This window comes from Rhodoferax sp. (assembly GCF_010365055.1).
GTDB lineage: Bacteria > Pseudomonadota > Gammaproteobacteria > Burkholderiales > Burkholderiaceae_C > Rhodoferax.
The window spans coordinates 1-41,545 of record NZ_JAAFHA010000026.1 but is presented as its reverse complement, the minus strand read 5'-3'; the positions used below and the strand labels follow the sequence as shown (position 1 = coordinate 41,545).

Genomic DNA, 41,545 nt, shown 5'->3' with positions numbered 1-41,545 from the left:
CCGGCGCTGTTGGCCAGTGGGGGCGCCGTCGCGGCCGATCAGGCGCTGCCGCTCTACATCCGGGACAAGGTCGCCAAAACCACGCTGGAGCGTGCGGCCGAAAAGGCGGCACTATGAGCGCCGTGCTCAAACCCGTCGAAGTTCGTTTCGAGCCGCTGACGTTGGCGAAGTTGGACACCGTTTTGCGCGTGGAGCAGCAGGCCTATGCCCATCCTTGGGCCCGGAACAACTTCGAGGATTCGATCAAAGCCGGTTATCAAGTCCAGCTCTTGCTGGCCGATGACACCCTGCTGGGCTATTTTGTCGCCATGAAAGGCGTGGAAGAGGTGCATCTGCTCAACATCACCGTCGCCCCGGATTGCCAGCGCCAGGGCTGGGCGCAGGTGCTGCTCGATGCCCTGTCGTTGTGGGCCAAAGGCCAAGGTGCCGCGTGGCTGTGGCTGGAGGTGCGCATAAGCAATGAGCGCGCCATCCGAGTCTATGAAGCCCACGGATTTCGCCGCGTCGGGCAACGCAAGAACTACTACCCCGGCGCGCACGGGCAACGCGAAGACGCGCTGGTGATGAGCTTGCCGCTTTGAATTCACCAGACCAACGCGCAAGGTCGGCGAAAATGTGCCCATGAGCCTCAACCTTGATTCCCGCCAGCGCGCCATGTTGCAGGAGATGGGGGTGCGCGTCTGGCTGCCTGCGGCGGCGGCCGCGAGCGAGGCGTCGGAGCTGGCGCCAGCGTTGTCAGCCGCGGTGCGGGCCTCGTCGGAGGCATCAAAAGATACTTCAGAAAGCATAGCTGTCTATTCAATAAAGACGGGGGCTACAGCCAAATCAGGCTTAAAGAAATCTGCCGCACCGGCAGCGGAGGAGGTGCTCGCCAGCACCGGTGAACTCGCCGCTGATATCGCCAGCCTGGACTGGCCTGCGCTGACGCAAAGCATGGCCGCCTGCCAGGCCTGCGCCCTGTGCAGCGGGCGCCGCGCCGCCGTGTTGGCGCCGCCCGATGCCCCCCGGCGGGCCGACTGGCTGGTGGTCAGCGAGCCGCCCGATGACGCCGACGAGCAGGCCGGCGCGCCGTTGGCGGGGGCGGCGGGCCAACTGTTCGACAACATGCTCAAGGCACTGGGCCTGACTCGCCACGCCAACAGCGACGGCGCGGCAGCAGCAAGCGCGGCCTACATCACCCCGGTCGTCAAGTGTCGTCCGGGGCAGACGCGCAACCCGACCCTGGCCGAACTCGCCACCTGCGAACCCTACCTGCGCCGCGAGGTCGCGCTGGTGCAGCCCAAGGTCATCCTGGCGCTGGGCCGCTTTGCCGCGCAGGGCTTGTTGCAGGGCAGCATGCCGGAGTTGGCCAGTATTCCGCTCGGCCAATTGCGCGGGCAGACCTACCGCTACCAGGGCATTCCGGTCATCGTCAGTTACCCGCCAAACTACCTGCTGCGCAGCCCGCAGCACAAAGCCCGCGCCTGGGTCGACTTGTGCCGGGCGCAAGACGCGCTGCGGCGCGGCGGCTGAACCGCTGGCGCCGCAGGGCTGGCACTGACAAACTTTTCCTTTTTTTGGCACTTGCGCTTCCTTTTTTTGGCGGGTACATTAAACAGGCATAATCAATACTTGTTTAAAGAACGGGTCAGGTCTTTCGTCTTTGGCGGTTCCATTGACCTGCGTCATTGGCGCTGGCGCCCTGGTCTGCTAGTCTTGCCGCATTAGTTTGGCCCGCCTTTTGGAGCGGACAGTGATGCGCCAGTCAGAGGTGATCCACAATCCCATAACCATGATGAAACCCATTTCGGACAACCCCCTTGTGCCCCCGCTGGCGACGTCATCCCTGGAGCTGGTTTGCCCGGCGGGCAGCCTGCCCGCGCTCAAGGCGGCGATTGACAACGGCGCCGACTGCGTTTACCTCGGCTTTCGCGATGCCACCAACGCGCGCAACTTTGCTGGCCTCAATTTTGACGAAGCCGCCATTGAGACCGGCATTCGCTACGCCCATGACCGCGGCCGCAAGGTGTTCGTGGCGCTCAACACCTACCCGCAGGCGGCCAAAGCCGAGCTCTGGCAGCGCGCAGTTGACCGTGCCGCGCACAGCGGCGTCGACGCCGTCATCCTGGCCGACCCGGGCATGATGGCCTACGCCGTCAAACACCAGCCGCAATTGCGCCTGCATTTGTCGGTGCAGGGCTCGGCCACCAACTACGAGGCGCTTGATTTTTATTACCAACACTTTGGCATTGCGCGCGCCGTGCTGCCGCGTGTGCTGTCGCTCGTTCAGGTCGAGCAGGTGCTGGAGAAAACGCCGGTCGAGATCGAGGTGTTTGGCTTTGGCAGCCTGTGCGTGATGGTCGAGGGGCGCTGCGCCCTGTCCAGCTACGTGACCGGCGAAGCGCCCAACACCAATGGTGTCTGCTCGCCGCCCAAAGCGGTGCGCTGGGTTGAAACGCCGCAGGGCCGCGAGTCGCGCCTGAATGGCGTGCTGATTGACCGCTACGCCGCGGGTGAAAACGCCGGTTATCCCACGCTGTGCAAGGGCCGCTTCGACGTGGGTGACGAGAAGAACTACTACGCCATCGAAGAGCCCACCAGCCTGAATACCCTGTCGCTGTTGCCTGACTTGATGAAAATCGGCGTGAGCGCCATCAAGATTGAGGGCCGCCAGCGCAGTCCGGCTTATGTCGCGCAAGTCACCAAAGTCTGGCGCGAAGCGATTGACAGCTGCCGCGCCAACCCGCAGTTGTACGGCGCCAAACCGGCTTGGATGAGCAGCCTGGACAAGGTCGCCGAAGGCCAGCAGCACACGCTAGGCGCCTACCACCGCCCCTGGAAATGATCGGACTCACGCAAAGCTGCACCAGCGTCGTTGCGCTGCCTTGCCGTACGCTGCGTACTGTCTGCGTCAGCGCGCCTAGCTGGGACAGTTTTCCGCGAGTCCTCAAACATCTGAAAACTAGTTTATGAAATTAGCTCTTGGCCCTCTTCTTTACTACTGGCCGCGCGACGAGGTGCTGGCTTTCTATGCGGCCGTGGCGCAGTCGCCGGTGGACATCGTCTACCTCGGCGAAGCGGTTTGTTCGCGTCGCCACGAGGTGCGGCTGAGTGACTGGCTGGACATCGCTGCCGCCTTGCGTGACGCTGGCAAAGAAGCGATTTTGAGCACCCAGGTGCTGATCGAGTCCGGCGCCGATGTGACCGTGCTGCACAAGATCACCGCCAATGCCCAGTTCATGGTCGAAGCCAATGACATGGGCGCGGTGCATTGCCTGGAAGGGAAAGTGCCGTTCGTTGCCGGGGCGCACCTGAATATCTACAACGTGCCGACGCTGCAATGGATGGCGGCTTTGGGCGTCCAGCGCTGGGTGATGCCGCTGGAGATGGGGCGCGATGACCTCGCGCTGCTGCTCGCTGGCTGCCCCGAAGGAGTGCAGACGGAAGTGTTCGCCTATGGCCGCATGCCGCTGGCGTTTTCCGCGCGCTGTTTTACCGCGCGCCACTGCAATTTGCCCAAGGACGACTGTCAGTTCAAATGCATCGAGCATCCGGATGGGCTGATGATGCGCACGCGCGAGAGCGAAGAGTTTCTGGTGCTCAACGGCATCCAGACGCAGTCGGCCCGCGTGCACAACCTGCTACCCGAGTTGGCGGCGATGCGCGACATGGGTGTCGATGTGGTGCGCATCAGCCCGCAGTCGCAGCACACCCTGCGCATTGTTGAACTGTTTCAGGATGTGATCCAGGGGCGCGTCGGGGCAGAGTCTGCCAACGTCGAACTGCTGGGCTTGATGCCCGAGAAACCGTGCAACGGGTACTGGTACGGCCAAGCCGGGCTGGAGCAAGTGGCGCCCGGTGCTGTGCCCCTGCCTGCTTAAAAGGAGCTTCAAATGAGCGAAGAAACATGGACGATTCCGGCACCGGTCGGGCAACTGTTGGGGCGGCTGCCCGCGTTCCCGGGGTCGGTGATGTTTGTGACCGGCCTGAACCTGGCGCTGGCCAAGAAACTCAACCCTGATGTGACGCAGATGCTGATCGGCAAGAAGCTGCGCCTGTGCGTGACCGATGCCCAATGGGCCTTTGATTTTGAGTGGAAGAGCGACCGCTTTGTGGCTTGCGCTAAAGGCGGCACGGCCGACCTCACCATCAGCGCCGGCGCCCATGATTTCGTCAAACTGGCACGGCGCCAAGAAGACCCCGACACCTTGTTCTTCAACCGCCGCCTGGCGATGGAAGGCGACACCGAGCTGGGCCTGCTGGTGAAGAACACCATTGATGCCATCGAACTGCCCGTGCTTGATTTGGAGCCGTTCAAACCGGCGCAGGTGCTGGCCAGGTTGCGCGCCCGGCTGGTGCCGCATTGAGTGCTGTGCTTGCGGACTTGGGCCGGGAGTCCTGAGCTGTTGTCCATGCCTGAATCAACGCCCGCCAAACGCATCATCATCGCCATCTCGGGTGCCAGCGGCGCCATCTATGGCGTGCGCTTGCTGCAGTGCTTGAGCGGCGTGCCTGGCGTGCAGACCCATTTGACCGTGTCCGAGGCCGGCTGGCTCAACCTGCAGCAAGAGCTGGACCTGACGCGCGCTGAAGTTGAAGCCCTGGCCGATGTGAACTACCCGGTGCAAGACGTGGGCGCTGCGCTTGCCAGCGGCTCTTTTCAGTGTGACGGCATGGTGGTGGCGCCCTGTTCGATGCGCACGCTCGCGGCCGTGGCGCTGGGACTCTCCGACAACCTGATCACCCGCGCCGCTGACGTGATGCTGAAAGAGCGGCGTCGACTGATTTTGATGGTGCGTGAGACACCCTTGAACCTGGCGCACTTGCGCAACATGACGAGCGTGACCGAGATGGGTGGCATCATTTTCCCGCCGGTACCCGGGTTTTATCACCGCCCGCAGACGATCGACGAGATGGTGGACCACACGGTCAGCCGCGTCGTCGATCTGCTGGGCTTGCCCGCCATGAATGCACCGCGCTGGGCGGGGCTGACTGCATCAAACTAAAAAAACCATGGCCTACCGCGACCTTCGGGATTTCATCCAGCAGTTGGAACAATTGGGTGAGCTCAAACGCGTGCAGGCCGAGGTGTCGCCGCATCTGGAGATGACCGCCCTGTGCGACCGGACTCTGCGCGCCGGCGGCCCCGCTTTGCTGTTCGAACACCCCACCGGCCACAGCGTGCCGGTGCTGGGCAATCTGTTTGGCACGACCCGGCGCGTCGCGCTGGGCATGGGCGTCAATGATGTGAGCGAGCTGCGCCAGTTTGGGCATGTGCTCGCCACCCTCAAGGAACCTGAAGCACCGAAAGGCTTCAAGGAGCTGATCGGCATGGGCAGCCTGGTCAAGACGCTGTGGAACATGGCGCCCAAAGAGCTGCGCAGCGCACCGTGTCAGGAGATCGTTTGGGAAGGCGCCGACGTGGACCTGTCGCGCCTGCCGGTTCAGCACTGCTGGCCCGGCGATGTGGCGCCGCTGATCACCTGGGGCCTGGTCATTACCCAGGGCCCGCACAAGGCGCGGCAAAACCTGGGCATCTACCGCCAGCAGGTGCTGGCACGCAACAAAGTCATCATGCGCTGGCTGGCCCAGCGCGGCGGCGCGCTGGACTTCAAGGAGCACGCGGCCCTGCACCCCGGTCAGCCCTACCCGGTGTGCGTGGCCCTCGGCGCGGACCCGGCCACCATTTTGGGGGCGGTGACCCCGGTGCCCGATTCTTTGAGCGAATACCAGTTTGCCGGCCTCTTACGCGGTAGCCGCACCGAGCTGGTCAAAGCCCTGGGCAGCGAACTACGCGTACCGGCCTTTGCCGAGATCGTGTTGGAGGGCCACATCTACCCTGATGCCGCGCATGCCAGCGGCTTCGAGCACGCCATGGAAGGCCCGTATGGCGACCACACCGGCTACTACAACGAGCAGGCCGAGTTCCCGGTGTTCACGATCGACCGCATCACGCAGCGCCGCGACCCGATTTACCACTCGACCTACACCGGCAAGCCGCCCGATGAGCCCGCCATGCTGGCGTTGGCGCTGAACGAGCTGTTTGTGCCGCTGCTACAGCGCCAATACCCCGAAATCACCGACTTCTATCTGCCGCCTGAAGGTTGCAGCTACCGCCTGGCCGTTGTGCAAATCAAGAAGTCCTATCCCGGCCACGCCCGCCGCGTGATGTTTGGCATCTGGAGCTTCTTGCGCCAGTTCATGTACACCAAATTCATTGTGGTGGTGGACGATGACGTCAACATCCGCGACTGGAAAGACGTGATCTGGGCCATCACGACCCGGGTCGACCCGACGCGCGACACGCTGCTGGCCGACAGCACGCCGATCGACTACCTTGACTTTGCCTCACCGGTGAGCGGCCTGGGCAGCAAGATGGGGCTGGACGCCACCAACAAGTGGCCGGGCGAGACCAGCCGGGAGTGGGGCCGACCCTTGACCATGAGTGCCGACGTCACGGCCAAGGTGGAGCAGGTTTGGCAGACGCTGGGTTTATAAGCCAAATAGGCCTCTAGCCCAGGAGATTCGGGAGTACTGAGCTATCAATAGAATAGCATTTCTTCAGGCGTTTTCTTCCGACCCGTCGCGCCTGAACGGATGGCGTTGCGCCAGCGCTTCCAGGTAAGCGCTGATACCTTCTCCCTCGCGCGCCAGGAAACGCTCGACCGCGTCGGCAAAATCCGGATGCGCCAGCCAGTGGGCGCTGGTGGTTTTCACCGGCATCAGGGCACGGGCCATTTTGTGTTCGCCCTGGGCGCCGCCTTCAAAACGCTGGTAGCCGTGCTCGATGCACCAAGCCAGCGGCTGGTAATAACAGGCTTCAAAGTGCAGGCAATCGACCCGCTCCAGCGCCCCCCAGTAACGGCCGTAGGCGATTTTTGTTGTTGCCGTCGACCCGCCGCCAGCCATTTCCCCGTCAGTGCTGACAGCGATCAAGCTCGTCGCGACGGAGTGACCATCGCGCTCAGCCACAAAGAGCAGCCAGTTCTCCGCCATGGTGTCGGCCATGCGCTGGAAGAAGGCGCGACTCAGGTAGGGCGCGTTGCTATGCTCGTAGTACGTGTTTTCGTAACAACGGTAGAAGAAATCCCAGTCGGCGCTGGCAATCGCCGCGCCCAGCGACCAGCGAAAGCTGACGCCTGCGTCGTGTACCTTGCGCCGCTCCTGGCGAATCTTCTTGCGCTTTTCCGGGTTCAGCGACAGCAGGAAATCGTCGAAGTCCCGGTAGCCGCAAGTCCCAGGAACGTGCGCCATAGGCACGGCGGTGGCAAGCGTGGGGGCTCTATTGGTCCAATGAAATTGCACGTTGTGCCGCAGCAGCAAGCCCGCTTCTTGGCAGGCGGCAACATCGTCGTCACTGGCAAACAGCAGGTGCAAGGAAGACAGGCCTTGTTCGCTGCACCACGCGATCAAGGCCCTGATCAGTCGCGTGCGGGTTGCCGCGTCACGGGCCAGCAGGCGGGCTCCGGGCACCGGTGTGAATGGCGAGGCGACGACGGCTTTGGGGTAGTAGGCCAGGCCGTGCTGCCGGTAGGCGTTGGCCCAGGCGTGGTCGAACACATACTCGCCGTACGAGTGGTCCTTCAGGTACAGCGCGCAGGCGCCGACCAGCAGACCTTGCTGCCACAACGTGACAAAACGCGCCGTCCAGCCCGTTTCGGACGTGGCGCTGCCGCTGGCCAGCAGGGCTGCCAGGTATTCGTGGCGCATGAAGGGGTTGGGTGCGCTGGCCGGATCCTGGGTGGCAAGGAGACCGTTCCAGGCAGCAGCATCAACCTGCAGCGGTGAGTCCAGCACGCGGATGACATAGTCGTTTTCAGGCATGTCATCCTCCCTTCGTCTTGCGTTTGTCCGGGGTTTTCGGGCGGTGATGGACCCAGGCGGCGACCCGCTCGGTCCGAACGGAAATATTCATTCTCATGGCTCTCAAAATCAGCATCAAGCGGGTGTCCGGCACGCTTGAACCCGCCGGTTTACACCGACTTCCGCCCTTGCGGTTGGCGGCGACCATGGTGGGGCCACGAATATGCCACAGGTCCGTCCGTCACTTCTCGAGAGTGCCTTTTTAGGCACAGAAAACTGCCGAGTGTGATCGGAGCCATGCCCAGTGGTGAGAAGCCCCCTCGCCGCAAGGCATTTGGTCTTGTCCGACAATCTGGCTTTCAATGTCAGTCCGCCAGACCCCGCCTTATGATCCACGCCCTGAAGATCGATTTCGTCTCCGACATTTCCTGTCCCTGGTGCGCCATCGGATTGGCGTCACTGGAGCAGGCGCTGGACCGCCTGCAGGGCGAGGTCACGGCGGAGTTGCACTTCCAGCCGTTCGAGCTCAACTCGCAAATGCCCGCCGGTGGCCAAGACATTGGTGAGCATCTGGCGCAGAAGTACGGCTCCACGCCCGAGCAGCAGGCACAGATTCGCGACACCATTCGCCAGCGCGGGGCCGAGGTTGGTTTCAGTTTCAATCCCGCCGGGCGCGGCCGCATCTACAACACCTTCGACGCGCACCGCTTGCTGCACTGGGCTGGACTCGAAACACCAACCCAGCAGCCCGCGCTGAAGAAGGCGCTGCTGGTGGCCTGCCATACCCAGGGCCAAAGCATGGAGTCGCACGAAGTTTTGCTGGCTGCGGTGGCGCTGGCGGGTCTGGATGTGGCGCACGCACGCGCCATTTTGGCCAGTGACGAATTCGCCCCCGAGGTGCGCCAGCGCGAAGCGTTCTACACCAGCCAGGGCATTCAATCGGTGCCGGCGATCATCATCAACGATCAGCATCTGATCTCGGGTGGCCAGCCGGTAACGGTGTTCGAGCAGGCACTGCGCCAGATTGCGGCCAGCCAGCCAAGAGAGTAACGCAGGCAATTCCAACCTTTGCCACCGCCGCGGCGATGCCGCTCATCGCGCCCGCTTCTTTCAATCCATCCATACCGGAGTCGCCGCCATGAAACAACAAGACCCCGAGCGCTTTGACTTGGGCGGCGGCCAGTGCACGATGAAAGCCGTGGTGACCACCGGGCATGGCGGCTACGAGCAGCTCGTCTACCGGGACGTGCCGGTACCCACGCTGGCGCCAGGCGAGGTGCTGCTGCAGGTGCTGGCGGCCAGCGTCAACAACACCGACATCAACACCCGGCTGGGCTGGTACGCGGCGTCCGTGACCACGGCCACGCAAGACGTGGCGCTGGCGCGTGAGAACCAGACGGCGCAAGAAACGCCGGACGGCGGCTGGAGCGCGCCCACGCCCTTCCCCTTCATTCAGGGCACCGATTGCTGCGGCCATGTGGTGGCTGTTGCGCCGGGCGTCAGTGAACAGTTGCTGGGCCTGCGCGTGCTGGTGCGCCCCAGCATGCGCCCCTCTGGCTTTGGCTCGCAGGAGAATATCTGGATGGGCTCTGAATTTGACGGCGCGTTCGCGCAATTCGTCAAAGTGCCTGCGGGCGAGGTGTTCGCGGTGAACTGCGACTGGAGCGACGCCGAGCTGGCGACCATTCCCTGCGCTTATGGCACCGCCGAAAACATGTTGCAGCGGGCGCAGCTGGGCCGGCGCGAGCAGGTCGTGGTGACGGGCGCGTCCGGCGGCGTCGGCTCGGCGGTGGTGCAACTGGCCAAGCGGCGCGGGGCGTTTGTGACCGCTATCGCGGGGCGCGCCAAGATGGCGCAAGTCAAAGCCCTGGGCGCGGAACTTGTGCTGGCGCGGGAAGATGATTGGGTGGCGAGTCTGGGCGAGAACACGGTGGACCTGGTGGTTGACAACGTGGCGGGGCCGGCTTTTGGCACCCTGCTCAAGCTGCTCAAACCGGGCGGGCGCTATGTGTCATCGGGCGCGATTGCCGGCCCACTGGTGACCCTGGACCTGCGCACGCTTTACCTGAAGAACCTCACGCTGCTGGGCTGCACCGCCTGGGCCGAGCCCGTATTTGCCAACTTGGTGGACTACATCGAGCGCGGCGAGTTGCAGCCACTGGTGGCGCAAAGCTTTGCACTCGACCAAATCGCACAGGCGCAACGCGCGTTTCTTGACAAGACCCATGTCGGCAAATTTGTGCTGATCCCGCCGCCGCCCGACCCAGCCTGAGCGGCGCTTGTCTCCTTTTGTGTATATTTGTACAAATATTCTCTTGACATTCAAATAGCTCAAAGCTATAATGAAAAGCTGCTTTAAAACCTAAAGCATGGGTAACTTGCCTCCCGACGGGGGTAAATTGCCAGGTCCAGCCCTTGTGGCCGATCCCATTGGCCGAATTTTCGGCCACGCTTTTTTCAGCGTCCTGCCATGGCCGGGCGCCTGCACGGTTCATGAGCGCTCCAAACGGATCTCTTTTGCTGCCACGCATCTGCGCTGCAAAGCGACGCCCGTGTCGCGCTGTCCAGCGCTTTCTTTTAGCCATCAACCCAGGAGGCACCCCGCGTGGCCAAACAAATCATCATCGACCAGGTGTTCAAGGTATTCGGCGACGAGCCGCAAGCCGCGCTGCAACTCGTGCGCCAGGGAAAGACCAAGGCTGACATCCTGGCGCAAACCGGCTGCACCATTGGCGTGTTCGACGTCAGCCTCACCATTGAACCCGGTGAAATATTCGTGGTGATGGGTCTGTCGGGCTCGGGCAAATCGACGTTGGTGCGCATGCTCAACCTGCTGATCGAGCCGACCGCGGGCCGCATTCTGATTGACGGCACCGATATTGACGCGCTGTCCGACGGCAAGCTGCGTGCCCTGCGGCGCAAGGACATCAGCATGGTGTTCCAGTCCTTCGCGCTGATGCCGCACATGACGGTGCTGGACAACACGGCGCTGGGCCTGGAGCTCGCAGGCGTTGGCCGCGCCGAGCGCCATGCGCAGGCCAGCCAGGCGCTAGACCAGGTGGGCTTGAGTGGTTGGGGCGCGAGCTACCCGGACGAACTCTCGGGCGGCATGCAGCAGCGCGTCGGGCTGGCGCGTGCCTTGGCCTCCGATCCGTCCATCTTGCTGATGGATGAGGCGTTTTCAGCGCTCGACCCGATCATCCGCACCGATATGCAGTCGGAACTGCTGCGCCTGCAGGAAATCAAGCGCCGCACCATCATCTTCATCTCCCACGATCTGGACGAAGCCATGCGCATTGGCGACCGCATCGCGATCATGAAGGACGGCCAGGTGGTGCAGGTCGGCACCCCCGACGAGATTCTGCGCAACCCGGCTGACGACTATGTGCGCAGCTTCACCCATGGGGTCGATGCCGCTGCCGTTTTCAAGGCCGCTGACATTGCTCGCAAGAGCCAAGTGGTGGTGTCCGAGCACGCCAGCCGGGGCTCGCGCGCCGCGCTCAAGATGCTGGAGGACCGCGACCGCGACTACGCCTACGTGGTCAGCCCCTCGGAGCAGTACCTCGGCATGGTCTCGGTCGAGTCGCTGCGCAAGGCACTGCACCAACATGTGGGCCCGCTCGGCCTGGCGCAGGCTTTTCTGCCCGGTGTTGAGCCCATCACGGGCGATGCCTACGTGAACAATTTGTACGGGCAGGTCGCGCATGCGCCCTACGCTGTCCCGGTGGTAGCGCAGGACGGACGCTATTGCGGCGCCATCAGCAAGACCACCTTGTTGAAATTCCTGGACCGCGACACCCCAGCGGCGCCCGCCCACTGAGCCTGAAAGGACCTCTCCATGCCAAACACAAACACAGCCGGGGCGCCAGCAACAGGCGCCGATGAATCCACGCTGACCAGCGCCAGCCCATCCCCCTGGGACGTCGCAGAACAACCCGCCGAGGCAGCAACGGCACCCGTCGCAGAACCATCCGCCTGGGACCTGGCCGGACAAGTGGGCCTTGAGTCAGTTCCCGCCAGCGCCGACCCCTGGCTCATGGCGACCGAGCCCACCGGCGGTTCGGCGCTGGACACGGCCGCAGGCGCCAGTGACTGGCTGGACGCGCCGGTCGCAGCGCTGCAGGTTGACAGCGGCTGGCAGATCCAGCAATTGTGGGACGGCTCGCTGCCGGTGCAAGCGTGGATCAATGAGGCTCTGGAATGGATCGTGATGAACTTTCGCCCCTTCTTCCAGACGGTGCGCGCACCGATTGACAGCACCCTGACCTGGGTTGAAGCCTTGCTGCTCAGTGTGCCTTCGCTGGCCATGGTCGCGATCTTCGGCCTGTTGGCGTGGCAGTTTGCCGGACGCATGGTGGCGCTCGGCACCGCGATTTCACTGTTGGTGGTGGTCATGCTGGGCATCTGGCCCGAGGCCATGGTGACGCTGTCGCTGGTGTTGACTTCTCTGGTGTTTTGCCTGGTGCTGGGGCTGCCGCTGGGCATTTTGCTGGCCAGCAGCGAGCGCGCTGAGCGCCTCATGCGCCCGATTCTGGATGCGATGCAAACCACGCCGGCCTTCGTTTACCTGGTGCCGGTGGTGATGCTCTTTGGCATTGGCAACGTGCCGGGCGTGATCGTCACCATCATCTTTGCACTGGCGCCGCTGGTGCGCCTGACCAACCTGGGCATCCGCCAGGTGCGCCCCGACCTGATTGAAGCGGCCCGCGCCTATGGTGCATCGCCCTGGCAGATGCTGACCAAGGTGCAGTTGCCCCTGGCTTTGCCGTCCATCATGGCCGGCGTTAACCAGTCACTGATGCTGTCGCTGTCCATGGTCGTGATCGCCTCCATGATCGCGGTGGGCGGCCTGGGCCAGATGGTGCTGCGCGGTATCGGTCGCCTGGACATGGGTCTGGCCACCGTGGGCGGCTTAGGGATTGTGCTGCTGGCCATTTCGCTGGACCGAATTACCCAGGCCATGGGCCAACCGACCCGCGGCGTGCGCCACTGGTGGTACACCGGTCCGGCTGGCCTGGTGTGGCGCCTGCTGCGTGGCAGCGACAAGCTCTCCAATAGCGCCGAACCAGCGCCGCCAGCCCTCCTGGCACCTGCTGCGCGCTGAAGCAACGACCCCCTATTTCCATTTTTTTAATCTAAACCAAAGGACTCCACCTGATGACATCAACGACCACACGACAAATTATCCAAGACCTACTCGCCACCACTGTACTGGCCTTCGGCCTGACTGCCCCCAAGGCGTAGCGACAGGCGCGATCTTCCCCTTAACCACCACCTATAAAGGATCAACTCCCATGATGAACACCAGAAACTTCACCCGCACCTTGCTCGCCACCGCTTTGCTGACGCTGGGCCTGGCGACCCAGGCCAGCGCAGCCGCCGAATTGCCCGGCAAGGGCATCAAGGTCCAGCCGATCCAGAGTGCCATCGCCGAAGAGACTTTCCAGACGCTGCTGGTCAGCCGCGGCCTGCAAAAGCTCGGCTTTGATGTGCAGCCGATCAAGGAGATTGAACCTGCAACCGGCCATATTGCCATTTCCAACGGCGACGCCACTTTTCTGGCCGACCATTGGGACCCGCTGCATGCCGACTTCTACAAAAATGGCGGCGGTGACGCCAAGCTCTTTCGCCAGGGCACCTATTCAGGCAACGCAGCGCAGGGCTACCTGATCGACAAAAAGACCGCCGACAAGTACAAGATCACCCTCCTCAGCCAGTTGAGCGACCCCCAACTCGCCAAGCTGTTTGACGCCACCGGCGACGGCAAGGCCGACCTGACCGGGTGCAACCCGGGCTGGGGCTGCGAAGGCGTCATCGAGCACCAGCTCACCGCCTTCAAGCTGCGCGACACCGTCACCCACTCGCAGGGCGCCTACGCGGCCCTGATGGCAGACACCATCGCGCGTTTCAAGGCGGGCCAGCCCATTCTTTATTACACTTGGACCCCGTACTGGGTCAGCGGTGTGCTGCGCCCGGGCAAAGAAGTGGTTTGGCTCGAAGTGCCGTTCTCGTCACTGCCGGGCGAACAGGCCAAGCTCGATACGAAGCTGCCCAACGGCAAGAACTACGGTTTCACGATCAACACCCAGCGCATCGTGGCCAACAAGGCTTTTACCGAGCAAAACCCGGCCGCTGGCAAACTGTTTGAAGTGATGCAACTGCCAGTGGCTGACATCAATGCCCAGAACCAGCGCATGAAGAACGGTGAAAACACCCAAACAGACATTGCGCGCCACACCGACGGCTGGATCAAGGGCCACCAGAAGACTTTTGACAGCTGGATCGCGCAAGCCCTGAGCGTCGCCAAAAAATAGGCGCAAGGCCTCGGGCGCACGATTTGACGATCGGCGCCCGTGTTTTGGCGGGGCCTCCCGGGTCACGCGAAAACCGCAGGCAGTCTAGGGCCAGACGCGGGCCGCGCCCCAATAATGAAAGGTCATGGGCCGGGGACCGGGCAGGTAGCGTGTTTGCAGGTCGGGCAAGGCAAAACCCGCCGCCTGCAGCAGCGCCGGAATGTCGCGCCCAAGGTGGCAACCACCGGAGAACTTGCCCCAAAGTGGCTGTAGCCGCTCTTGCCAGCGCCGCACCGAGGCGTCGGGCGCGCGGCCATGCTCGCAATACAGCAATTGCCCGCCGGGCGCGAGCACGCGGCGCATCTCATGCAGGGCGGCCAGCGGGTCAGGAATCGTGCACAACGTGTAGGTGATCAGCACCGTGTCAAAGCTCGCGTCAGGCAGGGGAATTTGTTCGGCCGACAGGCCCAGCAGTTCCACCTCCAGCCCGGCCTGCGCGATGCGTTCACGTGCCAGCGGGTGCAACTCCAGCGCCGGGTCCAGCGCGGTGATGCTGCTGACGCGGCTCTTGTCGTAATAGCGCATGTTCAAGCCCGTGCCAACGCCCACCTCCAGCACCCGGCCTTCTGCCTGCGGCACCAGCAGCTCGCGCTGGCGCCCCACCATCGGCAGGCCGCAGGCGTAGTCGAGCGCACGCGGCAGGATGTGGCGCTCGTACCAGGAACTGCTCATCCCACCTTCACACTGCTGGCGAACGCCACGCGGTCGCGCACCATCTTGGCCTCGGGTTTGGGGTCGGAGTAGTACCACACGGCGTCGGTATTGAGTTCGCCATTGACCAGCAGCGAGTAATAGCTCGCCTGTCCCTTCCACGCGCAAGAGGTCTTGTGGTTGCTGAAGGTGATGAACTCGCGCTTGAGGGTGCCTTCGGGAAAGTAGTAATTGCCTTCCACCAATACGGTGTCGTCACTCTCGGCAATGACGGTGTTGTTCCAGATCGCTTGCATGGATGGCTTTCAGGTTGAATTGGTTTTGATATTGCCGTCGATTATTTGTCAAATCGAGGGAAAGGCGGTCTGCCAAAGTTCAGCTGCTTTGGCAAAATTCTGTATTACCGAGGCCCGGCAGGCGTGTCAGCGCCAAAAGCCCTCTGGTTTCTACTTATAATGCGAGGCTTTTGTGGCAAACGTTGCGTGTAACCTGCGTGTAATTTGAGGGATCAATAATCATGCCGGTCTCCAAATTTGACGCTGATGAGTTGGACGAGTCGGGGTTCAAGCCGCTCAGCGCCGAAGAAGCGCAGGCACTGCGACAACGCCAGCCGCCACTGTCGCCCTGGCGCGTGGTGGTCTGGCAGGCAACCGTGGGTTTGCTGGTGGCCTTGCTGGCCTGGGGCTTGACGCAAAACCGGGTGGCCGGTGTGTCAGCGGCTTATGGCGCGATGGCGGTGGTATTGCCCGCTGCGCTGTTTGCGCGGGGTCTGTCGCGGCAACGACTTGCCGCCCATGCGGGCGCGGCCTTGACTGGTTTTTTTGTGTGGGAAATGGTCAAGATTGCCGTGACCGTGGCCATGCTGGTCTTGGCCCCAAGGCTGATTTCGAATTTGAACTGGCTGGCGCTGCTGGCTGGTTTTGTGGTGACGATGAAGGTGTACTGGGTGGCCATGTGGCTGCGCCCGACGCGCCGCGATCCAATTAACAAGAATTGACTGACTGGTGAAATATGGCTGCTGAAAACGCTGAAGGACATGCCCAAACGGCTGGAGAGTACATCCAGCACCACCTGCATCATCTGCAAAAAAACTTTTCCTTTGAAAATGTCGAGCAGCACAGCATTGTCGATTTCAGTGTCTTCAACCTGGACTCGCTGATCTACTCCATATTGCTCGGTTCGATTGCCTGTTTCTTTTTGTGGCGCGCGGCCAGCAAGGCCACCTCCGGCGTCCCTGGGCGCTTCCAGGCAGCGGTTGAAATTCTGGCGGAGATGGTGGACACGCAGGCCAAGGGCGTGATCCATAACGCCACCAGCCGCAAGCTGGTCGCGCCGCTGGCGCTGACCGTGTTTGTCTGGATTTTCCTGATGAATGCGATGGACATGCTGCCGGTGGACGCCCTTCCGGCCTTGTGGCACGGCGTGGGTCCGGCGATGGGCTACATGAATTACATGCGCGTGGTGCCGACCGCCGACCTCTCGACGACTCTGGGCATGTCGGTCAGCGTGCTGCTGGTGTGCCTGGTCTACAACGTCAAGATCAAGGGTCTGGGCGGCTGGCTTCACGAACTGCTGTCCGCGCCCTTCGGAGACAAATTTTTCCTGTATCCGATCAATTTGCTGATGCAATTGATCGAGTTTGCCGCCAAGACCGTGTCGCACGGTATGCGACTTTTTGGCAACATGTTTGCCGGTGAGCTGATTTTCATGTTGATCGCCTTGATGGGCGGCACATGGGCCTGGCAGTTCAACCCCATGTCGGGTTGGTTCTGGCTAGGAATTGGGCATGTGATTGCGGGAACTGCCTGGAGCATTTTCCACATTCTGGTGATCACGCTGCAAGCCTTCATCTTCATGATGTTGACGCTGATTTATGTGGGTCAGGCCCACAGCTCACACTGATCGTTTAACCGCTTTCTTTTTTCTTTTCTTTCTTTTTCTTTTCTGTACTTTAGGAGTAATCATGGAAAACATTCTCGGCCTCGTGGCACTGGCTTGCGGCATCATCGTTGGCTTGGGCGCTTTGGGCGCCTCCATCGGCATCGCGCTGATGGGTGGCAAATTTCTGGAGGCCTCGGCACGCCAGCCTGAACTCATGAACGAGCTGCAAACCAAGATGTTCATCTTGGCTGGTCTGATTGACGCCGCCTTCCTGATCGGTGTGGCGATTGCCCTGCTGTTTGCCTTTGCCAAGCCTTTCGCCATCTAAGTTTGCTTAAACTTTCACGCTTGAAAGGGAATAAGCAGTGAATATCAATTCAACCCTGTTCCTGCAGGCCATCGTCTTTGCGATTTTGGTGTGGTTCACGATGAAATTCGTGTGGCCGCCGATCACAAAGGCCTTGGATGAGCGGGCGCAGAAAATAGCCGACGGCCTCGCTGCCGCCGACAAAGCCAAGTCCGAGCTTTCTTCCGCCAACAAGCGTGTTGAAGCTGAATTGGCCGTGTCGCGCACCGAGACGACCGCGCGCCTGGCCGATGCGGACCGTCGCGGTCAGAGCATCGTCGAAGAAGCCAAGGCCAAAGCGACCGAAGAAGCCAACAAAATCATTGCGGCTGCCAAGGTTGAAGCCGAGCAGCAAAGCAACAAGGCGCGTGAAGTCTTGCGTGAGCAAGTGGCAGCGCTGGCGGTCAAGGGCGCGGAGCAAATTCTGCGCAAGGAAGTCAATGCCAACGTGCACGCTGACTTGCTTGGCCGCTTGAAGCTGGAACTGTAAGAGCGCAACCATGGCTGAACTCGCCACTATTGCACGCCCTTACGCCGAAGCCTTGTTCAAGGCTTCGCTATCCGACCTCAACGCTGCGGCGCTTTGGGTCGAAGAACTCGAAGCGATTGCCAAGAACCCGCAATTGCTTCAGTTCTCCGACAACCCGAACGTCACAGCCACGCAGGTGTTTGACTTGGTTGCGGGTGTCGCCCAGAGGCCTTTGCCAGAGATGGCACAGAACTTTCTGCGCACCGTGATTGAAAACGGGCGCTTGAGTGCCTTGCCGCAAATCGCGGCGCAGTTTCGTGCGATGAAGAACGCCCAAAGTGGTTCTTCGGACGCGGTGGTCTACAGCGCGTTTGCCATTGACAGCGCGGCCCTGGCCGATCTGGCGGCAACGCTGGAACAGCGCTTTGCGCGCAAGCTCAATGTGTCGGTTCAATTGCAACCTGAATTGATCGGTGGCATTCGCGTGGTGGTGGGGGACGAGGTTCTTGACACTTCTGTCAAAGCCCGTCTGGAACAAATGAAAGTGGCATTGACCGCCTGAGGCATACGCCTCTCGTTGTCGGGCCCATTTAACGAAAGAAGGAAAGAGTCATGCAACTCAATCCCGCAGAGATTTCTGAACTGATCAAGAGCCGCATTGAAGGCCTGACAGCCACGGCGAACATTCGCAACCAGGGCACCGTGGTGTCCGTGACCGACGGCATTGTCCGCATTCACGGCCTGTCGGACGTGATGCAGGGCGAAATGCTTGAATTCCCGGCTGACGCCGAGGGCCAGCCCAGCTACGGTCTGGCGCTGAACCTGGAGCGTGACTCGGTCGGTGCCGTGATTTTGGGTGCTTACGAGCACATCTCGGAAGGCAATACCGTCAAGTGCACCGGCCGTATTCTCGAAGTGCCGGTCGGCCCCGAACTCAAAGGCCGCGTGGTCAATGCGCTGGGTCAGCCAATTGACGGCAAGGGTCCGATCAACGCCAAGATGACCGACGTCATCGAAAAGGTCGCCCCCGGCGTGATTGCGCGCCAGTCGGTGAGCCAGCCGATGCAAACCGGCCTGAAGTCGATCGACTCGATGGTGCCGGTTGGCCGTGGTCAGCGCGAACTGATCATTGGTGACCGTCAGACCGGCAAGACCGCGGTCGCGATTGACGCCATCATCAACCAAAAAGGTCAGAACATGACCTGCGTTTATGTCGCGATCGGCCAGAAGGCCTCGAGCGTCAAGAACGTGGTGCGCTCGCTGGAGCAAGCCGGCGCCATGGAATACACCATTGTGGTGGCCGCTACCGCCTCCGAGTCGGCCGCCATGCAATACGTTGCCGCCTACTCGGGCTGCACCATGGGCGAGTATTTCCGCGACCGCGGCGAAGACGCGCTGATTGTGTATGACGACCTGTCCAAGCAAGCAGTGGCTTACCGCCAGCTGTCCTTGTTGCTGCGTCGCCCGCCAGGCCGTGAAGCCTACCCCGGCGACGTGTTCTACCTGCACAGCCGCCTGCTGGAACGTGCCGCTCGCGTCAATGAAAAGTATGTCGAGGACTTCACCAAGGGTGCCGTGAAGGGCAAGACCGGTTCTTTGACCGCCTTGCCGATCATTGAAACCCAAGCCGGTGACGTGTCGGCCTTTGTGCCGACCAACGTGATCTCGATCACCGACGGCCAGATCTTTTTGGAAACCTCGCTGTTCAACGCAGGTATCCGCCCCGCCATCAACGCCGGTATTTCGGTGTCGCGCGTCGGTGGTGCGGCACAGACCAAACTGATCAAGAACCTGTCGGGCGGTATCCGTACCGACTTGGCTCAGTACCGTGAGTTGGCCGCGTTCGCGCAGTTTGCCTCGGATTTGGACGAAGCGACCCGCAAGCAGTTGGAGCGCGGTGCCCGCGTGACTGAATTGCTCAAGCAAGCGCAGTACAGCCCGCTGCCGATTTCCTTGATGGGCGCCACGCTGTTCGCGGTGAACAATGGCTACCTGGACGATATCGCTGTCAATAAGCTGCTGGCCTTTGAGCACGGCCTGCACGGCTACCTCAAAGATAAGCACGCTGCGTTGCTGGCCAAGCTGGAAGCCGACAAGGCCATGGACAAAACCGCCGAAGCCGAAATGAACGCCGCCACCGCAGCCTTCAAAAAGACCTTCGCTTAAGACCCCTGAAACCCAAGCGAAGGAGTCTTTATGGCAACAGGCAAGGAAATACGCGGCAAGATCAAAAACTTCGAGAGCACGAAGAAGATCACCAAGGCCATGGAGATGATCTCCGTGTCCAAGATGCGCAAAGCCCAGGAACGCATGCGCGCAGCCCGCCCGTATGCAGACAAGGTGCGCAACATCGCTGCCAATTTGGGCCAGGCCAACCCTGAGTACATTCATGTCTTCATGAAGACCAATGAAGCCCCGGTGGTGGGCATGATTGTGGTCACGACCGACAAGGGGCTGTGCGGTGGCCTCAATACCAACGTGCTGCGCAGCGTGACCAACAAGCTGCGCGAACTGCAGGCTGCGGGCATGACGGCGCAAACCGTGGCCATCGGCAACAAGGGCTTTGGTTTTCTCAACCGCATCGGGGCCAAGGTGGTGTCGCATGTGACCCAGCTCGGCGACAAGCCGCATCTGGAGCGCCTGATCGGCCCGGTCAAGGTGCTGCTCGATGCTTACTCCCGCGGTGAGATCAGTGCGGTTTACCTCTCTTACACCAAGTTCATCAACACGATGAAGCAGGAAGTGGTGCTGGAGCAGTTGTTGCCCTTGTCGGCTGCGCGCATGCAAGCCGAGGCCCGGGCCAGCGACACCGCCTCTGGCACCAAGCATGGCTGGGACTACATCTACGAACCCGACGCGCCGGCAGTCATTGATGACCTGCTGGTGCGTTATGTCGAAGCGCTGGTGTACCAGTCCGTCGCCGAGAACATGGCTTCGGAACACGCGGCCCGCATGGTCGCCATGAAGGCGGCGACCGACAACGCGGGCAGCGTGATTGGCGAATTGAAGCTGGTCTACAACAAGACCCGACAAGCCGCGATCACCAAGGAATTGTCCGAGATCGTCTCCGGGGCTGCCGCGATCGGGGCTTAGGCCAACAACGCAGTCCGCTAGCAAGATTCAAACTGATTGGAGCAAAGCCAAATGGCTCAAGATACACAAACGAACGCCGCCGTTCAGGGAAAAATTGTTCAATGTATTGGCGCAGTGGTTGACGTGGAATTTCCACGCGACAAGATGCCCAAGATCTATGACGCGCTCAAGCTCGAAGGCTCGTCATTGACGCTGGAAGTCCAGCAGCAACTCGGCGACGGTATCGTGCGCACGATTGCGCTGGGTTCCTCCGACGGCCTGCGCCGCGGCCTGATGGTGTCCAACACCGCGCACCCGATCATGGTGCCGGTCGGTACCGCCACGCTGGGGCGCATCATGGACGTGCTGGGCACGCCGATTGACGAGCGTGGCCCGGTCAACGCTGAAAAATACTCCTCGATTCACCGCACCGCACCAACCTATGACGAGCTCAGCCCGTCGCAGGAACTGCTGGAAACCGGTATCAAGGTGATCGACCTGGTCTGTCCCTTTGCCAAGGGCGGCAAGGTCGGCTTGTTCGGTGGCGCTGGCGTGGGCAAGACCGTGAACATGATGGAACTCATCAACAACATCGCCAAGGCACACTCCGGCTTGTCGGTGTTTGCCGGTGTCGGTGAACGGACCCGCGAAGGCAATGACTTCTATCACGAAATGGCCGATTCCGGCGTCGTGAACCTGGAGAACCTGGGCGAGTCCAAAGTCGCCATGGTGTACGGCCAGATGAACGAGCCCCCGGGCAACCGTCTGCGCGTGGCCCTGACCGGTCTGACCATTGCCGAGTCCTTCCGCGATGAAGGCAAAGACGTGCTGTTTTTTGTGGACAACATTTACCGTTTCACGCTCGCCGGCACCGAAGTGTCGGCGCTGTTGGGCCGGATGCCTTCCGCCGTGGGCTACCAGCCGACGCTGGCCGAAGAAATGGGCCGATTGCAAGAGCGCATCACCTCCACCAAGGTGGGTTCGATCACGTCCATTCAGGCCGTTTATGTGCCTGCCGATGACTTGACCGATCCAAGCCCTGCCACCACCTTTGCCCACCTGGATTCCACCGTGGTGCTCAGCCGTGACATCGCCTCGCTCGGTATCTACCCGGCTGTGGACCCGCTCGATTCGACCAGCCGTCAGCTCGACCCTAATGTGGTCGGGCAGGACCATTACGAGACGGCGCGCGCGGTGCAGGGCACCTTGCAGCGCTACAAAGAGCTGCGCGACATCATTGCGATTCTGGGCATGGACGAGTTGGCACCAGAGGACAAGCTGACGGTGGCGCGTGCGCGCAAGATCCAGCGTTTCCTGTCGCAGCCGTTCCATGTGGCTGAAGTGTTCACCGGCTCGCCCGGCAAGTACGTTAGCTTGGCTGAAACCATTCGCGGCTTCAAGATGATTGTGGCGGGCGAGTGCGATCATCTGCCGGAACAGGCGTTCTACATGGTCGGCACCATCGACGAAGCGTTCGAGAAAGCCAAGAAAATATAAGGGCCCGGTCCCCAACTGATTGAGAAGGAGCCCCATGAATACCATCCACGTTGATGTGGTAAGTGCCGAAGAGTCCATCTTCTCTGGCGAGGCGCGCTTCGTCGTGTTGCCCGGTGAAGTGGGTGAACTCGGCATTTACCCGAACCACACGCCGTTGATCTCGCGCATCAAGGCGGGTTCGGTGCGCATTGAAAAAGCGGACGGCAGCGAAGAATTTGTCTTTGTCGCCGGCGGCCTGCTCGAAGTGCAACCTAACTGTGTCACGGTCCTCTCAGACACCGCCATTCGCGGCAAGGACCTCGACGAAGAAAAGGCCAATGCCGCCAAACTGGCCGCTGAAGAAGCCATGAAGAATGCCAAGACCGATATCGACCTGGCACGGGCGACGTCTGAACTGGCCGTCATGGCCGCGCAAATTGCGGCGTTGCGCAAGTACCGGCAGAAAAAATAACGGATTGCCATCTGGCGGCCGTTCTTACCGGCCCAACATGAAAAGCCCGCCTCCGCAAGGAGCCGGGCTTTGCTGCTTTCTGGGCTTGCACCGAATCAATTCAATATCGGCGCGTCGGGTAGTTCGTTCGGATTCGCCTTGTTGGCGACTAGCGGAAAGTGCTGCACCAGCAGCGCGGACACTTCAGCCAACGCATTCGTCAGGCCTACTTCAAACTGCGCCTGCTTAAAAGCGCCGCTCATGCGCGTCACCAAGGCCGGCCAAAAGGCGGGTTCCACCCGTTCATTCAAGCCCCGATCAGCCACAATCTCGATCTCATGCTCGGCCAGCAGCAGGTAGATCAGCACGCCGTTGTTGGCAGCGGTATCCCAGACGCGCAGCTGGCTGAACAGGTCCAGCGCGCGCTGGCGGGCGATTTGCTGCGTTGGCGCATCGGTCCACAGGTGGCCCAGCGGCAACCCGGCCTCGATATAGATGCGGACCTCCCCTGAATGGCGTTGTTCGCTTGCCGCCACCCGTTGCTGCAGGCGCTCAAGCAGGTCAGGCGCGATGACGTGCTGGGTGGCCGCGTCATCGACCCAGCGGTGCCTGAAAATGCGCTTGAGCCGGCTCAGCATCACCATCTTCCCGAAGCGCCGCCGCCACCAAAGTCACCACCGCCACCCGAGCCGAAGCCACCACCGCCACCAAATCCACCACCGCCAAAACCGCCCCCCGAGCCCGTACCCCAGCCGCCATGGCGACCGCTACCGCGCCCACTGGTGGGCATTGATCCCGAGAACAGCGCGAACAGGAACGCTGCCATCGCCGCCAGCACGACCAGCACGAGGCTGGTCGTGGCAAACCAGGCGATGCCGCCCACCACGCCACCCGTGGCCAAGGAGCCCAGCCTGTTACCCAAGACGCTGCGCGCCACGCCGCCCAGCACCGGGACGGCAAAGAACATGAAGATGGCCAGGTCCGTCCACTGAAAACCGGCCCGCCCGCCCTGGTCAGCCGCTGCGGGCAAGGGCAGCGCTTCACCGGTCACGAGCGCCATCAACTGATCGACGGCAGCGTCGAGCCCGCCAACGAAATCACCCTGTTTGAAGCGCGGCGTGATGGCGTGCTCAATGACGCGCTTGGCGGCCAAGTCGGGAATGGCGCCTTCCAGCGTCTTGGCGACCTCAATGCGGACCTGGCGGTCGTCCTTCGCGACGATCAGGAGCAGGCCGTCGCCAATCTCCGTGCGCCCGATCTTCCAGCTGTTGGCGACCCGGTTGCCGTAGCTGGCGATGTCCTCGGGCTGCGTCGTTGGCACCAGCAGCAGCACCAGCTGGGTGCCACGGCTCTGCTCAAACGCGGTGAGTTTTGCTTCCAGCTGCTGCTGCTGCGCGGCGCTCAAGGTGCCGGTGCTGTCGATGACATGGCCCGTAAGTGCCGGCACCGCCAACTGCGCCTGCGCGTGGGACAGCAGCATCAGCCCGCCCAGGCAGACCAGCAGCAGCCAGCGCCCCAGTCGACGCAGTGGCGCGAACCCGCTCTGCAGCAGAAAAATGGCACGCATTGGTGCGACGGGCGCCAAACTATTTCTTGTTGAAATCAACCACGGGCGGCGTTGATATGGACGCCTCGTTTTGTACGCTGAAGCTGGGTTTGGGCTGGTAGCCAAAGACCATGGCAGTCAGGTTGCTGGGGAAGCTGCGCGCCAGCACGTTGTAGGCCTGCACCGCCTGAATATAGCGGTTGCGCGCCACGGTGACCCGGTTCTCGGTGCCCTCCAACTGCACGCGCAGATCCGAAAAACCCTGGTTGGCTTTGAGATTGGGGTACTGCTCAGCCACCACCATCAAGCGGCTCAAGGCCGAACCCAGCTCGCCCTGCGCCGCCTGAAACTTGTTGAAGGCCTCCGGGTTGTTCAAGGTTTCGGGCGTCACCTGGATCGAGGTCGCCTTGGCGCGCGCCTCAATCACCCGGGTCAGCGTCTCCTGCTCAAAGGCAGCCTCGCCCTTGACGGTGGCCACAATGTTGGGCACCAAGTCAGCGCGGCGTTGGTATTGGTTGAGCACCTCGCTCCAGGCCGACTTGGTTTGCTCGTCCAGACGCTGAAAATCGTTATAGCCACAGCCGGTCAGAGACAGGGCGGTCAACAGAAGCAGGAACCAGCGTGTCATATGAACCTCCAATTTGAAGAGCATAACCTTAGCATAAACACGCATTGCCATCTTGAGCTTTCTGTGGGTGCGACGGCCACCAATGGTCCCGCTGCCACCGCTTGGCCAAAGCACGGCAAAATCATCCCCCAATGCAACACGAGGCCATCATGCCCAAAGCCCAAAAACAAGCCGCCGCCATCGGCGGCAGTGCCGACGAAATTGAGGCCAGCTTCTACGCGGCACTGCAAGCGGGTGACATTGAAAAGCTAATGGCTTGCTGGGCCGATGAGGATGACATTGTGTGCGTCCATCCGGGCGGACCGCGTCTGGTCGGTCTGGGTGCCATTCGGTCTGCTTTTGACGCCATCTTCAGCCATGGCAGCCTCCGGGTGCAGCCGCAAGCCGTGCGCAAGATTGAGTCGCTGGCCAGCGCGGTGCACAGTGTGCGCGAGTGCATTGAGGTCTTGACCGAGGACGGCCCGGTACAGGCTTTTGTCATTGCCACCAATGTCTACCACCGAACGGCGCAGGGTTGGCGCCTGGTGGCCCACCACGCCAGTCCGGGGTCGCAACACGAGGCGCAAGACGGCAGTGAGGCGTCACCCGTGCTTCATTAAGAAAATGGCCTCCAGCCCTTGATCACTGTGCATTGAATGCTATGAATTATGCTGCTCCTGCGTGGTTGCCCGGTGGCCACCTGCAAACCATCTGGCCGGCTTTGTATGCACGCCGGCTTGAAGGCGCGCCCTTGCAGTACCGGCGTGAGCGCTGGGACACGCCCGATGCTGACTTCATCGATGTCGACTGGTTGCCGGGCCCACCGCGGCGCCGCCTGCTGGTGTTGTTTCATGGGCTGGAGGGCTCATCAAGCAGCCACTACGCCCAGGCTTTTGCCGGCTACGCCCGGGCGCATGACTGGGGCTTTGCCGTGGCGCACTTCCGCGGCTGCAGTGGCGAGTTGAATCACGGTCCCCGCGCCTACCACTCCGGTGACTTTGAAGAAATTGGCTGGATCCTGGCCCGGTTTCGCCAGCAACACCAAGGTGCGGTGCTAGCGGTTGGCATCTCGCTGGGTGGCAATGCCTTGTTGCGCTGGGCCGAAGAATTCGGTGAGCAGGCTGCCCGCCTGGTGGACGCGGTGGCCAGCGTCTGTGCGCCCATTGACTTGGCCACCAGCGGCGCCGCGATCGGGCGCGGCTTCAACCGGCGGGTCTACACCCGGCGCTTTCTGGCCACCATGAAACCCAAGGCGATGCAGAAGCTGGCGCAGCATCCGGGCCTGTTTAGCGCCGATGCTTTGCGTGACGCCCATGATCTGTATGCGTTTGACAATGTCTTCACCGCGCCATTGCATGGATTCAAGGACACGCACGACTACTGGCTGCGCGCCTCGGCCAAGCCTCTATTGCACCAGATTCGTATTCCGGCGCTGGTGCTGAACACGGGGAACGACCCATTTGTACCAGCCGGCAGCCTGCCGCTCCCGACCGACGTGGGCCGCTGGGTGACGCTGTGGCAGCCGGCCCACGGGGGTCACGTCGGCTTTGCGCAGGGCCGCCCACCCGGCAACCTGCAGGCCATGCCCGACGCCGTGGCGGGTTGGCTGGCGGCCCAGATTTACACCATCTGAAACAGGAACCTTCGTCATGGATGACATCGTCAAGCAAGCTTTGCTCAAATGGCCCAACGTGCCCGCCTGCTATGGCTGGCTCGGCCTGGACGCGCGCGGCAACTGGTTCATGCGCGACGAGAACGCGCAGGCGCAGGGGCCATTTGCCGGGGGCAGCCACCCCAGCAAAGGGTCGATGCTCAAGCACGACAAACTGATTGACTTCATCGGGCGCAACTACCAGAGCGACGCGCGCGGGCAGTGGTTCTTTCAGAACGGTCCTCAGTGCGTCTATGTTGAACTGGAAGCCACGCCGCTGATCTGGCGCGTCAATGAGGATTTGTCGGTCCAGGATCATTGCGGCAGGCCGGCGTCGGTCCAGCGCTGCTGGGTCGACGAGTTGGGACGGATCTACCTGGAAACGTCGACCGGCTTTGGACTGGTGCACAGCCTGGACATGGGCTATGTGGCGGACGCGGTGGAGCAGGGCTTGTGGTTGCCGCAGGATGTTCTGAGTGCTGATTTACCGATGCGCTTCAATTATGTTCCGAGTCCGTTATTACTTCAATAACAGTAGCTACTCAGGCATATACCACGCGGGATAGAGCCTGATTTGTCTTAAATTCTGCCAAAAGCATAACCCTCGGCCACGACCAGACCTTCGACGCGCTCAATCAGGCGCAACAGGGGCTTGAGCTCGCGGTAACGGGCGCAGGTGGCGCGCATGTAGCCGATAAAGCGCGGCGTGTCGGCCAGGTATTGCGGCTTGCCATCACGCAGTGTCAGGCGGGCAAAAATGCCGGCCACTTTCAGGTGGCGTTGCAAGCCCATCCATTCCACCCCGCGGTAGAACTCGCCAAAGTCATCACCCACTGGCAGACCGGCCTTGCGCGCTTTTTCCCAGTAACGGATGGTGATGTCGAGGCAGAAGTCCTCGTCCCAGCTCAGGAAAGCGTCACGCATCAAACTGGCAATGTCATAGGTGATGGGGCCATAGACCGCGTCCTGGAAGTCCAGCACGCCCAGGCGCTGATCTGCCCCGGGCGGCGCCACCATCAGGTTGCGCGGCATGAAGTCGCGGTGCACATAAACGCTCGGCCACGCCAGGTTGTGCGCCACGATGTGCGCAAAAGCGTCGTCGAGCGTGCGCCGCAGCTCGCCCTCAACCGCAACACCGCGGTGGCGGGCCAGATACCAGTCAGGAAACAGTTCCAGCTCGCGGCGCAGCAGCGCCTCATCGTAAGGGGGTAGAACGCCCGGCGTGGAGGCGCATTGCCAGGCAATCAGGGCGTCAACCGCTTGCAGGTACAGACCCTGGTTGGCCTGCGGGTCGTCTCGGTTGATCACCTGCATCATGGTTTGTGCGCCCAGGTCGCTCAGCAGCATGAAGCCGTGGGCGGCCTCCCACGCGAGCACCTCGGGCGCATGCACCTGCGCCTGGTGCAGCAACTGGGCGACTTTGACAAAAGGCTGGCAGTCCTCCTTGTCGGGGGGCGCGTCCATGATGATGTAGCTGCCCTGGCTGCCGTCCACGCGCAAATAGCGCCGGAAACTGGCATCAAAGGAGGCGCTGCGCACCGAGTCAATGACCAGACCGTGCAGCGGCGCCAGTCGCGCCAGCCAGGCGTTGAAATCGGCTTCGCGCCGCGCGTCAGACCACAGGGGTGCGCTGGCCGGGGTGGTTTCGGGTGGGATGGCGGTGCTCATGGATAATCCATTCTACAAACCCGAATGCTCCCCCGTTTCTTTCCAACTGCTTTCACCCTCGTTACCGCCGCTGCCTGATGCGCTTTTTGATGCACAAACCTGAATTCAGGTCACCCCCGGCCCGTTTCCCCCGGCGCCCGCTGGCCGTGCTGGCCTGGCTGTTGCTGCAGGGGACAACCGTCGGTGCGCAGGTGGTTCAGGCTGCGTCTGACGAGCCGCCCCTGCAGCTCAAAACCAGCCCCTTGCTGCAGGAGCAAGTGGACCCCGCATCGCGCGGCAGCTTGCCGACCTTCATTTTTGCCGAGCGCATCTTCGGGCGTCCAGACCTGGAAACCGTGCTCGAAGGCCGCGCCGAGTTGCGTCGCGGCGACCTCGTGATCAAGGCCGACCGGCTCGAATATGACCAACCGACTGACCTGGCCCGGGCCAGTGGCAGTGTCCTGATCAACCGCGCCGGCAACGTCTATGAAGGGCCGCTGCTGGAGCTCAAGCTCGATTCGTTTGCGGGGTATTTTGACCAACCGCGTTATTATTTTCTGAAAAATGACGCGCATGGCGAAGCCGATCGCGTCGACTTCATTGATGCGCAGCGCGCCGTCATCCACAACGCCACCTTCACCACCTGCCGCCGTTTGCCGGGCCCGAGCTGGCTGCCGGACTGGATTCTGCGTGCCGCCAGCATCACCCTGGACCAGGAGGAGGACGTGGGCACGGCCAAAGGCGCGCTGCTGAGCTTCAAGGGGGTGCCCCTGCTGCCAATTCCCTACCTCAGTTTTCCATTAAGTGACAAGCGCAAGTCGGGTTTCATGCCGCCGACGCTGGGACTGGACACCGTCAACGGGGTCGAGTTCAGCATCCCTTACTACTGGAACATCGCGCCGAATCGAGACGCCACCTTTACGCCGACCGTCATGAGCAAGCGCGGCGTCAATCTGGGCACCGAGGTGCGCTACCTCGAAGCCGACTATTCTGGCCAGCTGCGCCTCGACCTCATGCCTGTCGACCAGTTGCGTGACAACCGCCGCTGGGGTCTGAACTATCTTCACCAGAGCCAGGTCAGCAACGGCCTGACGCGCCGCTTGACCGACGGCGGTCTGGCGCTAAACCTGAACCTGAACCGGGTCAGTGACGACAATTACTGGCGTGATTTCAGCCGCGCGTCCGGCTCGCTGACCCAGCGCCTGTTGCCCAGTGATGCCACCCTGACCTGGAGCAACGGTTATTTTGCCAACAGTGTGCGCACGCTCAAATGGCAAACGTTGCAGGACGCTACTTCGCCCATCATCCCGCCATATGACCGCTTGCCCCAGCTGACGACACGTTACGCCCGCAACAATATCGGCGGCTTTGATGTCGCTGTAAACGCGGACTACACCCGGTTCGAGTCCACCAGCGCCCTGACCGGTCAGCCCAACGCCCACCGCGCCTTTTCCTCGGCGCAGGTCAGCTGGCCGTGGCTGGGCGCGGCCAGCTTCCTGACACCGAAGCTGCAGTTGCACGCCACCCAGTACCAGTTTGACGCGCCGTTCAAGTCAGCCACGTCGGCGACGCGGGTGGTGCCAACCTTCAGTGTGGACAGTGGCTTGGTGTATGAGCGCGAGGCCCGTTATTTTGGACGGAGTTTTTTGCAGACCCTGGAGCCGCGGGCGTTTTACGTCAAGACACCCTACCGGGACCAGAGTGCGCTGCCCAATTACGACTCGGGCGCGCACGACTTCAACTTCGCCACCATCTATACCGACAACGCCTTCGTTGGCAATGACCGGATATCTGACAGCGATTTGCTCACGCTGGGTGTGAGCACGCGCCTGCTGGACCCGGACACCGGTGCGGAGGCCGCGCGCCTGGGCGTGGCGCAGCGCCTGCGCTTTCGTGACCAGAACGTGACCTTGCTGCCGACGGACGCCCCTGCGACCGACCGCATCAGCGATATTTTGCTGGGCGCCTCGATCAACTGGGACCCGAAATGGGCCTTTGACTCCACCGTGCAGTTCAATCCCACCACCAAGCGGTCGGTCCGTACCACCATGGGTGCCCGCTACAATCCGGGCCACTACCGGGTGGTGACCGCGGCCTATCGCTACCAGCGCGAGTTGAGCCAGCAGCTCGATGTCGGCTGGCAATGGCCCTTGAACGATCTCTGGGGTGAGCGCGGACAGGAACTGGGCGCCGGACGCGGTCAGGGTGACGGGCGCTGGTACAGCGTGGGCCGCCTCAACTACAGCCTCAATGAACGCAAGCTGGTCGACTCCATCCTTGGTTTTGAGTACGATGCGGGCTGCTGGCTGGGTCGGGTGGTGCTGGAGCGCTTGCAGACCAGCACGACGTCGGCGACGCAGCGCATCATGTTCCAGCTTGAATTTGTCGGTTTCACCCGCTTGGGCATCAACCCCTTGAAGTCCTTGAAAGACAACATTCCCGGTTACCAGTATCTGCGAGAGCCCACCAGCCCTTCCAGTCGTTTCAGCAACTACGATTAATCCATCATGACCCATCGCCTTGTAGCCCTCAGTGTGGCCAGCCTTGCCCTTCTTGCTTCCTTGACTGCGTCGGCGCAGGGTCTGCGCCCCTCTGCCACGGCCGCCGGCAGCGGTGTGGCTGCGCCCATCGGGGGGCCGGCCGCGACCGGTTTGGCGGCCGACTACATTGTGGCGGTGGTCAATTCCGAACCGATCACCAACAACGAGGTGCGCGCCGCCCTGCAACGCGTGCAGCAGCAGCTGGCACAGCAAGGCCGGCCACCGGTCGACAGCAAGGTGTTGGCGCGCCAGGTCCTGGAACGCCTCATCAACGAAAAGGCCCAGTTGCAACTGGCCCGCGACTCCGGCATTACGGCGGACGAGACCGCCATTGACCAGGCTGAGCAGAACATCGCCCAGCAAAATCAACTGACGGTGCCCGAGTTGCGCCGCCGCCTGGCGCAGGAAGGCGGTGTGCTCAGCCAGTTCCGCAACCAGCTGCGCGATCAGATCCAGCTGACGCGCCTGCGCGAGCGCGAAGTCGAGCCTCGGGCGCGGGTGTCGGACCGGGAAGTCGACCAGTTCCTGCGGGAACAGGCAAGCAGCAGCCCTGCGGCCCAAGAAATCAATCTGGCCCAAATTCTGGTGTCGGTGCCCGATGCTGCCACGCCGGTACAAGTCGCGGCCTTGCAGGCACGGGCGCAGCGGGCGCTGGCGCGGGCGCGGGCCGGCGAAGATTTTGCAGCCTTGGTGCGTGAGTTCTCGGATGCCTCTGACGGTGCCAGTCTCGCCAATGGCGGCGAGCTCGGCCTGCGCACAGCCGACCGCTACCCGCCGTTGTTCCTTGACGCGACCCAGAACCTGGCTGTGGGTGAAATTTCGGCGCTGGTGCGTTCGGGGGCGGGCTTTCACATTCTCAAGGTGCTGGAGAAGAAGAGTGCCGGACTGCCCGCCATGACGGTGACGCAAAGCCGGGTCCGCCACATCTTGTTGCGCGTCAGCCCACAGCTCAATGAGAGCGCCGCCCGTGACAAGCTCAATGAATTCAAGAAGAGCATCGCGGCGGGTAAAGCTGATTTTGCCGCGCTCGCCCGCGACCATTCGCAAGACGGCAGTGCCGCGCAGGGCGGCGACCTGGGCTGGGCCAATCCGGGCATGTTTGTGCCAGAGTTCGAGGCGGTCATGAACAACCTGGCACCGGGTCAGATCAGCGAACCCCTGGTGTCACGCTTTGGCGTGCATCTGATCCAGCTGCTGGAACGTCGCAATGCCACCCTGAGCCCGCAAGAGCAGCGGGAGGCCGCGCGCGCCATGTTGCGCGAGAAAAAGCTTGATGAAGCCTACGCCAGCTGGGCACAAGACGTGCGCGGGCGTGCCTATGTCGAGCTGCGCGAACCACCCCAATAATCCCTTTCTGGCCTCCCGCTCGTCACATGAAACACATTGCCCGCAAGCGCTTCGGTCAGCATTTTCTGACCGATGGCTTCATGATTGAGGCCATAGTTGACGCGATTGACCCGAGGCCGGGGCAGGTCATGGTGGAGATCGGGCCCGGTCTGGCAGCGCTGACGCAACCGCTGGTGGAGCGTCTGGGTCGGCTCACCGTGATTGAGTTGGATCGTGACCTGGCGATGCGCCTGCGGGCGCATCCGCAATTGACTGTGATCGAATCTGACGTGCTCCGGGTTGACTTTGCCGAGCTGGCGCAAGACGGGTCCGCTGCCAGATTGCGGGTCGTTGGCAACCTGCCGTACAACATCTCGACGCCGATCCTGTTTCACTTGCTGAATTTTATCGACGTGATCGAAGACCAGCATTTCATGCTGCAAAAAGAAGTGATTGACCGCATGGTGGCACGCCCTTGCACGGCGGCTTATGGCCGCTTGAGTGTCATGCTGCAGTGGCGCTACGCCATGGAAAACGTCCTGCTCGTGCCGCCCACGAGTTTTGAGCCGCCGCCGCGCGTCAACAGTGCCGTGGTGCGCATGGTGCCGCACCTCAACCCGGCAGCGGTGGATGGGCAGCTTCTGAGCGAACTGGTCCAAGTGGCTTTCAGCCAGCGGCGCAAGTTGTTGCGCCATACCCTGGGCCAGTGGCTGCAAGAAAAATCCTACGCGGGCAGTTTTGACGTGCAGCGCCGGGCGGAAGAAGTACCTGTGGCTGAATACCTCGCATTGGCGTCAAAGGTGGCGGCACAGAGGCCATCGCCTGCCAGCGCCGGATAAGTCAGAAAAAAGGCCCAATCTTTCGATGGGCCTTCTGGCGCGGGGAAGCGGCGGCGCGATCAGGCTGCCGTCAACCAATACCCGGAATTAAAGGGGCTGCTCATGCGCAGCGCCAGGGGCGATATGTCCAACAATTTGTCAGTTGGCATTTTCTCGCCCGATTCGGTGATGAGCTCTATGCCTGACAAGGGCTGGCTTGCGCCGCCAGTGCCTTTTGCCTCGTTCGCCCGTTCTGCTTGGCTGGTGTGTGCAGAACGGGCTACAGAAAAGAATAGAAACATCGGAACGGTATCTTTCGATCGCCCCAGTAGTCAGCCGCATCGCGGAAGATATCGAGCAATTGCTCGCGCGCTTCCTTGTCGAATTTTGCATGGGCCGGTATGTGCTCCAGCACCACAATAAAGCCAGGCTGTGGGCCAGACTTGTGCAGCGGGTCGGTCATGCTGTCATACAGGGCATCAAAGTTCTTGCCTACGTGAACCGCCAGCATGAATTGCTGACCAATCAGATCCAGCACATCCTGCTTGGTCTGGGCATTGGCCAGGTTGGCGTACAGAAAATGCTGGCCCAGGGACTGGGCTGCACCCTGCAATTCCGGCACCCGAAAGGCCCGGATCGACTGAACGATATTAGGCCGCACGCCGCGCAGCGGCACCTCGGTTGCGGCACGCGGCGGTGCGGCGGTTTCTTGACTCAATGACATATTCATTCTCGATCCACTTTTCGTAAGAAATAAACTCATTTCACGGCACGATCCGACGGAAGCTCCCATAGTGATCGGCGGTGTAATAACAAGCGTCAGGCGTCTTGGGCGCCCCTCCGCACACAATGCGCCGGGCTCCCCGGGCGCGCAAATTCGGTGTTGCGACGGTGTATTCACGGTAGTAGCCGCGCGTGTGCAGTGGCAGCAAACGCTCTCGGTTGCCAAACACCACGCCATCCTTTTCATGGGCAAACGGACCACCTTGACGAATCAGGTTGTAGGTCTGAATGCCTTGCTGGGGCAAGGCGGCTACCGTAATCGCGGTGCCAGACTCTGCCAAAGCAGGCGCTTTGGCGAACACCCCGGCGCTGGTAACAACCGCAACCAGAAAAAGGCTGGTAAGCACTAACTTAGCGCTTTTCAGACGCAGCATGAGCAAAACACCTCTCGCAATACTCCGGGTTAACCCGGTAATTTCAAGAGACGTAGTGTCGCTTATTTGCGCCAGGAATGCAAGCGATTGCCCAAAAAATAGGCAGCTGCAAAAGGCCAAAAAGCTGGCTAAGTTAGCGCCAGCTTCGGCGTTAACGCTTAGCGGCTGGCGTTGGCGTCGGCCACCGTGAGGGCCGTCATATTGACAATTCGCCTCACTGTGGCGCTGGCGGTCAAGATATGCACCGGTTTGGCGGCACCCAGCAGCACCGGGCCCACGGCAATATTGCCGCCGGCCGCTGTTTTGAGCAGGTTGTAGGCAATATTGGCGGCATCAATGTTGGGCAGCACCAACAAATTGGCATCGCCGACCAGCGTGCTGCTGGGCAACAGGGCGGCCCGGGCGGCGCCGTCAAGCGCCACGTCGCCATGCATTTCGCCGTCCATCTCCAGCCAGGGCGCCTGCACCCGCAGCAAGGCCAGGGCCTCGCGCATCTTCACGGCGCTGGGCTGGTTGCTGCTGCCAAAATTGGAATGCGACAGCAACGCGGCTTTGGGTTGAATGCCAAAACGCATCATCTCTTCCGCGGCCATGATGGTGATCTCTGCCAACTGCTCGGCGCTGGGGTCGTAGTTGACATGCGTGTCCACGATGAACAACTGGCGCTCGGGCAGCATCAGGCAATTCATGCACGCATAGGTATTGACGCCAGCGCGCTTGCCAATCACCTGGTCCAGGTATTGCAGGTGCATGCTGGTGGTACCCCAGGTGCCGCAAATCAGCCCATCCACATCGCCCTTGTGCAGCAGCATGGTGCCGATCAAGGTCAGGCGCCGGCGCATCTCGATTTTCGCGACCTGCGCGGTCATGCCCTTGCGCTCGGTCATCTGCAGGTAGGTTTGCCAGAAATCACGGTAGCGATGGTCGTGCTCCACATTGACCACGCTGTAGTCCTGCCCCTCTTCCAGGCGCAAGCCAAACTCTTTGATGCGTTCGGCAATCACCAGCGGGCGACCGATCAGGGTCGGCATGGCCAGGCCTTCATCCACCACGATCTGGGCGGCGCGCAGCACGCGTTCGTCTTCGCCCTCGGCATAGGCAATGCGTTTCTTCAGCGCACTTTTCGCGGCGGTAAAAATCGGCTTCATCACGGTGCCGGAGGCATAGACGAAGCTCTGCAGCTTGTCACGGTACGCATCCATATCGAGGATCGGACGCAACGCGACACCACTGTCAAAGGCGGCCTGGGCCACGGCGGGCGCCACTTTGATCATCAAGCGCGGATCAAAGGGCTTGGGGATCAGGTACTCGGGCCCAAAGGCCAGCGGCTCACCGACATAAGCGGCTGCCACCACTTCGCTTTGCTCGGCCTGCGCCAGCTCGGCAATCGCGTGCACGGCGGCCATTTCCATCTCCACCGTGATGGTGGAGGCGCCCGCATCGAGCGCGCCCCGGAAAATATAGGGGAAGCACAGGATGTTGTTGATCTGGTTCGGGTAGTCCGAGCGGCCCGTGCCAATGATGGCGTCGCCGCGCACGGCCTTGACTTCTTCGGGTGTGATCTCGGGCGTCGGGTTGGCCAGCGCAAAAATGATTGGCCGCGGCGCCATCCTTTTCACCATCTCGCCCTTGAGCACGCCGCCGGCTGACAGGCCCAGAAAGACATCGGCCCCTTCGATCACTTCACCGAGCGTGCGCGCGTCTGTTTTTTGACTGTAGATGATCTTGTCCGGGTCCATCAGCTCGGTGCGGCCCTCGTACACGACGCCGGCCAGGTCGGTCACCCACACGTTCTCGCGCGGGATGCCCAGTTTGACCAGCAGGCCGACGCAGGCCAGCGCTGCGGCGCCAGCGCCCGAGGTCACCAGTTTCACGTCTTTGGGCTCCTTGCCTGCGACTTTCAGGCCGTTCAAGATGGCTGCGCCCACTGTGATCGCCGTGCCGTGCTGGTCATCATGAAACACCGGAATCTTCATGCGCTCGCGCAACTTGCGCTCGACATAAAAGCAGTCGGGCGCCTTGATGTCTTCCAGGTTGATACCGCCAAAGGTCGGCTCCAGCGAGGCAATGATGTCCACCAGCTTGTCGAGGTCGTGCTTTTCGTCGATCTCGATGTCAAACACGTCAATGCCGGCGAACTTCTTGAACAGCACGGCTTTGCCCTCCATCACGGGCTTGCCCGCCAGCGGGCCAATGTCGCCCAGGCCCAGCACGGCCGTGCCGTTGGTGATGACCGCCACGAGGTTGCCGCGGCTGGTGTACTTGTAGGCGTTGTTCGGGTCCTTGACGATTTCTTCGCACGGAATGGCCACGCCCGGTGTGTAGGCCAGGCCCAGATCGTGCTGGTTGACCAACTGCTTGGTCGCCGCAATGGAAATCTTGCCGGGCGTGGGAAATTGGTGGTATTCGAGGGTGGCGCGGCGCAATTCAGCGCGTTTCTCTGCGGCGCTGGCCGGGGTATTGGGCATGGGGTCTCCTGTTTTTCAAGCCGTAGAACCGCGCGGCCAGCTTCAGGGCGGCGCTGCGGGACTGAAATTGTAGACCCTACGGTTTAGCACACTCGTGCTAAACCGCCCGGCCCGTGCCACTCAAAGCGCCGGGCGAACGCCTCGATGCCGCCCCCTTAGACCCGCACCAGTTTGCCTTGTTCGGCCCGGCGCGCGCTTTGCGTGCCGGTCAGCACAAAGCCACGCATGTGCTGTTCACCGTCGATGAACTGCCAAAGTCCGGGCTCCTCGCTGCGCCACTCTCCAGCCGTTCCCGGCTTGGGCGCCGCCACCACAATCGGCAGCGCCGGGGTCTTGATGGCCACCGGCATCAGCGGGAAAACCACAGCAGTCGGCGTGCCTGCCAGCGTGGCGGCCAGTGCGCGGGCGGCGCTCATGATCGGCATGACATAGGGCAGGGTGCGCCCGCCCGTCACCGGCGCCGCCGCGACATCCGGCGCCGCGCCCCAGCGCCCGACAGCGTACTGCGCGCCGTCGCCCAAGGCGTAGATGCCAGGGCTGCTGGTTTGCAGGGTGGCGTCTACCACGACGGCGCGCTCGCAAGCCAATCCGGCCGCTTGCGCCAATGCCATGTCCGATCTCAAGCCAATAGCACTCAACACAATATCCACGCGGGCTAGCTGCCCATTTGACAGTTCAACCTGGAGTGCGGGCGCGGCCTGCTGCGCGCCCGAGTGCGCAGCCACCGGTGTCGGGCTCTGACCCGGGCCAGCGGCTGGCATGGTGCCGCCCGGATCTGGCGAACCGACGGGCACCCGGTTGACCGCCTTGACGGTCGCGCCAAAGTGCCATTGCACGCCCAGGTCCACCAGCGCCTGCTGCAACTGCGCGCTGGCCGCCTCAGGCAGCAAGGCCGCCATCGGACCCGCTGCCGGGTCCACCACCGTGACGCCATAGCCGGCGGCGGCGAGGTCGTTGGCGAACTCGCAACCAATCAGGCCGGCCCCCATGATCAGCACCTGGCGCGGGCGTCGCTCAAGTTGACCTGCTTCGGGATCAGCGCCAGTCAGGCGCTGGTAAAAACCGGCGAAGTCATCGAGCGAATTGATCGACTGCACCTGGTCAAGCGCATCCCCCGCCAGGGGCAAGCGAATTGGCTGCGCGCCGGTGGCCAGCACCAATTGACCGTAATGAAAGTCGCCCTGGGTCGTGCGCAGCGTGCGCGTGTTTGGGTCAATGGCCAGTACCCGGGTGTGCGCCAGCAAGCGCACGTTGTGCGTCTGGGCCATCGTGGCCGCCGGCGTCGTGACCAGTTGCGCCGGTGCGCGCTTTTGCTGGAATGCATTGGACAGCGAGGGCTTGGCGTAGAAGTCCCCGCTGTCGGCCGTGATCAGCAGCACGGGCGTGTCCGGGTCAAGTTTGCGCAGCTCGCGCGCGGTGGTCCAGCCGGCCAGTCCGGCGCCAATGATGATGATCGGATCCGTCATGTCGGGGCTTTCAGTTTCAGATTTCTACCGGCTCGAAGTCCGCCTTGGCGACGCCGCAGTCCGGGCACGCCCAAGTGTCGGGCACGTCGGCCCACTTGGTGCCGGCGGCAATGCCGTCTTCCGGGCGGCCCGCGGCCTCGTCATAGATAAAGCCGCAAACAATGCAAAGATAAGTTTTCATGAGGTTTCCAAATAAGTTTAAGTCAAACAGGGCGCTAGCCCACGTGGATATTGCGCAATGCGCTATTGTTAATATAGCGACAAAAAGATGATCACCAGCGCGTCACTGCGTCTGGCGGCGTTGCCGCTCAGGCCTGCACCTTGGCCAGTTGCGCCTTGTAATGGTTGGCGTGGCGCTCTTCCACCTTGGCCAGGGCTGCAAAGCGTTTTTGCGCCTTGTCCAGCGTCGCCCGGAACAGAGCGGCGTGCTCCTTGGATTCTCCAATTTGCTCATCCATCTCGGCCACGGCGGCGACGTGGCACTCGGCTTCAGCGGTGGCGCGAAAACCGGGGTACATCTCGGTGTACTCGTAGGTTTCGCCGTCGATCGCAATTTGCAACGCTTTGGCCGCTGTCATCGTGGCCTTGGGGTACAGCAGGTCGAGGTGACCAAAGGCGTGCATCACCTCCTGGTCGGCGGTGGCTTCAAAAACACGCGCGGTGTCTTCGTCACCCATTTCACGCGCCAGTTTGGCGAAATAGCGGTATTTGATGTGCGCCATGGATTCGCCGGCAAAGGCAGATTCCAGGTTGGCCATGGTTTTGATGTCGGGGCGTTGGTTCGCTGTCATGTGGAGCTCCTGTGAGTTAAAGAAAGGCTTAATTGATTGAAGAATGCAATCAACATGGGTGCAATGATAGGCCCTGTAAATAACAATTGCCAATTGGCTTTAACTAATCAATTGATAGTAACTATCGGATAAACGCGTCGCTAACGCATTCGGACTGCTTTGTTCTGCGGCTTGCGTGTCGGTGCACAATGCCAGTCTCAAACTCCGAGAAAGAGCCCGTCCATGCCTGCCGCCGCTCCCAGCCCTTTGTACCCGGCGATCGCGCCCTACCGCACGGGCCGCCTGCCGGTCGATGACATTCACACCCTGTACTGGGAAGAGTGCGGCAACCCCAGCGGCGTGCCGGTGCTGTTTCTGCATGGTGGCCCGGGCGCCGGTCTGTCGCCCCAGCACCGGCAATTCTTTGACCCGGCGTATTACCGCATCGTGCTGTTTGACCAGCGCGGCGCCGGCCAGTCCACGCCGCTGGGGGAAACGCTGGAAAACAGCACCGACCTGCTGATCGATGACATTGAGCGCTTACGCGCCTTGCTGGGCATTGCGCAGTGGCTGGTGTTCGGCGGCTCTTGGGGCTCGACGCTGGCGCTGGCCTATGGCCAAGCGCACCCGGAGCGCTGCACCGGCTTTGTGCTGCGCGGCATCTTCTTGTGCACCCGCAGCGAGATCGACTGGTTTCTGCACGGCGTCAAGATGTTCTTCCCGCAGGAGAACGCGCGCTTTGTCGCCGACATCCCCGAGGCCGAGCGCGCTGACCTGCTGCACGCCTATGCCCGGCGCCTGTTCAGCCGCGACCCGGCTGAAAATCTGCGGGCGGCGCGCACCTGGAGCCGCTATGAAGGCAGCTGCCTGCACCTGCTGCCGCACCCGGAGGTGGCCGATCAGTTTGGCTCGGCGGCGGTCGGCCTCGGGGTCGGCCGACTGGAGGCGCACTATTTCTTGCACGACTCTTTTCTAAGCGAGGATCAGCTGGTGCGCAACGTCGGGCGCATCCGCCATTTGCCTGCCGTGATCATCCAGGGCCGCTACGACGTGGTCTGCCCGCCGGTGTCGGCATGGCGGCTGCACGAAGCCTGGCCCGAAGCCACTTTCAAAATCATCGAAGACGCCGGCCACGCCGCCTTTGAGCCGGGCATTGCCAGCGCACTGGTCGCCGCCACCGATCAGTTCAAGCGTGACGGCACCTTGTAGCGCGGGCCCATCAAGCCGCCCGCCGCGTGAAGAATTTTTTGGCGAATGACCAAATTTCACCCTTAACCCACCCACTTTTTTGAATTGGAGTCCCCATGACCAGCAGCAAGAAATATGTGTACGCCTTTGAAGAGGGCGATGGCAAGAACAAGATGCTCCTGGGGGGCAAGGGTGCCAATCTGTGCGAGATGACGCAGATCGGCCTGAACGTGCCGCCCGGCTTCACCGCCAGCACCGATGCCTGCAACGCCTACCTGGAAAAGAACCAGTTGCCCGCCGGCCTGATGGACGAAGTGCGCAGCCACATGGCGGCGCTGGAAAAGAAAACCGGCAAAGGCTTTGGCGACGCCACAAACCCGCTGCTGGTCTCGGTGCGATCCGGTGCGGCGATGTCGATGCCGGGCATGATGGACACCATCCTGAACCTCGGTCTCAACGAGGTCTCGCTCAAGGGGCTGATCGAGCAAACCGGCAACGCGCGTTTTGCCTATGACGCCTACCGCCGTTTCATCCAGCTTTTCGGCAAGATCGCCCTCAACATCAGCGACGTCCATTTCGACCAGTCGATGGCGGCCATCAAGCGCAAATACGGCGCGCCGCTGGATGTGGACCTGAGCACCGAGCACCTGAAGGAACTGGCCGGTGAATTCCTGGCCATCGTGCAGCGCCAGACCGGCCAGCCCTTTCCGCAAGACCCCTTTGTGCAGCTTGAAATTGCGCTGGGCGCGGTGTTTCGGTCCTGGATGGGCAAGCGCGCGGTCGACTACCGCAAGCAGTTCCGCATCACCAAGGCGCAGGCCAACGGCACGGCCGTGAGCGTGTGCACCATGGTGTTTGGCAACATGGGCAACGACTCGGGCACCGGCGTGGGCTTCACGCGCAACCCCGGCACCGGCGAGAACGTGATTTACGGCGAGTACCTGGTCAACGCCCAGGGCGAAGACGTGGTGGCGGGCATCCGCACGCCCAAGGCCATCGCCGAGATGGAACAGGAAATGCCCGAAATCCACCGCCAGCTGATTGAGCTGCGCCGCCGTCTCGAGTCGCACTACCACGAGGTGCAGGACTTTGAATTCACCATCGAGAAAGGCATTCTGTACTGCCTGCAAACGCGCAACGGCAAGATGAACGCGCGCGCCATGGTGCGCACCTCGGTCGAGATGTTTCACGAGGGGCTGATCACCAAGGAGCGCGCGCTGTTGCGCACCGAACCGTCGGTGCTGGAGCAGTTGCTGGTGCCGCAGTTGGCGCCCAATTTCCATGCCAAGTCGCTGGCGCAGGGCTTGTCGGCCTCGCCCGGCGCGGCATCCGGCAAGATCGTGTTCGACGCCGACACGGCCGAGACGCGCGGGCGCGCCGGTGAAAAAATCATCCTGGTGCGTGAAGAGACCAAGCCCGAAGACATTCACGGCTTCTTCCAGGCGCAGGGCATCTTGACCAGCCGCGGTGGCAAGACCTCGCACGCCGCAGTGGTGGCGCGCGGCATGGGCAAGCCCTGCGTGTCGGGCTGCGAAGATATCGTCATCAACGACCTGTTGCGCAGCGCACAGGTCGGCAACACGGTTCTGCGCGAGGGCGATGTCATCACCATCGACGGCGGCACCGGCCATGTCTATGCCGGCGAAATCCCGACCGTGGAAGCCGAGTTTTCCGAGGAAATGAACACGCTGCTGGGCTGGGCCGACGAGGTGGCGACGCTCAAGGTCATGGCCAACGCCGATTCGCCGGTCGACGCGCTGCGGGCGCGCGAGTTTGGCGCCATGGGCATCGGCCTGTGCCGCACCGAGCGCATGTTCAACGCCACCGACCGCCTGCCGATCGTGCAGGAAATGATCCTGGCCGAAACGCCGGAAGAGCGC

Annotated in this window: 42 protein-coding genes and 1 pseudogene; 30 read left to right on the top strand and 13 right to left on the bottom strand. The window is 62.0% G+C overall.

Annotation, left to right across the window (positions count from 1 at the left end; translation table 11 throughout):
* The 8 genes and pseudogenes from GZ093_RS08350 to ubiD form a co-directional block, all read left to right on the top strand.
* Positions 1 to 117: pseudogene (locus GZ093_RS08350) on the top strand (tRNA (adenosine(37)-N6)-threonylcarbamoyltransferase complex dimerization subunit type 1 TsaB); the annotation flags it as partial.
* Positions 114 to 581, top strand: a complete 468-nt coding sequence (gene rimI / locus GZ093_RS08345; protein ID WP_296484751.1) for a ribosomal protein S18-alanine N-acetyltransferase — start codon at positions 114 to 116, stop codon at positions 579 to 581. The pseudogene GZ093_RS08350 and the gene rimI, both read left to right, overlap by 4 nt.
* Positions 582 to 621: 40 nt before the next feature.
* Entirely contained in the window at positions 622 to 1,512 is an 891-nt protein-coding gene (locus GZ093_RS08340) for a uracil-DNA glycosylase (RefSeq protein ID WP_296484748.1), read from the top strand.
* A gap of 262 nt (positions 1,513 to 1,774) precedes the next feature.
* Positions 1,775 to 2,824: a peptidase U32 family protein gene (locus GZ093_RS08335; RefSeq protein WP_296484744.1), complete on the top strand. Its 1,050-nt coding sequence runs from the start codon at positions 1,775 to 1,777 to the stop codon at positions 2,822 to 2,824.
* A gap of 124 nt (positions 2,825 to 2,948) precedes the next feature.
* Entirely contained in the window at positions 2,949 to 3,860 is a 912-nt protein-coding gene (locus GZ093_RS08330) for a U32 family peptidase (protein WP_296484737.1), read from the top strand.
* A gap of 12 nt (positions 3,861 to 3,872) precedes the next feature.
* The gene (locus GZ093_RS08325) at positions 3,873 to 4,346 is read left to right on the top strand and encodes an SCP2 sterol-binding domain-containing protein (protein WP_296484732.1); all 474 of its coding nucleotides are present in this window, start codon (positions 3,873 to 3,875) and stop codon (positions 4,344 to 4,346) included.
* A gap of 45 nt (positions 4,347 to 4,391) precedes the next feature.
* On the top strand, positions 4,392 to 4,985 hold the full coding sequence (locus tag GZ093_RS08320; protein ID WP_296484730.1) for a UbiX family flavin prenyltransferase: 594 nt from the start codon (positions 4,392 to 4,394) through the stop codon (positions 4,983 to 4,985).
* A gap of 7 nt (positions 4,986 to 4,992) precedes the next feature.
* Positions 4,993 to 6,477, top strand: coding sequence for a 4-hydroxy-3-polyprenylbenzoate decarboxylase (gene ubiD, locus GZ093_RS08315; protein WP_296484727.1), 1,485 nt, complete (start codon positions 4,993 to 4,995; stop codon positions 6,475 to 6,477).
* Between the two features lie 63 nt (positions 6,478 to 6,540).
* Here ubiD and GZ093_RS08310 read toward each other — a convergent pair whose 3' ends face one another.
* Positions 6,541 to 7,803 (bottom strand): GNAT family N-acetyltransferase, encoded by a 1,263-nt coding sequence (locus GZ093_RS08310; protein WP_296484724.1) that lies wholly within the window; start codon positions 7,801 to 7,803, stop codon positions 6,541 to 6,543.
* 366 nt (positions 7,804 to 8,169) lie between these two features.
* On the opposite strand from GZ093_RS08310, the gene GZ093_RS08305 reads away from it, so the two are divergent.
* From GZ093_RS08305 to proX, 5 genes are all read left to right on the top strand, one after another.
* Complete coding sequence (locus GZ093_RS08305) at positions 8,170 to 8,832, top strand: DsbA family oxidoreductase (RefSeq protein WP_296484723.1); 663 nt, start codon at positions 8,170 to 8,172, stop codon at positions 8,830 to 8,832.
* Between the two features lie 88 nt (positions 8,833 to 8,920).
* Positions 8,921 to 10,054, top strand: a complete 1,134-nt coding sequence (locus tag GZ093_RS08300; RefSeq protein ID WP_296484722.1) for an alcohol dehydrogenase family protein — start codon at positions 8,921 to 8,923, stop codon at positions 10,052 to 10,054.
* 333 nt (positions 10,055 to 10,387) lie between these two features.
* Entirely contained in the window at positions 10,388 to 11,602 is a 1,215-nt protein-coding gene (gene proV, locus GZ093_RS08295) for a glycine betaine/L-proline ABC transporter ATP-binding protein ProV (RefSeq protein WP_296484719.1), read from the top strand.
* Positions 11,603 to 11,620: 18 nt separating this feature from the next.
* Positions 11,621 to 12,886 (top strand): glycine betaine/L-proline ABC transporter permease ProW, encoded by a 1,266-nt coding sequence (gene proW, locus GZ093_RS08290; RefSeq protein ID WP_296484717.1) that lies wholly within the window; start codon positions 11,621 to 11,623, stop codon positions 12,884 to 12,886.
* Between the two features lie 193 nt (positions 12,887 to 13,079).
* Positions 13,080 to 14,096: a glycine betaine/L-proline ABC transporter substrate-binding protein ProX gene (gene proX, locus GZ093_RS08285; RefSeq protein WP_296484753.1), complete on the top strand. Its 1,017-nt coding sequence runs from the start codon at positions 13,080 to 13,082 to the stop codon at positions 14,094 to 14,096.
* A gap of 84 nt (positions 14,097 to 14,180) precedes the next feature.
* On the opposite strand, the gene GZ093_RS08280 is transcribed toward proX, so the two are convergent.
* Both GZ093_RS08280 and GZ093_RS08275 read right to left on the bottom strand, forming a co-directional pair.
* Complete coding sequence (locus GZ093_RS08280) at positions 14,181 to 14,807, bottom strand: methyltransferase domain-containing protein (protein WP_296484714.1); 627 nt, start codon at positions 14,805 to 14,807, stop codon at positions 14,181 to 14,183.
* Positions 14,804 to 15,082 carry a DUF427 domain-containing protein gene (locus GZ093_RS08275; RefSeq protein WP_296484711.1) on the bottom strand — a complete coding sequence of 93 codons (279 nt, stop codon included), beginning with the start codon at positions 15,080 to 15,082 and terminating at the stop codon, positions 14,804 to 14,806. The genes GZ093_RS08280 and GZ093_RS08275 overlap by 4 nt, the downstream gene beginning before the upstream one ends.
* A gap of 221 nt (positions 15,083 to 15,303) precedes the next feature.
* Between GZ093_RS08275 and GZ093_RS08270 the strand changes: the two genes are divergently transcribed.
* The 9 genes from GZ093_RS08270 (at position 15,304) to GZ093_RS08230 (ending at position 22,502) form a co-directional block, all read left to right on the top strand.
* Positions 15,304 to 15,783 (top strand): ATP synthase subunit I, encoded by a 480-nt coding sequence (locus GZ093_RS08270; RefSeq protein WP_296484708.1) that lies wholly within the window; start codon positions 15,304 to 15,306, stop codon positions 15,781 to 15,783.
* A 14-nt stretch (positions 15,784 to 15,797) separates the two neighbouring features.
* On the top strand, positions 15,798 to 16,688 hold the full coding sequence (gene atpB, locus GZ093_RS08265; RefSeq protein ID WP_296484705.1) for a F0F1 ATP synthase subunit A: 891 nt from the start codon (positions 15,798 to 15,800) through the stop codon (positions 16,686 to 16,688).
* Between the two features lie 61 nt (positions 16,689 to 16,749).
* Positions 16,750 to 16,995, top strand: coding sequence for a F0F1 ATP synthase subunit C (atpE, locus tag GZ093_RS08260; RefSeq protein WP_296484693.1), 246 nt, complete (start codon positions 16,750 to 16,752; stop codon positions 16,993 to 16,995).
* 37 nt (positions 16,996 to 17,032) lie between these two features.
* Positions 17,033 to 17,503: a F0F1 ATP synthase subunit B gene (locus tag GZ093_RS08255; protein ID WP_296484690.1), complete on the top strand. Its 471-nt coding sequence runs from the start codon at positions 17,033 to 17,035 to the stop codon at positions 17,501 to 17,503.
* Positions 17,504 to 17,513: 10 nt separating this feature from the next.
* Positions 17,514 to 18,044 (top strand): F0F1 ATP synthase subunit delta, encoded by a 531-nt coding sequence (locus tag GZ093_RS08250; protein WP_296484688.1) that lies wholly within the window; start codon positions 17,514 to 17,516, stop codon positions 18,042 to 18,044.
* A 50-nt stretch (positions 18,045 to 18,094) separates the two neighbouring features.
* Positions 18,095 to 19,648 carry a F0F1 ATP synthase subunit alpha gene (gene atpA / locus GZ093_RS08245; protein ID WP_296484684.1) on the top strand — a complete coding sequence of 518 codons (1,554 nt, stop codon included), beginning with the start codon at positions 18,095 to 18,097 and terminating at the stop codon, positions 19,646 to 19,648.
* 30 nt (positions 19,649 to 19,678) lie between these two features.
* Positions 19,679 to 20,575, top strand: coding sequence for a F0F1 ATP synthase subunit gamma (gene atpG / locus GZ093_RS08240; RefSeq protein ID WP_296484682.1), 897 nt, complete (start codon positions 19,679 to 19,681; stop codon positions 20,573 to 20,575).
* Positions 20,576 to 20,626: 51 nt separating this feature from the next.
* Positions 20,627 to 22,051: a F0F1 ATP synthase subunit beta gene (gene atpD, locus GZ093_RS08235; protein ID WP_296484679.1), complete on the top strand. Its 1,425-nt coding sequence runs from the start codon at positions 20,627 to 20,629 to the stop codon at positions 22,049 to 22,051.
* 34 nt (positions 22,052 to 22,085) lie between these two features.
* On the top strand, positions 22,086 to 22,502 hold the full coding sequence (locus GZ093_RS08230; RefSeq protein WP_296484676.1) for a F0F1 ATP synthase subunit epsilon: 417 nt from the start codon (positions 22,086 to 22,088) through the stop codon (positions 22,500 to 22,502).
* 95 nt (positions 22,503 to 22,597) lie between these two features.
* Here the strand turns inward: GZ093_RS08230 and GZ093_RS08225 are convergent, their stop codons facing one another.
* The 3 genes from GZ093_RS08225 to GZ093_RS08215 are packed head-to-tail and all read right to left on the bottom strand — an operon-like array spanning position 22,598 to position 24,655.
* Positions 22,598 to 23,119 carry a TPM domain-containing protein gene (locus tag GZ093_RS08225; RefSeq protein WP_296484673.1) on the bottom strand — a complete coding sequence of 174 codons (522 nt, stop codon included), beginning with the start codon at positions 23,117 to 23,119 and terminating at the stop codon, positions 22,598 to 22,600.
* The gene (locus GZ093_RS08220; RefSeq protein WP_296484670.1) at positions 23,119 to 24,048 is read right to left on the bottom strand and encodes a TPM domain-containing protein; all 930 of its coding nucleotides are present in this window, start codon (positions 24,046 to 24,048) and stop codon (positions 23,119 to 23,121) included. The genes GZ093_RS08225 and GZ093_RS08220 overlap by 1 nt, the downstream gene beginning before the upstream one ends.
* 19 nt (positions 24,049 to 24,067) lie before the next feature.
* On the bottom strand, positions 24,068 to 24,655 hold the full coding sequence (locus GZ093_RS08215; protein ID WP_296484667.1) for a LemA family protein: 588 nt from the start codon (positions 24,653 to 24,655) through the stop codon (positions 24,068 to 24,070).
* Positions 24,656 to 24,804: 149 nt separating this feature from the next.
* Here GZ093_RS08215 and GZ093_RS08210 point away from each other — a divergent pair, with 149 nt between their 5' ends.
* From GZ093_RS08210 to GZ093_RS08200, 3 genes are read left to right on the top strand one after another with little or no spacing between them, the layout of a single operon-like run.
* The gene (locus tag GZ093_RS08210) at positions 24,805 to 25,254 is read left to right on the top strand and encodes a nuclear transport factor 2 family protein (RefSeq protein WP_296484664.1); all 450 of its coding nucleotides are present in this window, start codon (positions 24,805 to 24,807) and stop codon (positions 25,252 to 25,254) included.
* A gap of 41 nt (positions 25,255 to 25,295) precedes the next feature.
* The gene (locus GZ093_RS08205) at positions 25,296 to 26,267 is read left to right on the top strand and encodes an alpha/beta fold hydrolase (RefSeq protein WP_296484661.1); all 972 of its coding nucleotides are present in this window, start codon (positions 25,296 to 25,298) and stop codon (positions 26,265 to 26,267) included.
* 16 nt (positions 26,268 to 26,283) lie between these two features.
* Complete coding sequence (locus GZ093_RS08200; protein WP_296484658.1) at positions 26,284 to 26,817, top strand: DUF2946 family protein; 534 nt, start codon at positions 26,284 to 26,286, stop codon at positions 26,815 to 26,817.
* A gap of 47 nt (positions 26,818 to 26,864) precedes the next feature.
* On the opposite strand, the gene GZ093_RS08195 is transcribed toward GZ093_RS08200, so the two are convergent.
* Complete coding sequence (locus tag GZ093_RS08195; RefSeq protein WP_296484655.1) at positions 26,865 to 27,953, bottom strand: phosphotransferase; 1,089 nt, start codon at positions 27,951 to 27,953, stop codon at positions 26,865 to 26,867.
* A gap of 89 nt (positions 27,954 to 28,042) precedes the next feature.
* Here GZ093_RS08195 and GZ093_RS08190 point away from each other — a divergent pair, with 89 nt between their 5' ends.
* Genes GZ093_RS08190 through rsmA form a run of 3 tightly spaced genes read left to right on the top strand, consistent with a single transcriptional unit; the run spans position 28,043 to position 32,637 of the window.
* Positions 28,043 to 30,433 carry an LPS-assembly protein LptD gene (locus tag GZ093_RS08190; RefSeq protein WP_296484652.1) on the top strand — a complete coding sequence of 797 codons (2,391 nt, stop codon included), beginning with the start codon at positions 28,043 to 28,045 and terminating at the stop codon, positions 30,431 to 30,433.
* Between the two features lie 6 nt (positions 30,434 to 30,439).
* A complete protein-coding gene (locus tag GZ093_RS08185; protein ID WP_296484649.1) occupies positions 30,440 to 31,819 on the top strand; it encodes a peptidylprolyl isomerase in 1,380 nt (459 codons plus the stop codon).
* A gap of 26 nt (positions 31,820 to 31,845) precedes the next feature.
* Complete coding sequence (gene rsmA, locus GZ093_RS08180) at positions 31,846 to 32,637, top strand: 16S rRNA (adenine(1518)-N(6)/adenine(1519)-N(6))-dimethyltransferase RsmA (protein ID WP_296484646.1); 792 nt, start codon at positions 31,846 to 31,848, stop codon at positions 32,635 to 32,637.
* 259 nt (positions 32,638 to 32,896) lie between these two features.
* Here rsmA and GZ093_RS08175 read toward each other — a convergent pair whose 3' ends face one another.
* The 6 genes from GZ093_RS08175 to GZ093_RS08150 form a co-directional block, all read right to left on the bottom strand.
* Positions 32,897 to 33,340, bottom strand: coding sequence for a barstar family protein (locus GZ093_RS08175; RefSeq protein ID WP_296484644.1), 444 nt, complete (start codon positions 33,338 to 33,340; stop codon positions 32,897 to 32,899).
* 40 nt (positions 33,341 to 33,380) lie between these two features.
* Entirely contained in the window at positions 33,381 to 33,773 is a 393-nt protein-coding gene (locus GZ093_RS08170; protein ID WP_296484641.1) for a ribonuclease, read from the bottom strand.
* Between the two features lie 158 nt (positions 33,774 to 33,931).
* Positions 33,932 to 36,241, bottom strand: a complete 2,310-nt coding sequence (locus GZ093_RS08165; RefSeq protein WP_296484638.1) for an NADP-dependent malic enzyme — start codon at positions 36,239 to 36,241, stop codon at positions 33,932 to 33,934.
* A 155-nt stretch (positions 36,242 to 36,396) separates the two neighbouring features.
* Complete coding sequence (locus tag GZ093_RS08160; RefSeq protein ID WP_296484635.1) at positions 36,397 to 37,707, bottom strand: FAD-dependent oxidoreductase; 1,311 nt, start codon at positions 37,705 to 37,707, stop codon at positions 36,397 to 36,399.
* 16 nt (positions 37,708 to 37,723) lie between these two features.
* On the bottom strand, positions 37,724 to 37,888 hold the full coding sequence (locus GZ093_RS08155; protein WP_296484632.1) for a rubredoxin: 165 nt from the start codon (positions 37,886 to 37,888) through the stop codon (positions 37,724 to 37,726).
* A gap of 127 nt (positions 37,889 to 38,015) precedes the next feature.
* A complete protein-coding gene (locus tag GZ093_RS08150; protein ID WP_296484630.1) occupies positions 38,016 to 38,498 on the bottom strand; it encodes a rubrerythrin family protein in 483 nt (160 codons plus the stop codon).
* 222 nt (positions 38,499 to 38,720) lie between these two features.
* Between GZ093_RS08150 and pip the strand changes: the two genes are divergently transcribed.
* Positions 38,721 to 39,686, top strand: a complete 966-nt coding sequence (gene pip, locus GZ093_RS08145) for a prolyl aminopeptidase (protein ID WP_296484627.1) — start codon at positions 38,721 to 38,723, stop codon at positions 39,684 to 39,686.
* Between the two features lie 95 nt (positions 39,687 to 39,781).
* A partial coding sequence (gene ppdK, locus GZ093_RS08140; protein ID WP_296484622.1) for a pyruvate, phosphate dikinase occupies positions 39,782 to 41,545 on the top strand: 1,764 nt, incomplete at its 3' end.

Excerpts from the sequence above, each read along its gene's own strand:
- rimI (WP_296484751.1), top strand. The coding sequence starts at position 114 with ATGAGCGCCGTGCTCAAACCCGTCGAAGTTCGTTTCGAGCCGCTGACG.
- GZ093_RS08340 (WP_296484748.1), top strand. The coding sequence starts at position 622 with ATGAGCCTCAACCTTGATTCCCGCCAGCGCGCCATGTTGCAGGAGATG.
- GZ093_RS08335 (WP_296484744.1), top strand. The coding sequence starts at position 1,775 with ATGAAACCCATTTCGGACAACCCCCTTGTGCCCCCGCTGGCGACGTCA.
- GZ093_RS08330 (WP_296484737.1), top strand. The coding sequence starts at position 2,949 with ATGAAATTAGCTCTTGGCCCTCTTCTTTACTACTGGCCGCGCGACGAG.
- GZ093_RS08325 (WP_296484732.1), top strand. The coding sequence starts at position 3,873 with ATGAGCGAAGAAACATGGACGATTCCGGCACCGGTCGGGCAACTGTTG.
- GZ093_RS08320 (WP_296484730.1), top strand. The coding sequence starts at position 4,392 with ATGCCTGAATCAACGCCCGCCAAACGCATCATCATCGCCATCTCGGGT.
- ubiD (WP_296484727.1), top strand. The coding sequence starts at position 4,993 with ATGGCCTACCGCGACCTTCGGGATTTCATCCAGCAGTTGGAACAATTG.
- GZ093_RS08310 (WP_296484724.1), bottom strand. The coding sequence starts at position 7,803 with ATGCCTGAAAACGACTATGTCATCCGCGTGCTGGACTCACCGCTGCAG.
- GZ093_RS08305 (WP_296484723.1), top strand. The coding sequence starts at position 8,170 with ATGATCCACGCCCTGAAGATCGATTTCGTCTCCGACATTTCCTGTCCC.
- GZ093_RS08300 (WP_296484722.1), top strand. The coding sequence starts at position 8,921 with ATGAAACAACAAGACCCCGAGCGCTTTGACTTGGGCGGCGGCCAGTGC.
- proW (WP_296484717.1), top strand. The coding sequence starts at position 11,621 with ATGCCAAACACAAACACAGCCGGGGCGCCAGCAACAGGCGCCGATGAA.
- proX (WP_296484753.1), top strand. The coding sequence starts at position 13,080 with ATGAACACCAGAAACTTCACCCGCACCTTGCTCGCCACCGCTTTGCTG.
- GZ093_RS08280 (WP_296484714.1), bottom strand. The coding sequence starts at position 14,807 with ATGAGCAGTTCCTGGTACGAGCGCCACATCCTGCCGCGTGCGCTCGAC.
- GZ093_RS08275 (WP_296484711.1), bottom strand. The coding sequence starts at position 15,082 with ATGCAAGCGATCTGGAACAACACCGTCATTGCCGAGAGTGACGACACC.
- GZ093_RS08270 (WP_296484708.1), top strand. The coding sequence starts at position 15,304 with ATGCCGGTCTCCAAATTTGACGCTGATGAGTTGGACGAGTCGGGGTTC.
- atpB (WP_296484705.1), top strand. The coding sequence starts at position 15,798 with ATGGCTGCTGAAAACGCTGAAGGACATGCCCAAACGGCTGGAGAGTAC.
- atpE (WP_296484693.1), top strand. The coding sequence starts at position 16,750 with ATGGAAAACATTCTCGGCCTCGTGGCACTGGCTTGCGGCATCATCGTT.
- GZ093_RS08250 (WP_296484688.1), top strand. The coding sequence starts at position 17,514 with ATGGCTGAACTCGCCACTATTGCACGCCCTTACGCCGAAGCCTTGTTC.
- atpA (WP_296484684.1), top strand. The coding sequence starts at position 18,095 with ATGCAACTCAATCCCGCAGAGATTTCTGAACTGATCAAGAGCCGCATT.
- atpG (WP_296484682.1), top strand. The coding sequence starts at position 19,679 with ATGGCAACAGGCAAGGAAATACGCGGCAAGATCAAAAACTTCGAGAGC.
- atpD (WP_296484679.1), top strand. The coding sequence starts at position 20,627 with ATGGCTCAAGATACACAAACGAACGCCGCCGTTCAGGGAAAAATTGTT.
- GZ093_RS08230 (WP_296484676.1), top strand. The coding sequence starts at position 22,086 with ATGAATACCATCCACGTTGATGTGGTAAGTGCCGAAGAGTCCATCTTC.
- GZ093_RS08225 (WP_296484673.1), bottom strand. The coding sequence starts at position 23,119 with ATGCTGAGCCGGCTCAAGCGCATTTTCAGGCACCGCTGGGTCGATGAC.
- GZ093_RS08220 (WP_296484670.1), bottom strand. The coding sequence starts at position 24,048 with ATGCGTGCCATTTTTCTGCTGCAGAGCGGGTTCGCGCCACTGCGTCGA.
- GZ093_RS08215 (WP_296484667.1), bottom strand. The coding sequence starts at position 24,655 with ATGACACGCTGGTTCCTGCTTCTGTTGACCGCCCTGTCTCTGACCGGC.
- GZ093_RS08210 (WP_296484664.1), top strand. The coding sequence starts at position 24,805 with ATGCCCAAAGCCCAAAAACAAGCCGCCGCCATCGGCGGCAGTGCCGAC.
- GZ093_RS08205 (WP_296484661.1), top strand. The coding sequence starts at position 25,296 with ATGAATTATGCTGCTCCTGCGTGGTTGCCCGGTGGCCACCTGCAAACC.
- GZ093_RS08200 (WP_296484658.1), top strand. The coding sequence starts at position 26,284 with ATGGATGACATCGTCAAGCAAGCTTTGCTCAAATGGCCCAACGTGCCC.
- GZ093_RS08195 (WP_296484655.1), bottom strand. The coding sequence starts at position 27,953 with ATGAGCACCGCCATCCCACCCGAAACCACCCCGGCCAGCGCACCCCTG.
- GZ093_RS08190 (WP_296484652.1), top strand. The coding sequence starts at position 28,043 with ATGCACAAACCTGAATTCAGGTCACCCCCGGCCCGTTTCCCCCGGCGC.
- GZ093_RS08185 (WP_296484649.1), top strand. The coding sequence starts at position 30,440 with ATGACCCATCGCCTTGTAGCCCTCAGTGTGGCCAGCCTTGCCCTTCTT.
- rsmA (WP_296484646.1), top strand. The coding sequence starts at position 31,846 with ATGAAACACATTGCCCGCAAGCGCTTCGGTCAGCATTTTCTGACCGAT.
- GZ093_RS08175 (WP_296484644.1), bottom strand. The coding sequence starts at position 33,340 with ATGTCATTGAGTCAAGAAACCGCCGCACCGCCGCGTGCCGCAACCGAG.
- GZ093_RS08170 (WP_296484641.1), bottom strand. The coding sequence starts at position 33,773 with ATGCTGCGTCTGAAAAGCGCTAAGTTAGTGCTTACCAGCCTTTTTCTG.
- GZ093_RS08165 (WP_296484638.1), bottom strand. The coding sequence starts at position 36,241 with ATGCCCAATACCCCGGCCAGCGCCGCAGAGAAACGCGCTGAATTGCGC.
- GZ093_RS08160 (WP_296484635.1), bottom strand. The coding sequence starts at position 37,707 with ATGACGGATCCGATCATCATCATTGGCGCCGGACTGGCCGGCTGGACC.
- GZ093_RS08155 (WP_296484632.1), bottom strand. The coding sequence starts at position 37,888 with ATGAAAACTTATCTTTGCATTGTTTGCGGCTTTATCTATGACGAGGCC.
- GZ093_RS08150 (WP_296484630.1), bottom strand. The coding sequence starts at position 38,498 with ATGACAGCGAACCAACGCCCCGACATCAAAACCATGGCCAACCTGGAA.
- pip (WP_296484627.1), top strand. The coding sequence starts at position 38,721 with ATGCCTGCCGCCGCTCCCAGCCCTTTGTACCCGGCGATCGCGCCCTAC.